This is a genomic window from Brevibacillus sp. HB1.4B, from assembly GCF_013284285.1.
GTDB classification, from domain to species: domain Bacteria; phylum Bacillota; class Bacilli; order Brevibacillales; family Brevibacillaceae; genus Brevibacillus; species Brevibacillus porteri.
Genome location: NZ_JABSUT010000009.1, coordinates 173,015 through 230,685 on the forward strand (window position 1 = coordinate 173,015; position 57,671 = coordinate 230,685).

General features: G+C 47.4%; 32 protein-coding genes (2 of these 32 running past the window's edge). 5 read left to right on the forward strand and 27 right to left on the reverse strand.

Features of this window, described 5'->3' with window-relative positions:
* The 6 genes from HP398_RS21495 to HP398_RS21520 form a co-directional block, all read right to left on the reverse strand.
* On the reverse strand, positions 1-677 hold the beginning of the coding sequence (locus HP398_RS21495; protein ID WP_173623590.1) for a methyl-accepting chemotaxis protein. The gene continues 1,036 nt to the left of window position 1, outside the view; the window shows 677 of its 1,713 coding nt (coding positions 1-677); the start codon lies at positions 675-677; its stop codon lies off the left edge, out of view.
* Between the two features lie 106 nt (positions 678-783).
* Complete coding sequence (locus HP398_RS21500) at positions 784-1,296, reverse strand: hypothetical protein (protein WP_017249106.1); 513 nt, start codon at positions 1,294-1,296, stop codon at positions 784-786.
* Between the two features lie 89 nt (positions 1,297-1,385).
* Entirely contained in the window at positions 1,386-2,276 is an 891-nt protein-coding gene (locus HP398_RS21505) for a nitrilase-related carbon-nitrogen hydrolase (protein ID WP_017249107.1), read from the reverse strand.
* A 34-nt stretch (positions 2,277-2,310) separates the two neighbouring features.
* The gene (gene hydA, locus HP398_RS21510) at positions 2,311-3,696 is read right to left on the reverse strand and encodes a dihydropyrimidinase (RefSeq protein WP_173623591.1); all 1,386 of its coding nucleotides are present in this window, start codon (positions 3,694-3,696) and stop codon (positions 2,311-2,313) included.
* A 90-nt stretch (positions 3,697-3,786) separates the two neighbouring features.
* The gene (preA, locus tag HP398_RS21515; protein ID WP_017249109.1) at positions 3,787-5,064 is read right to left on the reverse strand and encodes an NAD-dependent dihydropyrimidine dehydrogenase subunit PreA; all 1,278 of its coding nucleotides are present in this window, start codon (positions 5,062-5,064) and stop codon (positions 3,787-3,789) included.
* A 15-nt stretch (positions 5,065-5,079) separates the two neighbouring features.
* A complete protein-coding gene (locus HP398_RS21520) occupies positions 5,080-6,426 on the reverse strand; it encodes an NAD(P)-dependent oxidoreductase (RefSeq protein ID WP_173623592.1) in 1,347 nt (448 codons plus the stop codon).
* 186 nt (positions 6,427-6,612) lie between these two features.
* On the opposite strand from HP398_RS21520, the gene HP398_RS21525 reads away from it, so the two are divergent.
* Both HP398_RS21525 and HP398_RS21530 read left to right on the forward strand, forming a co-directional pair.
* The gene (locus tag HP398_RS21525; protein WP_173623593.1) at positions 6,613-7,125 is read left to right on the forward strand and encodes a hypothetical protein; all 513 of its coding nucleotides are present in this window, start codon (positions 6,613-6,615) and stop codon (positions 7,123-7,125) included.
* A gap of 9 nt (positions 7,126-7,134) precedes the next feature.
* Positions 7,135-7,563 carry a hypothetical protein gene (locus HP398_RS21530; RefSeq protein WP_017249112.1) on the forward strand — a complete coding sequence of 143 codons (429 nt, stop codon included), beginning with the start codon at positions 7,135-7,137 and terminating at the stop codon, positions 7,561-7,563.
* Between the two features lie 10 nt (positions 7,564-7,573).
* Here HP398_RS21530 and HP398_RS21535 read toward each other — a convergent pair whose 3' ends face one another.
* The 3 genes from HP398_RS21535 to HP398_RS21545 form a co-directional block, all read right to left on the reverse strand.
* Positions 7,574-8,833 carry a hypothetical protein gene (locus HP398_RS21535; protein ID WP_173623594.1) on the reverse strand — a complete coding sequence of 420 codons (1,260 nt, stop codon included), beginning with the start codon at positions 8,831-8,833 and terminating at the stop codon, positions 7,574-7,576.
* Between the two features lie 186 nt (positions 8,834-9,019).
* On the reverse strand, positions 9,020-10,321 hold the full coding sequence (locus tag HP398_RS21540) for a hypothetical protein (RefSeq protein ID WP_173623595.1): 1,302 nt from the start codon (positions 10,319-10,321) through the stop codon (positions 9,020-9,022).
* A gap of 166 nt (positions 10,322-10,487) precedes the next feature.
* Positions 10,488-11,069 carry an LOG family protein gene (locus HP398_RS21545; RefSeq protein WP_017249115.1) on the reverse strand — a complete coding sequence of 194 codons (582 nt, stop codon included), beginning with the start codon at positions 11,067-11,069 and terminating at the stop codon, positions 10,488-10,490.
* 95 nt (positions 11,070-11,164) lie between these two features.
* On the opposite strand from HP398_RS21545, the gene HP398_RS21550 reads away from it, so the two are divergent.
* Positions 11,165-11,494 (forward strand): MazG nucleotide pyrophosphohydrolase domain-containing protein, encoded by a 330-nt coding sequence (locus tag HP398_RS21550; protein ID WP_017249116.1) that lies wholly within the window; start codon positions 11,165-11,167, stop codon positions 11,492-11,494.
* A 171-nt stretch (positions 11,495-11,665) separates the two neighbouring features.
* Here HP398_RS21550 and HP398_RS21555 read toward each other — a convergent pair whose 3' ends face one another.
* Together HP398_RS21555 and HP398_RS21560 are read right to left on the reverse strand one after the other, a co-directional pair.
* Positions 11,666-13,030 (reverse strand): aspartate aminotransferase family protein, encoded by a 1,365-nt coding sequence (locus HP398_RS21555; protein WP_017249117.1) that lies wholly within the window; start codon positions 13,028-13,030, stop codon positions 11,666-11,668.
* Between the two features lie 31 nt (positions 13,031-13,061).
* Positions 13,062-14,570 (reverse strand): CoA-acylating methylmalonate-semialdehyde dehydrogenase, encoded by a 1,509-nt coding sequence (locus tag HP398_RS21560; protein WP_106833273.1) that lies wholly within the window; start codon positions 14,568-14,570, stop codon positions 13,062-13,064.
* Between the two features lie 132 nt (positions 14,571-14,702).
* Here HP398_RS21560 and HP398_RS21565 point away from each other — a divergent pair, with 132 nt between their 5' ends.
* A complete protein-coding gene (locus HP398_RS21565) occupies positions 14,703-16,340 on the forward strand; it encodes a PucR family transcriptional regulator (RefSeq protein ID WP_017249119.1) in 1,638 nt (545 codons plus the stop codon).
* A gap of 51 nt (positions 16,341-16,391) precedes the next feature.
* Here HP398_RS21565 and HP398_RS21570 read toward each other — a convergent pair whose 3' ends face one another.
* From HP398_RS21570 to HP398_RS21645, 16 genes are all read right to left on the reverse strand, one after another.
* A complete protein-coding gene (locus HP398_RS21570; RefSeq protein ID WP_017249120.1) occupies positions 16,392-18,671 on the reverse strand; it encodes a S8 family serine peptidase in 2,280 nt (759 codons plus the stop codon).
* Positions 18,672-18,765: 94 nt separating this feature from the next.
* Complete coding sequence (locus tag HP398_RS21575) at positions 18,766-21,168, reverse strand: AAA family ATPase (RefSeq protein WP_173623596.1); 2,403 nt, start codon at positions 21,166-21,168, stop codon at positions 18,766-18,768.
* A gap of 79 nt (positions 21,169-21,247) precedes the next feature.
* Positions 21,248-22,432, reverse strand: a complete 1,185-nt coding sequence (locus tag HP398_RS21580; protein WP_173623597.1) for an MFS transporter — start codon at positions 22,430-22,432, stop codon at positions 21,248-21,250.
* A gap of 85 nt (positions 22,433-22,517) precedes the next feature.
* Positions 22,518-22,985 carry a MarR family transcriptional regulator gene (locus HP398_RS21585; RefSeq protein WP_173623598.1) on the reverse strand — a complete coding sequence of 156 codons (468 nt, stop codon included), beginning with the start codon at positions 22,983-22,985 and terminating at the stop codon, positions 22,518-22,520.
* A 130-nt stretch (positions 22,986-23,115) separates the two neighbouring features.
* The gene (locus HP398_RS21590; protein WP_026043127.1) at positions 23,116-23,319 is read right to left on the reverse strand and encodes a hypothetical protein; all 204 of its coding nucleotides are present in this window, start codon (positions 23,317-23,319) and stop codon (positions 23,116-23,118) included.
* A gap of 109 nt (positions 23,320-23,428) precedes the next feature.
* Positions 23,429-23,731, reverse strand: a complete 303-nt coding sequence (locus HP398_RS21595; RefSeq protein WP_173623599.1) for a hypothetical protein — start codon at positions 23,729-23,731, stop codon at positions 23,429-23,431.
* Between the two features lie 37 nt (positions 23,732-23,768).
* On the reverse strand, positions 23,769-26,810 hold the full coding sequence (locus HP398_RS21600; RefSeq protein ID WP_173623600.1) for an efflux RND transporter permease subunit: 3,042 nt from the start codon (positions 26,808-26,810) through the stop codon (positions 23,769-23,771).
* A gap of 3 nt (positions 26,811-26,813) precedes the next feature.
* Positions 26,814-28,019 carry an efflux RND transporter periplasmic adaptor subunit gene (locus HP398_RS21605; RefSeq protein WP_217368825.1) on the reverse strand — a complete coding sequence of 402 codons (1,206 nt, stop codon included), beginning with the start codon at positions 28,017-28,019 and terminating at the stop codon, positions 26,814-26,816.
* Positions 28,020-28,109: 90 nt separating this feature from the next.
* The gene (locus HP398_RS21610) at positions 28,110-29,393 is read right to left on the reverse strand and encodes an MFS transporter (RefSeq protein WP_017249127.1); all 1,284 of its coding nucleotides are present in this window, start codon (positions 29,391-29,393) and stop codon (positions 28,110-28,112) included.
* Positions 29,394-29,529: 136 nt separating this feature from the next.
* Positions 29,530-34,254, reverse strand: a complete 4,725-nt coding sequence (locus HP398_RS21615; protein ID WP_173623602.1) for a non-ribosomal peptide synthetase — start codon at positions 34,252-34,254, stop codon at positions 29,530-29,532.
* A 16-nt stretch (positions 34,255-34,270) separates the two neighbouring features.
* Positions 34,271-49,831, reverse strand: coding sequence for a hybrid non-ribosomal peptide synthetase/type I polyketide synthase (locus tag HP398_RS21620; RefSeq protein WP_173623603.1), 15,561 nt, complete (start codon positions 49,829-49,831; stop codon positions 34,271-34,273).
* Between the two features lie 773 nt (positions 49,832-50,604).
* Positions 50,605-51,285, reverse strand: coding sequence for a metallophosphoesterase family protein (locus HP398_RS21625; protein WP_017249131.1), 681 nt, complete (start codon positions 51,283-51,285; stop codon positions 50,605-50,607).
* A 175-nt stretch (positions 51,286-51,460) separates the two neighbouring features.
* The gene (locus HP398_RS21630) at positions 51,461-52,108 is read right to left on the reverse strand and encodes a nitroreductase family protein (RefSeq protein WP_017249132.1); all 648 of its coding nucleotides are present in this window, start codon (positions 52,106-52,108) and stop codon (positions 51,461-51,463) included.
* 186 nt (positions 52,109-52,294) lie between these two features.
* Positions 52,295-52,615 (reverse strand): hypothetical protein, encoded by a 321-nt coding sequence (locus tag HP398_RS21635; protein ID WP_017249133.1) that lies wholly within the window; start codon positions 52,613-52,615, stop codon positions 52,295-52,297.
* Between the two features lie 16 nt (positions 52,616-52,631).
* Positions 52,632-55,175 (reverse strand): DNA topoisomerase IV subunit A, encoded by a 2,544-nt coding sequence (gene parC / locus HP398_RS21640; protein WP_173623604.1) that lies wholly within the window; start codon positions 55,173-55,175, stop codon positions 52,632-52,634.
* A 2-nt stretch (positions 55,176-55,177) separates the two neighbouring features.
* Positions 55,178-57,193, reverse strand: a complete 2,016-nt coding sequence (locus HP398_RS21645; protein WP_371736772.1) for a DNA gyrase/topoisomerase IV subunit B — start codon at positions 57,191-57,193, stop codon at positions 55,178-55,180.
* Between the two features lie 454 nt (positions 57,194-57,647).
* On the opposite strand from HP398_RS21645, the gene HP398_RS21650 reads away from it, so the two are divergent.
* On the forward strand, positions 57,648-57,671 hold the 5' end (the start) of the coding sequence (locus HP398_RS21650) for a YflT domain-containing protein (RefSeq protein WP_016743484.1). Its footprint extends 354 nt past the window's final position; only the first 24 of its 378 coding nucleotides appear in the window; the start codon lies at positions 57,648-57,650; the stop codon falls past the right edge of the window.

Sequence of the window (57,671 nt, forward strand, 5' to 3'; positions counted from 1 at the left end):
TGCATGCGGCTTGAAACAACTCGAAGGGGATCAGCGATCATGCGGGAGATGATCCACCCCAATACACTACCGATCAGGATCGACAGTACGCCTACTACGATCAGGAAGGTAATCGCTTCTTGAGTCTCATCTTGGTTTTCCTTTTGCATGGCGACTGCCTGCTCAGATTTGTAATTCGCCCATTCGAGCTGTTCCTGATTAATCCAATTCAGCGTCTTATCCGTTGCACGATAAAACGAATAGGCTTGATCCGCTTTCCCCTCCTGGATCATTTTCAAGACCTCGCCCTGGTCTTTACGATACTGCTCGATAAGCTCCTTTAGCATCGTCACTCTTTCTTGTTCTTGAGCATCCAGCTTCGTGTTTTGGAGATATTGGAACGTTTTGTCTGCTGTTTCCATCCGCAAGTCCAGTTCCGTTTTGTATTCAGCAAAGACCGCAGGAGATGGATCGAGAATCATTTTATAGACCAATCCGTCAATCGCGCGGATTTCTTGTCTCCAATCGTTAATCCACTTAACGGGAAGAAGCTGCTCTTCATACATGGCCTGCATGCGTTCACCTGAGACTTGCACATGAAAAAATCCGGTGAATCCGACAGCACACAAAAAGACGGCCATCATCACAATCAAGCTAAATAGTTTGGCTCGGGTGCTGAGGTTACGTAATAGACTCATCGTTGCGGCAATCCTTCCTCTGTCAAATAGGTAAGCTAGAAAAAGCGCGAATATTGTCTAATCTTACCAAAGTTTGTCGAATAAGTCGATAGTCGTAGTCGCTTACTCACACATCGAGCACAGATAGAATCACGATCTCTTCAATTTGAACGTCAGGCTCATAGCAAATATAATACGTTAGCTCCGGGCTGATCCGATACCGAATCCCCCGGTATCCACAGTCAATCAAATACGCACGCACCTTATCGCCTGTCCATTCCAGCCACTCTTCATAGCCCATATCGTTCTGTCTCTGTTCGAGTTCCTCTTCTGAATAAGCAGCACGCAATGCATCAATGCGTAGTTCATTTTCCCCATAGCGCTCGTCCAAACAAACGAGACCCTGCAAATGTAGCTGCTGGCTCAACACAACTGCCTTCTCCCCATTGGTCTCTGCATGACAAATTGCATACTGTGCGGCGATTTCCGGATTGCTCACCAAGTAAACACCCGCGCCAAACACTGCCTTTGCACTCGCACCGTTTGTAAAATGGCGACGTTCTGCCCTCTCATACTTTTGCGCTTTCACAACGCGAAGTCCCTCACCGTATTCGACCCCTCGATATACAATCTGCCTCATCCCTGAACGCTCCTTTTGACTCTGATGGAATCCTTCCAATGATGTGAAAAGGAGGAAGGTGCGTATCCGGCACCTCCCTCACTCTTGTATTAAGGTAATAGCTTTACCATATCTTCGTAAGTCTCCGGTCTGCGATCCCGGTAAAATTGCCACGTATCTCGCACCTCATGAATTTTGTTACGGTCCATTTCAGCGAGAATGACCTCATCCTGATCCCGACTCCCCAAGGCAACAAATTGCCCTCGCGGATCGACCAAGTACGATTGTCCGTAAAACTCTCCCATGTTCCACGGTGCTTCTGTCCCTACCCGATTGATCGCTGCCACATAATAACCGTTGGCAACGGCATGAGCAGGCTGCTCGAGCTTCCACAAGTATTCAGATAAGCCGGCGACAGTCGCAGACGGATTGAATACAATTTCCGCCCCATTCAGGCCCAGCAGTCGTGCGCCTTCCGGAAAATGGCGGTCATAGCATATATAGACCCCGACCTTGGCAAAAGCGGTTTCAAAAACGGGATAGCCAAGATTGCCGGGCTTAAAGTAATATTTCTCCCAGAATCCGCACCCGCTGCTGCCCACTCCGACATGCGGAATATGCTGCTTGCGATATTTGCCCAAATACGTGCCATCCGCGTCAATCACAGCGGCAGTGTTGTAATACGTACCGATCCCCACGCGCTCGTACACAGGTAAAATGAGTACGGTTCCTAACTCGCGGGCAAGGGAAGAGAAAAGTTGCACGGTTGGTCCATTTGGGACTTCTTCCGCTGATTCATACCATTTCGGTTGCTGTTCGGCACAAAAATACGGGCCATAAAAGATTTCTTGCAGACAGATGATTTGTGCCCCCTTGGCAGCCGCCTCCCGAACCATCCTCTCATGCTTCTCAATGGCTTTTTCTTTGTGCAAATGAACCGGTTCGTCTCCATGGATATCGTTTTTCGCCTGAATCAAGCCGATGCGAATGATATCTGCCATAGTCGCCCTCCTCGCCTTTTTGCGCTCGCATAGATTACGGTCTTGTAAAGGTCGATCGTTTTACAAAGCGTCCAGCCCCGGCTTGACCGACGAATTGCTGATCGCGAATGACAAATGACCCGCGCGAAAGCACCGAGATGATATCGCCATTCACCACCATTCCTTCAAATGGATTGTAGTCGACATTCATATGGTGAGTTTCAACGGAGATCGTGCGCTTCACCATTGGATCAAACAATACGATATCCGCGTCCGAGCCTACTGCGATCGTTCCTTTTTGCGGGAACATCCCGAACAGTTTGGCTACTTTTGTAGAGGTCATATCGACGAACTGATTAAGGCTGATCTTGTCCTTTGCTACCCCTTCCGAGAAGAGGAGACGCATCCGGTCCTCAATGATTGGTCCACCATTCGGGATTTTCGTGAAATCCTCTAGCCCCAGCTCTTTTTGACCAGAGAAATTAAAGGAACAATGATCGGAGCCAATCGTTTGCAAAATGCCATTTTTCAACGCGCTCCACAGGACGTCCTGATTCCACTTTTCCCGAAGCGGAGGGGACCAGACGTACTTCGCTCCTTCAAAGCCCGGCTTCTGTAGATCCGTAATATCTAGCACCAAATATTGCGGGCACGTCTCCCCGTACACATTCCATCCTTTTTCGCGAGCCTCTGCGATTCGGCGCACAGCTTCAGCACACGATACATGCACCACATACAGCTGGGCATCTGCCAGTGCAGTCAGTGCAATCGCACGTCCCGTCGCTTCTCCTTCTGCTTCAGGTGGGCGGGTGTAAGCGTGGTACACGGGGTCAGTCTGCCCTTTTGCAAGCGCCTGCTTGATCAGATAATCCAGAACGTCTCCATTCTCTGCATGGACCTGTACAAGGGCACCTAGTTCCTTCGCCCGAACCAACGTTTTAAATAGCGTCTCATCATCGGCCATCAGCACATTTTTGTAGGCCATGAATACTTTGAGCGAAGTAATCCCTTCATTTCGTACGACTGCTCCTAATTCCTCGAGCACTTGATCGTTCGCATCGGAAACCATCAGGTGAAATCCGTAGTCAATGACCGCTTTGCCCCTTGCTTTTTCGTGCCAGGTCGAAATGGATGAATGCAATGGTTCCCCTTTATTCGTCAGGCAAAAATCGATGATGCTCGTCGTCCCGCCAAATGCTGCTGCCTTCGTGCCTGTATAAAAGTTATCGGAAGTAACCGTTCCGCCAAAAGGCATATCGAGATGGGTATGTGGGTCAATCCCACCTGGGAAAACATAGTATCCGGTAGCATCGATAACTTCGGCATCTTTCCCATCCAGATTGGAGCCGATTGCGACTACCTTTTCCCCTTCGATCAAAATGTCCGCCTGATACGTGTCTGACGCTGTCACGACTGTGCCATTTCGAATCCATTTTTTCATCCGATGATCATCTCCCCTTCAACCCGTCACCGAGTAGACATGCCTTCCCTTGTACACGCTATGCCCCCCACGCCGAAAACATGACTTGCTTTACAGCTCGCAGCTGCCACCCGCAGCCAAAGCAGCCTGCCGCTGATTCCAGCTGAGAGGGGCTTTATCGCTCGGAATCTCGACCATCTCGATCGTTCCTTCCACTGGACAAACGATGGAGCACAAATTACAGCCTACACAATCTTCTTCTCGTACGACTAAGCGCTCTTTACCCGTCGCTGCATCAGCAACAATGTCAATGCATTGATGGGAAGTGTCCTCACAAGCGATATGACACTTATTGCAATTGATACAAGTCTCTTCATGGATGCGCGCCACGACCTTGTAATTCAGATTCAGATGGCCCCAATCCGAGTACGTCTGTACCGCTTTTCCGACAATATCCATCACGGACGCAATTCCACGCTGATCCAGGTAATTGTTAAGCCCATCAATCATGTCTTCGACGATCCGGAATCCATGATGCATGGCAGCCGTACATACTTGAACACCCGTTGCTCCCATCAGCAAAAATTCAACGGTATCCCGCCAATCAGAGATTCCGCCAATGCCTGAGATCGGGATACCAACCTTGGGATCGCGTGCACATTCTGCGACCATGTTCAGGGCGATTGGTTTGACTGCTGGTCCACAATAGCCGCCGTGCGCCCCTTTACCATCTACATGTGGGATCGGCAGCCATTTGTCGAGATCAACCCCCATCAAGCTGTTTATGGTGTTGATCATACTAATGGCATCGGCCCCCCCCTGGCTGGCGGCCCGCGCTGTAAAGCGAATGTCCGTAATGTTTGGGGTAAGCTTGACGATGACAGGGGTTTGGGCGACTTCTTTTACCCATTCGACCTGTTGCCGGATTAAATCTGGATGCTGACCGACCGCAGAGCCCATCCCGCGTTCTGCCATTCCGTGCGGACAGCCAAAATTTAGTTCCAGACCGTCTACGCCTATTGCTTCCACCTTTTTGACAATCTCGTGCCATGCTTCCTGTTTATGTTCAACCATGAGCGACGCAATCAACGTGTGCTTCGGAAAACGGCGCTTCGTTTCATCCATTTCCTTCAAATTGACCTCAAGCGGTTTGTCCGTAATCAGTTCAATATTGTTGAAACCAAAGACGCGCTGTCCCCCGAAGTTCAGTCCTGCAAAGCGGGAGGTGACGTTGATGATCGGCTCTCCGAGTGTCTTCCAGACCGCGCCACCCCAGCCCGCTTCAAAGGCACGCTGTACTTGGTAGCCTGAATTGGTCGGCGGCGCAGAGGCCAACCAGAATGGATTCGGGGATTGGATTCCCGCCAGATTAATGCTGAGATCTGCCATGATAGGTCTCCTCCTTTATACTGGCTGTTTTTGATCACTGAGCGATTGATGGATGGCATGAGCCGCTCGTTTTCCATGATTGGCTGCGTCGACTACCATCGCATCTGTCTTGCCTCCACCAAAAATGACATCGCCCGCCGCATAAACTTTGACATGGGAGGTTCGATAGGTGCCTTCCTCGACCTCGACAATCCCATTTCGGTGTTGGAGCCCAAATGATTCAATCAAGGACAAATGTCTGTTTTGTCCGATCGCTTTGACGACATAATCGACTTCGATGACAAAATGACTGCCTGGAATTTCTACTGGACGCTTTCTTCCTTTCTCATCCGGCTCACCTAGCTCCATTCGCACTAGTTCTAATCCCTTCACTCGGCCGTTTTCCTCCAATATACGCGTTGGGACAACGAGCCAGCGGAATTCTACGCCATCCTGCTTGGCGAATTCGTACTCAAACTGATAACAGGACATCTCCTGAACGGTCCGTCGGTACAAAATCTGAACATTGTCTGCACCCAGCCGTTTCGAGCAGGTGGCAGCGTCAATCGCCGTATTCCCCGCACCGATGATGACGACTTTTTTACCGAGCATTTCGTCTGATAGTGCCTTGGTCTTGGTGTCCTCCACGAGTGCGATGGCATCGAGGACACCTCTCAGTTCTTCTCCCGGGATATGCAACTGAGGGACATTGCCCATACCAGTTGCCAACAGGACGGAATCATACTGGTCTAATAACTCTTCTGGCGCTACATCCACGCCGATTCGCGTATTGGTACGTATCTCTACCCCCAATGCCTCTACTTGCTCTACTTCCCATAGCGATATTTCCTGCGGCAGACGGAAAGAAACGATGCCGTACGTGTTCAATCCTCCCGCCTTTTCCTTTGCTTCAAATACCGTAACCGCGTAGCCAAGACGCGCAAGCTCACGTGCTGCTGATAATCCGGCTGGGCCCGCTCCGACGATGGCTACCCGTTTTCCATTTGCTTCGCCTTTTGAAAAAAGCGTTGCTTGATTTTGGATTGCCCAGTCTGTCGCGTGACGCTGGAGAAGACCGATCATGATAGGCTTGGAAGCTGAATTTAGTACACAGGCACCCTCACATAGCTCCTCGGTTGGACATACGCGCGCACAGCTCGCCCCGACAGGATTCGATTCCATAATAGTCCGGGCTGATCCGAACAAATTCCCGGTCGCAATTTTTTTGATGAAGGAAGGGATGTTAATCGACGTGGGACAAGCCTTAATACAGGGTGCGTCGTAGCAATACAAGCAGCGATTTGCCTCATGGATGGCTTCCATCGGTTTTAGGGCAGGCACGACTTCTGCGAAATTTTTCGCGAGCTCATTGGGAATGCTCATCTGTCCACAACCTCCTCACCAGATCTAAACATGCTTGCTATTAATCAATGTGCGAAATCGTTTTTTTATGATTGTTACATTTCGTATTTGCCTAGCAAGGAAACGAAATCAATCATCTCGGATTGACATGAATGATTTCATGTTCGAATAGGATAAAAACAAACAAGGAAGAAAGGGCCGTCCCGTATGAAGGATTACGACCTGGAGATCAGGGTAGTGAAACAAAAAATCGCGGATGCACATGCGCTTCTCAACCAATTGGAAACCGAGCGCAAAAACTACCTGACACAACTCGAAAGGCGCAAAGCGTTTCTCTCTTCACGTGAAATACTAGACATCCTGGAGACCAAAGCTGGTCGTGCTGGCAGTATGGCTACCGTCAAACGCTGGGCAGATCAAGGCTATTTAGGGGATTGGATAGACGAACGGGAGACCTTCCCCCTTTTGGTCAGTAAACAAGGAAACAAACGATTTCTTTTTCCTCGAGAATCCGTGCTCACTTATCTATATAAAAAAGGGTATCTTCGCCCGAGCTACGAGGTTTTGGATCGTGTCCAGCTCACAAGAGATAGCACATGCTGCTGGGGAATCATCACCTCCGTCGAGCGAAGCGATCAGCACTTCACCTACCAAGTCCAATTGGAAAAAACGGGAGAAGTATTGTTGTCGGTATCAGAAGAAGAACTGCTCATCCCGTAAGGAGGCACTATGGAACTGGCCGTAATCACGCTGGAAAATACAGTTGCCAATCAAGAGAGATCACGACAAATCCGCGACTTGCATAAAAAAAAGGGCCAGACCCTCGCCATACGATTTAGCGAAGAACTGACCCATATTATTTTAGAAGCACCATGCTTGTATTTCCCCGACCAGGAATGGTTGAACGAAGCTGTTGTCATCGAAGGAATCGTAAAAAAATCAGCGGAGTACTACGAGCTGCACCCGCGAACCAAAGGGAAGACTGTCAACGTTCACCTTGATTCAGAATTGGTCGCTGAGCTGGAGCTCATTCGCTCTCTCGTCAGCAGCAAAACGCAGCAGGAAGTCCTTCGTGAGTTGTTCGTTCGTGGTATGCGGTCGTATCTGGCCGAAAAGGAAGCAGCCAGCACGCCCATCATCGCTAAAAAAGAACGATAGTCCCTGCTCTCTACCAGGTAAACGTGATTTTGTCGCCCTTGATTTGATAGCGAACCGTGTAAGTCTGATTCTTCTCTTTGATGCTGACTTCAAACACAATTGCTTTTTTTGTCAGATCAGGCTTGACTGTATTGACATCCAACATATCAAACGGCTCGTTTGCCTTTTTCTCCATTCCTACAATTTCTATCTTTTCATGGGTAGTAACATGATAAACTCCCACACCCATCATTGTCTGATACAAGATCCAGTTGTTGTCCAGCCATGTTACTTCATCGATAAAATAACCTGGAAATAGTTGGGCTTGCGGTGTGTAGTCTGGCTGATAGAAGCGAATATTCGCGGTATTGTACAAATTGTCTGAATCAATCACCGCGATTTTTTTCTTGTCTGGTGATGGGATTCCAGCTTTTTTCGCCAATTCGATTTTTTCTTTTTCCGTTTCGATTCTCAGTTTTTCGATCAAGAACAGGGAATCTTCTTTGGAAAAGACAATGTTTTTTACGTTTTTCAAATCAGCGAGCTTGTCTTTGCTCGGAAAATTAGTGTAGATGGTTAGCGTTGCATCATCTGGCATGCCATCGTAGGCAATCCCTCTGGATGGATACTCCCACGCGTATGTACCGATTCCTCTGAGGTGGTACGAAAAATCCGGCTTACCCCATGCACCAAAGATAGAAAAATCAGCATATTGAGCGGGTGCCCCTAATTTTTCACCATAGTCTTGCAAATTTTTAGCCATATCAACAAGTACTTTTGTATCAGCGATTTGATCACGACGATAAATCGAAATGGCTTTTACTTTATCCTGAGCAAACGTGAAAAACAAGTGATAGCCCTGTTCCGCATAGCCAATCAACTCAAGCTTTTCATCGGAAAAATGCGGCTTACCCAAGACTCGGACGATCTCGTCTTTTCTAGTAGCGGTCGTAATCCCTTTTACAACTTCGCCTTTATAGGAAGGTTCAACGAGAACGGCAAACGCTTGCTTGTTTTCGTCCCACTTCATGCTGATTCCTTGTGAATAATACTCATAATCATCAAATTCTTTCACGGATTTCCCCAGTAGCTTCGTAAGCGAATCTTGTTTCCACTGATGGGAAGTGAAGGTATTCACGAGCAGCCCTTTTGACAAATCTGCTGGTGCCTGCACGGATGTTCCCGTACCGCTTTGCGGCGTGATTGGCAATGTCGTTGATGCGCTTGTTGCGAATGCTGTCGAAGCAAACAAACAGCAGGACAACAGTAGCATTATCGCTTTCTTTTTCACTTCATTCCCTCCCAAACTATCAGCATGACTATACAACCATCGCCATAAAACAACGGTTATCCCTAAATTATACCAGAAATAGACAAGATCCGCTAAATGGATTTTTCAATCCATTATCCATGTAATAGAATAAAGCGTCCTTTCCCCGACTTTGTGAAGGGAAGGACGCTTTTCGATGCACGATATTTACTTCGATTCGCCGTTGAGATAATTGAAGAACGGTTGATCTACCCAAAATTTGTATGTCTCTACCTTTACTTTGTCATTCAGCTTTTGGAAGCCTTCCACGACTTTTGGTGATTCTTCATTCAGGGAGAAAGACTGCACGAAATAACGACCATCTTTTAACACGTTGTTCGTAATGACAGCATAATCTGCCAGCTCCGTGCGGGAATGATAAAGCGGCTGCCACCAAGAAGCCTTAAGCAATCCGGTCATGTCCTCTTGATCCCGTTTGGCATATTTCAAGACAAGTGGCTGGAACTTCTCTTTCTCTTTTACACTGTCGAATTCCAGGCTGAGATCGTACTCCTTGGCGTACGCAATGTAGTTGCCGTTTTCAATCTGAACGACCTGATAATCGGCTGTTTGAACAGGCTCTCCCCATTCCTTCAAGTAAATGAAGGCAGATGTTTTCGGCTCAAATTGAAGCTTGGCATTGACGCCTTCACTTTTTAACAGGCCGATTAATTGAATAGCGTGAGCGATATCACTATGCCCATACGTAATCGTGCGCTGTGGATCGAAGTGAGGATTGAATGCGGCATCTTTCAGATTGTAGCCAGTAATCAGGTTTTGCTTCAAGCCTTTGTCTACAAGCTCTTGCAATTCACCGGCTTTAATGATTTGCGATTCGTTCCACGCCTGTGCGAGCTTGCCAAAAATCTCTTCATCGGCGATTGTGCCCAGATAGTTTTTGGCAGAGCCATGGAACTCTGCTACTTTTGCTAGCAATTGACTCGCAAGCTCTGCGGATACTGACCCTTCTACAGAAGCTGACTTCAAAGCATTGGCGGACACAAGCCCCGTGTCAATAGCTACAGCCAGCTCTTGTGCCGCCTGCAAGGTAAGCGTGCCGCCTTTTTTATACGAAATCCCTGCTTTTTTCAAGGCAGCCGCTACTTTTTCCTCGCTATATGTATACCCGAGTTCTTTTAACTCAGCAGCTTTTGCAGCAGCACTTACCGCTTCCCATACAACCAGCTTGGAGGCATCTTTGGATTCAGGCAAGAAAGTTTTGGCTGACAAGTCTTTTTCCGATATACTTGTAGTAGTAGATATGATCTTGAGCAACGCTTTCTCAAATTGCTCGCGAGTTACCGTCTTGTCAAAAGTCACACCGTATTGCTGCTGCAAAAAGCTGTTCCACTCTACGTGTGCTTCTACCGTTGTTTTCGTTGTTGCACCTACTGCAGTTGGAAAAACGAGCGCCGCTGAGAGTACGGCAGCTGAAGTGGAGAGTTGTAGCCATTTCGCTGATCTGTTCATGAAGAATCCTCCTGACGTATGAAGACGAATCATATTAATATTATTCCTATGTGTTTACTAGGGATATAATCAATTACATTAACACTCCTGCATTCATCCTGTCAATAACTAGAATAACCCGAAATCCTCCCACACTTGGAGGCTTCGGGTTATTTTTTACTCGTTCTTATTTTTCCAGTTCCGACCATTTGTTTACTTTCACTGGCGGTGTGTAATCTCGCATACGATCTAGCAAAATAGCGGGATCACTCTCGCACAGGATCAATTCGCCCTGCATAGCGGGAATAAATCCGGCTTCAGTCGCATGCTCCACCATTTGCATCAACGGCGTATAGTAGCCATCCACGTTCAACAGTCCGATTGGTTTTTGGTGAATGCCAATTTGACCCCAGCTCACCACTTCAAAAATTTCTTCAAAGGTACCCAATCCGCCCGGCAAAGCAATGAAGCCATCAGACAAATCGATCATTTTCGCTTTGCGCTCGTGCATCGTCAGAACCTCATGCAATTCTGTCAGCCCTTTATGTACGATTTCTCCACGGAATAATCCGGTAGGCATGACGCCGATTGCTCTGCCTTCACCTTCCAGAACTGCATTTGCAACGCGTCCCATCAGTCCCATGCTAGAACCACCATAGACCAATTCAAGATCACGAGCGACCAGTTCTTTTCCCAACTCCTGTGCGTACCGCTCAAAAAGTGGATTTACACCCGGATTGGAACCTGCATAAACACAAATACGTTTCATGTCATCCTCCCAAAACTTGTTGAAGTAGAATGGCTTTTCCAGAATTTCTTTGCGTGTAATATAATTATACTAAAATCAGGAAGGGACAGATACATATGAATATAACTGAGTTTCAAAAATGGGTCGGAGATTTTTATCAAGAACGTGGCTGGACTGGGTATGGTCCGTTTATTCGTGTAGGATTTCTGATGGAAGAAGCTGGCGAGCTGGCAAGAGCTGTACGCGCCATTGAAATTGGCCGAGATCGTCCTGATGAAGGGGAAAAGCCCGCAGAGGAAGCTCGGCAGGAGCTGGTGGAAGAGCTGGGCGATGTACTCGGGAATTTAATCTTGCTGGCAAACCAATACGAGGTTCCTTTTGAAGAGATATTGGAAGCACATCGAGCAAAGCTGCAAAAGCGCTATCAAAAATCGGAGACTGAGTAAGAACATGCAGGAGGATTATGACCGAGATGGAATCAGCTACTTGATAGCTATGGAGCATCTTGTTTTTCATTTCCAGCTTCATCGTTGAATGAATACAGCGGTAGCCTAGGTTTTTCGCATCTCCTAGTCTGCCGCTGCTTTCATCTATTCGTCTTTTCGTCCAAGCTACTCCTACTCCAATGTATCGAAGGCTTCTTTCATAACCTGTGCAATAAAATCAATATCATCACTCGTCGTGGTAAACGGGGGCGAGAGTGTCAGCACATTATTGAAGCCCGGAATGGTGTCGCCATTGCGACCGATGATTAGCCCACGCTTCTTGCACTCGGCAATCACCTGTGTTAATTTCGCTGGCGCCGCGGGTTCCTTCGTTTTGCGATCCTCTACCATCTCAATCCCCATCAGGAAGCCAAAGCTACGAATGTCTCCAACGTATGGATGATCTGCGAGAAACGCCAGCTTGGCACGCAATTCTGCACCGAGCTCCTCCGCTCTCTCCACCAGTTTTTCCTCTTCTAAAATTTCGAGATTTTTCAGGGCAAGCGCGCATGCCGCCGGATTGCCCCCGAACGTATTGACATGACGGAAATGCAAATTATTCCCCTGCTCATTGAATTTGTCTGCGATTTCTGCCCGCACAGCCGTTGCGGAAAGTGGCAGGTAGGCGCTCGTAATACCTTTGGCCATGGTCACGATGTCAGGCTTGATTCCGAAATTTTGGTGGCCGAACTTTTGACCTGAGCGACCAAATCCGCAGATGACCTCGTCTACGATCATCAATACGCCGTACTTATCGCAGATTTCCCGCACTTTTGGCATGTATTCGGGCGAAGGCACGAGGACGCCTCCCCCGGTAATGGTCGGCTCCATGATGACCGCTGCCACTGTCTTTTCGCCTTCCCAATTGATCACTTGATCGTAATATTCGGCGCACTCCAGATTGCATTTGCCGTACGATTTTCCAGCCGGACAGCGATAGCAGTAAGGCGGCGGTACATGAAGGAAGCCTGGTGCTAATGGCTCGTATTTTTCCTTGCGTATGGATTGACCCGTTGCAGCAAGAGCCCCCATCGTATTTCCGTGGTAAGCCCGATGTCGCGAAATGAATTTGTAACGACCCGACTCCCCGTTCTGGTGATGGTATTGACGGGCAATCTTGAATGCGACCTCGTTCGCTTCAGAGCCGCTATTGGAAAAGAAAACGCGATACTCCTCGCCAAGCCATTCGCTGATCTTCTCGGATAGACGAATAGCAGGGACGTGGCTTTGTGTGAGTGGAAAATAAGCCAATTGCTTCAACTGCTCGTAAGCGGCGTCTGCGAGCTCCTGTCGGCCATAGCCAACGTTGACACACCACAAGCCTGACATTCCATCCAGGTACCGATTCCCGTCGATATCCGTGATCCACGATCCGCTCGCTTCCGTTACGATCATTGGATTGGGATTGTAGGGGGACATATGGTGCCACATATGCGAACGGTCGGCATTCAGCAAGCTCTCTTTATCAAAATCTTTCGTCACTTGTCCTTGCTCCATCGCACAATCCTCCTTATTTTTTCGTAAGCGGTTATTTTACAAAAACTTTTTGCGAGCCGATGCTGGTATCTCCATCTTCGAACCATCTGGATGTGACCGTTTTTTTCTTCGTGAAAAAGAGGACGCCATCCTTTCCATTTGCATGTAAATCACCGTAAAAGGACTGTTTCCAGCCTGAGAAAGCAAAGAAGCCCATCGGAGCAGGCACTCCTACATTGACACCGACCATCCCCGCTTCCACCTGCTGAACGAATTCTCTTCCCCATTTTCCATTGTTCGTATAGATGGTCGCCCCATTGCCAAAACGCGAGCGACTAATCGTCTCCAAGCCCTCTTCAAAGTCTTTCACACGCATGACACTCAAGACAGGCGCGAAAATCTCGTCTCGGACAATGACCATCTCGGCATCTGCCTTGTCAAAAATCGTTGGCCCGAGGAAGTAACCATCCGGCAGCCTTTTCGCATCCTCGCGACCATCCCGTACCAGCGCGGCGCCAGACGCAACACCTTTTTCAATGTAGTCATGTACTTTGGACAAGTGCGAATCACGGATGACTGGCCCGAGATCGATGCCCACCTCCAAACCATTCCCCATTGCGAGAGCATTGGCTTCCTCGATCAGATGCGTGATCAGCTCATCAGCAATCTCTTCAACAGCTACTACAGCACTGGCTGCCATACACCGCTCTCCTGCGCAGCCGAATGCTGAGCTCGTAATTGTTTTTGCCGCGCGCTTCAAATCCGTATCAGGCATGACCAAATGGTGATTTTTCGCCCCAGCCAGTGCTTGCACACGCTTCCCGTTCGCCGCTGCTGTCTTGTACACGTATTCCGCAACCGGCTGCGAACCGACGAATGAGATCGCTTTTACGTCCGGATGCTCCAACAAACCATTGACGACATCATGCGCTCCGTTTACGACATTGAATACACCGTCTGGCAGCCCTGCTTCCTTTAGCAGTTCAGCAATTCGAATCGAAGACAGCGGCGTACGCTCTGAGGGCTTCAAGACAAATGTATTTCCTGCGGTAATCGCAATCGGGTACATCCACATCGGGACCATCACAGGGAAGTTAAATGGTGTAATCCCGCCGACTACCCCCAAAGGAAAACGGATCACCTGACTGTCGATACTGTTTGCGATATTGGGCAATGTTTCTCCCATCATCAGTGTCGGCATCCCACAAGCGAACTCTACCATTTCCAGCCCTCGCAATAGCTCTGCCTGTGCCTCAGGCAGATTTTTGCCGTTCTCCATGGTGATCATCCGGGCGAGTTCATCCTCGTGTTTTACGAGAAGACTATGAAAACGAAACATAATGCGCGCACGATCCACGACAGGCGTAGCACTCCAGCTCACAAACGCTTCCTTTGCAGCAGCAACAGCCTTGTCCACGTCTTCTCTCGTCGATAGTGGCACGCGTGACAACAATTCTCCTGTTGCTGGATTGGGTACATCTTCAAAGCGTGTCGTCAGTGAATCTATCCACTGCCCCCCAATGTAGTTTTTCAACGGATTTCCTACGATAGCTGTGTTCATCTCTTCAACTCCTCACGTTCAATTCATTGACAATTCCATTTTATCCAAAAACAATGCCTGTCAGCACTAGACAAAGCGTAACGCATTACGTAGGGTTAATCATACAGAGTGTAAATGGAAGAGGTGATCCTGATGAGCAACGATTTGCGCCTGACCATTGCAGAAATTATCAAGCGGCCATTGTTTCAACATGCCCAAGTGGTGGCGGGGCATCGCGGCCTGTCCCGACCTGTTCGCTGGGTTCACGTCTTGGAGACTGCTGATACGGGACAGTTTTTAAATGGCGGAGAGTTGATCCTATCTACCGGGCTAGGATTTGGCGAAGAAAAGGAAAAGCGACTTGCGTATTTAACAGAGCTCATTCGGCGAAAAGCAGTCGGGCTGTGCATCGAGCTGGGACGTTACATTCCCTCCATCCCTGAAGATATGCTAGAGTTGGCGAACCACCACCAGCTTCCGTTGCTCGTCTTTCATCAGCCCGTCCGCTTTGTGGACATCACGCAAGATTTGCACGAGCATTTGATCCATGCGCAGATGCAAGCACTTCGCAATCTCGAAGCATACTCTCGCAGTTTGCAACAGCTCAGCCTACAGGCTGCGGGCATACCCAAGCTCTTGCAGCATTTTCAGCTGGCAGTTCAGACGCAGGTCTTCTATTACGCACCAGATGTCTCCACACAATTTGCCCCGGTAGTACCGCATGATGTTGCAGTGGAGATGAGCGATTTGATGCGGTCTCATTTTTCCGAACTGGATAGTAGTGAAGCTGGCGTCCGCTTCCTTTCTCTCTCTGCGACCAGACAGCTTGCCTATCAACCAGTGATGGCAATGGGGCACGTGCTCGCTTATGTCGGCATTGTTTTGTATGAACGCAGTCCGGATGAGTATTTGCTCCTGACCTTAGACAATACAGTCAGCGCGATGGCCCAAATTTTAATGAGGAAAATGTTTGTGGAGGAACAGGCGCTTGCTACCGAAAACCGGCTGTTTGATGATTTGATTGCCAACCGCTCCATACCTGAGGAACAAATGCGTTCCTTACTCGGTATCACAGGTAGCGGTAAAGCATCGGCCTATCACATGATTCTTTTATCGTTTGAGAAGCCGAAGAACCTGGCCGAGGACTCCCTTCCGCCGCACGATCTGACAGCTATCTTCCGTTCCCTATTGGCTCGTCATCGCTTTCGTCCTTTCATACGTTGCATGGGCCATCGCTTTTACTTTTTGCTAATCGAGCAGCAGCCTCTTGCAGATTCCCGTCGTACCCTGGAAAAAGCCTTTCGCGACGTCAAAAGAATCATGACGCAAATGCTAGGAACGGATGTTCAAATATGGATGGGGGTCAGTCGAACCGGAAAACGGTTGTCTGACGCTGGCCGACACCTCGCAGAGGCGGAGCAGGCACTGGCTTTTTGCCAAGAATCATCCAGTCCGTTTTTCGCTGATCTCGGATTGTTCCGACTCCTATTCCACGTACCTAGTGAGCCTGTGTTAAAAACCTTCATAAGCGATTATCTAGGCCCGCTGTTAGCCCATGACCAAGCACACGGCTCCTCGCTCGTTCATACGCTGCGTGTCTATTTAGATGTCAACCTGTCCAAGCAGGAGGCTGCGGAAAAACTGTTCATTCATCGACAAACGCTCTATCATCGCTTGGAAAAAATCGAAGAAATTCTCGGTGAGGATTACATGGCAACGCAAAACAGGATTTGCCTGGAAATCGCTCTGCGAGCGCGGGAATGGTTAAGAAAAGAAGAGCAACATCAGTAAAAAAAGACACAACCTTTCATCCGATCAAAAGACGAAGGTTGTGTCTGTTATTTATTTTCCTGGCTTTTTCATATATAGGCGATACTTTGCTTCTTTTCCATCCGTCAACACAACGCGAATATTGTACAGACCGGATTTTTCAAGATTCACCGATAGTTGTTCTGGTTTGTCGGTGCTTGTTGCAGCAGCGAGCTCTTGTGAACGACTGTTAAACACGTACAAATCAATATTTGCATTCTCTTCCCACTCTACGGACAATTCCAAATCACCAGGCTCATTAACACGGATCAAATACTCCATGCTTTTCTGCTTCTTCGTCAGTTTCCCTGTTCGCGCAGGTTCTTTGTCTACAACTGGCGGTTTTTCCTCTTCCTCTTCCTCGTCATCCGTCTTTTGCCATTTTCCCGTTGTTGCTAGCGCATACGGCTGAGGTCCTTTCGGGATGTTATAGCCTTCGACCGTCACGGTGTAGGTTCCCTCTTCCGGCTCGGTAATCCACACTTGCTCGACGTTGTTAAGGTTGTCCACTTCGTCGTTGTACGGGGCCTCAAAAAAGTCGTTGCCGTTCAGTTTTTCTCCACTCGGTGTCGTCACCTTCAGATTCAAATCGTTGACGAGCGTACGCTTTGCGACAATGGCAGCAGGATAATCCGTCCACGCAAGTGTAATTGCCAAAGGCTTGGAATCATCCGAGACCTTGACCTTATACGTAACTTTTTCACGGGTGCGAATGCCGTCCTTCACGTCCTTGTAATTCGTTTCAATTGCCTGCTCCAGATTAGCTCGGCCGAAGCCTTGCTCTCGCATGTCTTCATCCAAGTTGTCTGCACTCGTCAACAGCATGGCTTTTACTAATGCACCACTCGGATTTTTTTCCCCTTCGTCCTGTAAAAATTCCCGGATTTGTGCCACACCGCCCGCTAATATCGGCGTAGCCATGCTCGTTCCGTTCATATACGCGTAATGCTCATTAAAACGCTTGTAGAAATTTTTGCTCGGTGCCAGTGAAGAGCGCGTGGACAAGATCGCTGAACCAGGCGCGACAATATCAGGCTTCAGACGTCCGTCGTCCGTTAAGCCGCGACTGCTCGATACCCACACGTCGTCCGCTTTATCGGAGCTCTTCCCCAAGTTGGGCCGAACATTTTCCGTGGCGCCAACGGCGATGACGTTTTTAGCAGTGGCTGGGCTCCCAATCGTTTTATAGCCTTTCTCGCCATCGTTTCCAGCCGCAATTAGCACCGTCATATCTGGATGCTCCCATAAAAAGCGATCAAACAGAAGCGATGATAGGCTGTACGCTCCCTTATCATTCGTTCCCCACGAATTGGAGTGAATGCGGGCTCCCTCTTCGTATGCTTCCTGCAAAATCGTCTCAACATCCGTGTTGAGCTTCCCTTTCGCGGTTTCTATGGAATGGAAAACGAGCTTCGCACCCGGTGCCGTTCCTTTATACTGTCCATCAGATGCTTCTCCTGTGCCCACAATGGAGCCAGCAACATGCGTACCATGACCGTGGACGTCACTCGCATCATTCGGTCGGCCAATTGAAATGAGCTTCTCAATCTGGCCTTTAAAATCTGGATGCATCGTTTGAAGCTTCCCTGTATCCAGTCCGGTATCGGCGACTCCGACAATTTGTCCCTTGCCTGTATACCCTGTCGAGGTCAGCTTGTCCGAACGAATGATGGTAGCTGCCACATCATTGTGTAGCTTGTTTTCTGGCACAGGGACGACAGCAATAACATCATCTGATTCGACCACTTGTTCAATCGTTTCCTGATCCATCTTAGCAATAGATATATGCGGAGCATCTTCCGGCGTTTGAATGTCTCGTATATCTTGATCCTCTGTCATTTCCGTCATCGCTCGAAACATGTCCACCCGTTGATTGAAACCGATGACGGCAACCTCGACCCGCTCTCTATTGCCTCCTGAAAAGCGAAGCTCTGACGATACTTTGGACTTCGGTGTAAACGCCATGACGTCTTCGACAAAGGACAGCTCCTCGACTTCCCTTCTTACCTGTTCATCCTCCATTTTCGCGATGAAGGCATAATCCGGTATGTAATCACCAAGCGTGACGCCGATATCTTCCAGTTCTTCTTTCCACTCCTCACGAACAGGACCAGATAACTGAATAACGACGAGCTCGGACTCTCTCTTTTTCGACGTAAGCTTGTCCAGTGCAAGACCCTTATCGGCTTCGATCTGGATATTGCCCCGACGCTCTCCCTCTTGCTTGGCATCCGCTGGAATGCCCTCCAGCGAAAGTGTCAGAACAAGTGTCGTGCATAAAGCTGCCTGCCATTTTTTTCGCAAACCAAACACCCTTCCCCCATGGCGTAATGTAACCATTTCTATCCATTATAAGAGAAAGGGTGAATTGTCAAAAGAGTAGGAAGGCATAGAGATGGGACAAAAACTAATTTTTTGCCCCATCCTCTTCTACCGTCCACTGTAATAGCGGTTGAAAATCGGCCCATGCCAACTGCATCAGCATTTCTTGATTCCATTCTTGCTTCGGAATATCCATCAGTCGCACTGCCTGGTTCTGGATCGCCTCTTGCAATAGATTATGGCTAAAACGACCGTTGCCATTCAATCGATGATCACTGACTGCTTTATCCAAAGACTGCGAGATCATTTCCAGCACGTTCTTCTCAATCGCATACCCTACATCGCATGCAGCCTGTTCAAGAATGTGCACGAGTTCCTTCACGGTGTAGTCGGGGAACGCAATATATTTTTTAAACCGCGACAAAAGTCCAGGGTTGCTCATCAATAATGAATTCATTTCGAGTGGGTAGCCTGCGAGGACCACGACCAGATTCTCTTCGTGTTTGGTCATCTCTTCTACGAGCGTGTCAACCGCTTCCTGCCCAAAATCCCGCTCTCCTCCACCGAGCAGCGAATACGCTTCATCGATAAACAAAACGCCGCCCAAAGCTTCTCGAACTTTTCTGCGAGTAAGCACTGCGGTCTGACCGACATACCCCGCTACCAAGTCGGCTCTACTCGCCGTAACAAGATGACCACGTTTCAAATAGCCGATTTCTTGCAAAATCTGCGCATACAGTTGGGCAACCGTCGTCTTCCCTGTGCCTGGATTCCCAGTAAAGACGGCATGCAGCTCAATCGGACTTTTCGGCAGGCCTCTTGCTGCACGTTCTTGCTGGACGGACACATACGCAGCGATTTTTTTCAGCTCCGTTTTCACTTGAGCAAGACCAATCAACGCTTGCAGTCTAGCTTCTGCATTCCTTTCTTTTTGCGGCGGATCGAAGCCACGGACATCCTCGGGTTTCAGAATCGTAAAGTCATCCCATTTGAGTTCCTTACCATCTGTCTCGCGTCCTTTGGCAAAGATTGCATCGAGCACGATATTTGTAACTGCCCGTGCATTGCCAAACGTCTCGTCTACTTGCGCTTTTTCAATGCGCTGGCGCAGCGTAATTTTTGCCGCCTCTGTCAGAGTAAAATCGTTCCGTACGGCTACTTCTTCTGCGATTTGCACCAGCTCGTCCGCCTGATAGTCCGGCAGTAAAAAGTGGCCCGTCTCTGGAAAACGGCTATTCAGCCCAGGATTGGCGTACAAAAAATGACGCATTTCTTCGGGATAGCCCGCCAGCATCACGACAAAGCGTCCTGCATACTCGCCACTCGTCATAGCGGATACAAGCGTGTCAATCGCCACTTGTCCGTAATCACTGCCGGAGCTATCTGGGCGCTTCAAGCTGTATGCCTCATCGATAAACAAGACGCCGCCGTCTGCCTGCTTGATTGCTTCCATGACGCGCTGTTCTGTCTGTCCCACGTAAGCGCCGACCAACTGAGAACGATCCACTTCGATGAGCTGTCCTTTTGCCAACAATCCGAGCTCCTGATACAGCTTGGCGATCAAGCGAGCCAAGGTCGTCTTCCCCGTGCCTGGGTTCCCCATCAGCACGAGATGAAGAGGGAGCTGGTCTTTCATATGCCAGCCCTTTTCTTCGCGCAGCTGGCGATACTGTAGAAATTGCGCTAGCTGCCGAACCCGATGTTTGATCTCGTCCAGGCCGATCAACCGCTCCAATTGCTCTAAAGCACTCAAATCTTGTTGAGTCGCTTTTTCGCGATCTTCTACCCTTTCGTTCCTTTGCGGCAGGAGCTTTTCCTTCTGTTCTTGCTGGTTAGATAAAGCGCGAATCGTCTCTTGCAATTGGACGAGCATTTCACTGGAGTAAAAGACCCCGGATAAAGACGCTCCATACGCTTGAACACGTTCTTGCAATTGAATTAATAAATTTTGTCGTTCCGTGTATAACAGCACGAGGCCAGCAGCCGTAGCTTCCGCCTCCGCATCGTTCCATTTTTGCGCTGCCTGTAGCGTCTCTTCAGCAAGAGAGCGCCACTTCGTGATTTCAGCCAGCTCATTGGTTGCCTGCTCTTCCAGCACCTCAACTGTTCTCCTGCGCATGACGACGTTATCCGTTTCACGCACGGACTTGAATTCAGTGAGAAAGGCATGGGATCGCAACTGTGAAAAGTACAGCTCGAGCTTAACTTCTCCAGCGTAGCGAAAATCAGGGGCTAGTTGAAGCGCACGATCTACCCATTCAGCTGCCAGCGTATGGCCTCCTGTTTTGTGCATCCGCAAAGCAGACATTCGCGTCAACACCATCGCTTCCATCAAATCAAGCTCTTCGCCTGGATGTTCTTGGCGATGCTGTTCAAGCATTTGCAGGAATGTCAGGCATTCGCCTTCGGATAGTGACTGGATGCTGGACGGATTTTCGCTAAAGCCTGCAATCAGTACCCTCGGGTCCCGTTCTTCTTGATGCTGCATCTTTTGATTGCTCCTCCCGCTCCATTGTTTCATCCCTGTTGTAGCATATTTAGCCGAACATGAAAAGTCTGTCCGAACATCAGAACTCCCCTTGCATGCTCGATGCGGTTTTTTTCACCTTTTGACGCGCGAACAAGGTCGCCAAAGTGATGAGGATACCGGCCATACCAAATTCAAGCCAGACCCCGCCCCATTCTAACAGCATCGCACCTACAACCGGACCTGCAGCCATCCCCGTATAGCGGATGAAATTGTACACACCAATGGACGTTGCACGCTCTGCTTCAAATACTTCGGATAGCAAAATCGTGTGTGCAGGCATACCTACACCTAAGGTTAAGGCAAACAGCGTACTTGTTACCACAAGCAGCAGAAAAGAAACATCAGCAGCAGTCATAAAAAGAAACATCGCCAAAGCATTTAAACCGGTCGTCACCAGTAATGTTTTACGTGCTCCCCATCGATTTTGCAATACAGCAGACAGCTTGCTACTGATAATAAAGACGACTGACACGAGCAAGAAAACCAATCCGATTATTTCAACGGAGACTACGTAATGGTTCGTCAATTGCACAGGGAGAAACAGCAGGAAGCAATAATAGGCATACATTTGGCTAAAACCGATCAAAATGACAGATGCACCAACTGGGTGGAGCAAAATATTACGGAAAGACCCTAGTGTAAAACCGCCTGATGATATAGCTTGAGCCTTTTTCGTTTCGGGTAACAATACAGCATTGATGACGACGAGAAAGACTGCACAGATCGCCAAAAACAAAAAGACCGCAGAATGTCCGCCGATGCCGCCAATCCAGCCTCCCAACAGTGGACCAAGTGCCGGACTAAGCGCAAGCAGCATCTGATAAGTACCCATCGCAGATGCACGTTGGATTCCTGTAAATATGTCACCAATGATCGTTGCGGCTACGATCGGAATGGCAGCAAACCCCGCCCCTTGTAAAGCCCGAAAAAATAGTAGCCCATAAATAGAATCGACCAGATAGCATCCGATTGACGCGAGCGTAAATAGGATCAGGGCAGGTATCATGACACGTTTTCGGCCGAACCGATCGATAAATGGTCCGTAGATGATTTGCATAATCGCGAGCATGACGGTAAAGATTGAAATGGTCCAATTTATCATGGTTGCACTCGTCTGAAACTCTTTTTGCATGGCTGGTAAAATAGGCATGAACAAATTTTGCGCGAACATACCTAGCATTAGCGTTATCCCAAGTAGGTACAGTACTTTTTTTGGATTCATGGTTTCTCTCCTCTTATCTCTTTAATATTGTGTCCTTGGAAACAATTTTCGTAAAAAAATAATGAACACCAGTTGTATAATTCCCCTAATCTTCTGTTGCTTCTCTTATGACCTCATCCAAAAATGCCAATTCAGCAGGATTATACCTATCCAAGAATCGGTACACGTCCATCTCCAGTCGTTGATGGTAGTGTTCGTGAATCTCGTTTACCATTTCTCCTGCTGATGTCAGACGAAAAAAAACTTCCTTCTGATTGTCTTCGAGCTGATAGCGCTCGAGTAATCCTTTTTTCAAAAGCTTGACTGTTATTTTGGATATCGCACTCTTTGTTACCCCAATATGCTGTGCAATTGTCGTAACATTGACTCGATCTTTTCCCCCTACCTCTTGAAGGACGTGGAGCTCTGTTACGGATAACCTACCAACTTTATCGTAATCAGGTACGCTGCTTTTGATATCGCGCAATAGCATTTCTTCACGTAGCTTGCTGCGCTCCTCCTGTTTATGTAGAAAGGTGATCCAGCGATTCCAAAGCTTCGTTTTCGGGTCCAATGCAGCATCAGCTCCTCATCTATTTCGAACTTTGTTTCCAAGGAAACAAAATAACCTTATCATGAGATTTCCTTTTGCGCAAGAAAAAACCGCAGCCCTGCATTCGCAAGCTGCGTTCCGAGACCAGTCTCTATCCATTTAGATTGCCCAATTCCTTGTCCGCACTGAAATGAGCACGAGCAGCCTCAAACACTTCACTTTCCGATCCGGCCGAGATTTTGAAACTCGATACCACTTTCTTGCCGCATCGCACTTGTACATTATACTGTGAATCCCCATCATACGTTGACTCGAAATGATAATCCTCACCATTGACCTGAATGGTTCGTTCCATGGTTACACCTCCCACCTTAGTGTGACCAAGCAACAAGGCAATCATCCAATATTTTGTTGTGAAGAAGTCGTTTTTTCCGTTTCAGCTGACTCCATGGCCGCTTCGATAATCAAAAGGGCGATAAGCCCATCTTTTCCTGTGTCGTGATGATATGATGCATTTCGTTCGTCGAGCAGTCGCTGATCACTTGAACCTCAGGATGATGAACGACCTCCTGCCAGCTAGCCGCTACCGTACCCCCGTACTTTGCAATCAGCTTCTGTGCACGATCCGGATTAGCCGTTCGTTTGCATTGGAACCGCAGACAATAATGCCTACTTTTATGCTCATGATTGCTCCTCCTTTGTGTTGAACCCTTGACAGACTCACCTATCGTAAAAGTTATTCGCTCTAGGAAGTTGTTAGAGGGCACAACGCTGGTTCAACAGCACTGTACCCCGTTTCCCTTTTTACAAATCAGCAATACGCTGTGCTTTTTTTCGCGCTACTCTCTTTTCGCGCATCCCCTCAAAGATCGAATAAAGAACAGGAACCAAGACAAGCGTTACGAGCGTGTGAAAAATCAACCCCGCAATTACCCCGGTAGCAAGCGGCGCCTCTAGTTCCGCTCCTTCCGCAACAGCGAGTCCCATCGGCAGCATACCGAGTATCGCTGTCAGCTTGGTCATGATTACCGGACGAACACGATCGCGCGTCCCCTGTACAATCGCTTCTTCCAACCCCATCCCCCGTGAACGGAGCAGATTGATTCTGTCAATTAACAGAATCGCATTGGAAACAACAATTCCTACCAGCATGACGAGCCCAATCATCGCCATCTCACCAAAGGTTCGCTGCGTGACCACGAATCCGAGAATGACTCCCACCAAGGCCATAGGCAGCGACAGCATGATAATAAACGGCTGAGATAATCTCCCAAACTGCGCCACCATAATCACATAGATGAGGGAGACGACTGCTACCAAGACGATGATTCCCTGGGTAAAGGTGTTATTCTGTTCCTTCAAATCTCCAGCGATCTCGATCTTGTATCCAGCGGGCAATTCCACAGTGTCCAGCTTTTCATTGATTTGTCTACCCGCCGTACCAATGTCCGTGCCCAACAGTTCTGCTGACACGGTGATGATTTGTTCTCCTTTTTCATGCTTGATTGTGATCGGAGATTTGCTGAAATGGAAATCGACCAACTCGTGTAACGGCACCTGTGAGCCTGTTTCGGTTCGAATCATCGTCTGTTGGAGTTGGTCAGGATGTGTCACCCATGTCTCTGGAAATCTGGCAACAATCGAGGTTTCGATACCATTTTGACTGATTGTAGATAGGGATTGCTCCCCAAGCAGCATGCTGATTTGGCTGTCCAATGAATCTGAGTCAACCTGTAATTGAGACATTGCCTCCTGCTTTGGTGCCAGCGTTACTTTTTCCTTCCCTCTTTCAAAGTCATTCCGAATGTTGACTACACCGGGGATGCTCCCCAGCATTTCTTCTACTTTTGTGGAAACTGACCGGGAAACCTCTAAATCTTCGCCCGCGACCTGCAACTCAATAGGTGCCGATTCACCTGAGAAGCCAAATGTCAAACTCGTCCGTTCCACTCCGTCAATGGCATTCAAGCGACCGTTTACTTCTTGCATAAATTCTTCTTTCTCTTGTGTTCGTTGCGACTTGGTCACTAATGTAATATTTAACTCGACGGTCTCTTTCTTTGCCGTAAAAAAGACTTGATTGACGTCGGACAACTCTCTCAATGCTTTTTCCGCTTCAACTGCCGCTGTTCGCGCCTGTTCCAAGCTAGTGCCATCGGGCATCGTGAGCGTGGCAAAAATTTGATTCTCATTGGCATTCAAGCCATTTCCTATTTTTATCAATGGGAAGAGACCCAATGCCCCTACAAACACCGCAAGAGCCACCAGCAATGTGAGAATTCGATGACGAAGGGTTATCAGCAGTAATCGCTGAAAGAGAGAAACAATCCGATTTTTCCCTTTTTCGCTAGGGGACTGCAACTGTTTATCGTGTTGAAGAAAACGCTCGGAAAAAATGGGAACAAACAGAAAAGCTGCAATCGTTGACGCAAGAATGGTAGAGGTAACGGTAAACGCAATGGTATGAAGAATAGGCTTCAGCCACTGTTCAAAATCCGCGACCACAAGCGGTAAAAACACAATAATCAAAGTTAATTGGGAAGCAAAAACAGGTGCTATGACTTCTTTTGATCCCTGAACGATGGCCTGCTTCAGCTGCATTCCCTTTTCTCTCAAATGATAAATACTCTCCAGAACAACGATTGCGGCGTCAACAATCAATCCGATTGACAAACTCAGTGATATCAATACCACCATGTCAATGTTATATCCGGCAGCTTTCAAAGCGATGAAAGTCATCAGAATGGAGAGAGGCAGCGTCGTTGCAATGACCATCGTCACACGCCAATTTCGCAGGAATACCCAGAGCACGAGGATTGCCAATATTCCTCCAATGACAACATCTCGACTCAAATTGGTGATCGCTTTTTTAATAAAGGAGACGGATTCAAACATGACTCTCAGCTCGTAGTTTCCGCCCGCCTCATTATTGATTTGCCTCACAACTTCCTCGACTTTTTTCTGTGTAGTGATCAGGTCACTCCCCGCAGCACGCTTTACACTGATTTGTACAAAGAGGTTTCCTTCTGTCATGGAAATTGCGTCCTTCACGCTTCCGCGTAGGTCACTCACCGTTGCCAATTGTTCGAGTGCAACCTTGCCCTTGGGTGTCTTGATCAAAATGCTTTTGAACTCTTCTACATTTTTTAAGCTGTTGTCAATCATCACAACGGTGTCGAACCCCGGATTCTCCAATATCCCCACTGCTTTTTTCCAATTGGCACTCTGAAGCTGACCAACAACATCCGCTGCTGTCGTTCGATAGGCAGTAAGCCGTTCAGGAAGAAATGTTATCGCAACCTTATTTTCAAAACCGTCCTCGGATATGACCACTTCCTTCACACCCGGGACGGATTCTATTCGATCCTTAATGGTCGTCTTCAACAAGGTGAGCATGGTCTGTGTATCGGTACCCACCATTGCGTAGTCAATTAAGTCCTCATCACCTAAATTCGTTTGCGTGACCGTAACGGTATCCACTACTTTGGGAAACTCGTTGCGCAGCCGATTCACAATATTTTGTGTCTCTTGTTTGACCTTTTCACCTTCCCCATCCTCTGAAAGGATCGAGATGCCAGAAAACCCCGTCCCTGTTTTCGATGAGAAATTTTTAATGCCAGCCACAGATTTCAATTCCTGCTCTATTTTTTTCGTGACCTTTTCCACCATCTCTTCAGGCGGCAGCGCTCCTCCTGAAATATTCACTTCAATCCAAGGCAAATTCGTTTTCGGTACAAGCTCCACGTTGAAGGAAAAGAGAGCACCGATTCCGGTAAGCACGATGAGGAATGTGCACAAATAGAGGATCACTTTTCGTTTTAGCAAAAAGAGAATGACCTTGTCCATCGGTTACTCCCCTTTCACCGTAACGACTTCTCCTTCGGCGTAGTACGTTATGCCGGAGATTAGGATTTGATTACCTGACTGAAGGCCCGATAGAATCTCGACGTTATTTCCAACAATTTGTCCCACTTCCACGTCACGTCTCTTGATTACACCATTCTCGACAACCATGACGAAGCGCTGTGTTTCCTTAATCCCAACACTTTGGACGGGAACGAGCATTCCGTTCACTTTGCGTGCCATCTCTACAGTCGCGACCATCCCCTCGATCAACACGTTGTCTTTATTGGAAACAGCTATCTCTACAAGATACTTTCCCGTTTCCTGGTTAAGTACAGGTGAGATAAATGTAATGGTCCCTTTACTTTTGCCCTTTCCCTCCACTGCCACAGGCACCGTGTCCCCTTGCTTGTAGTTTTCCATCACATCCAATGGGACATCGACCTTCAGCTTCACTTCCGAGCTATCAACCAGGTGAATGATACTTTCACCTGGCTGGGCAAGACTACCTGCCTTTTGGGTCACATCGATGACCGTTCCGCTAAATGGCGCGACGAGTTGCGTTTCTTGAAGGGTTTTCTTTGCGAGCTCTACTTCACTGGCCGCTTGTTTCAAATCGGCATCTGCACTGGCAATCTCGTTGACTTCCGCACCCTTTAGCAACTTATCCAACGTAATTCGCGCCTCTTGTAGCGAAATCTCGTTTTGCTCTTTTTCCGACTGTGCACTGTCCAGCTCACTCTGCGAAATAGCACCGCCCTTAAACAGCTCTTGGGCTGTCTCCCATTTCCGTTGCGCATCCTTCATGCGCTTTTCCTGGCTGTCCACTGCCAAGCGTTGTTTGCTGATGAGATCGGCGCTTGCTCCTTGCAACGTTTTTGAACGCAACGCTGATGCGCTTTGAACCTGGCTTTGTGCCGCTTCCAGCCCTTTTTGATAATAGTTCGTATTTAATGAACTTAATACCTGGCCCTGTGTCACCTTTGCCCCTTTTGTTACGTTCATTCGTTCAATCGTACCAGAAGCCCCAAAGGCTAAATGGCTCTCCTGTTTATATTCAACGAAAGCAGTAAGTGGTATCGGCAGGGAATCTGTCTGTTTTACGGTGTGCACCTGCACGATCTTTTGCTTGGTTTGCTCCGCTTCCTGTTTCGTTTCCACTCCACATCCCGTGATGAACATCAGTACAACGGTCAAAACGACGTAGCGCATACTCTTCACGTAGAGTCCTCCAGTAGTTTTGTCATTGTCTTTTTGAATGAAGCTGACATCATATTCTCTCTCTCGTTATCGTGACCTTGCTCAAGCAGACTTGTCTGTCGCAACCACCTGTTCTTCTTTTTTCTTAAAGTATTGACTCACTTGCTTGTTCAGATGAGCGATCAAAGCGACTACGAAAATGACGGCACCTGAGACCAACAAGAGATATGGCCAATAAACGGCCTCCAGTAAAATACCGTACAACCAGATCCCAAACGGTACGGCCACTCCGGTAAAAGTCCCGACCACGCCAAACATGCTGGCACGCAAATGCTCAGGCGTGTTCAATTGAACAAAGGTAAAGATCGGGATGTTCCCCATGGAGTTGAAGATGGCGGAGACCAATAAAATCCCGACAAACACGCCCGTAATGATCCACGAGGCGTTACTCATTTCCGGAACAAAAATCGGAAAGATCCACGTCATCAAGAGAATCCCTTGCACTTGAATCAAAAGGAAGATTTTATTCTCAACGTATTTGCTCACCTTTTTCATAGAGACAATAGCCGCTCCGATAATGATCCCGATAAACCAGGAGGACTGAATAAAGGAGAATTGCTCCATCGATACTTTTTCGACTCGATAGGCAATATGCAGCAGCCCTACATACATGAGCGGAGGGAAAATAAAGTTGAGCAGAAGGAAAATCAGGAACAAGTACTTGATGACGACCTGTTCACGGATATATTGGAAGACTTCCTTGATTGTGTCTGTATAGCTTTGCGTTGTCTCCTGTACAACCTCAGTCTTGCGGAAACGGAGGAACATCTGCATGATCCCTGCTCCGATAAAAGAAAGGCCATCAATCAGCAAAATCATTTCCATCCCGACTAACCCATAGGCAACCGCCCCTACCAAAGGAGCCGCTACATTGAGAATGGCACTGATCGCTTGATAAATAGAGTTCATACTTCCTACTCTTTCTTCGTCTACCAGCTCAGGAATGGATGCTTGCAAAGCGAGATACGTAAAGGCCTGAATGGTACTGATCACGAAGGCGTATCCGACAAATAGCCATAGATTCGTGGGAAACTGAAGGAAAAACAGTAAAAACAAGAGAACGAGCGCACCGCTTAGCAGCTCGGTGACAACCATGATTTTTTTCTTGTTGTGTCTATCAATATAGGCGCCTGCAAAAATATTAATCAGCACCCCTGGCAAGTACGAAAAGCCCAAAACAGTTGCAAATGCAGCGGAAGAACCCGTCACATCCGCAATGTACAGAGCAAGAGCAAATTTGTAGACACCGCTACCTAATTCTGTGATAAAACGAGTGAAAGAAAAGAGAAAAATATTCAATCCGTATCCGTATGTTTGGTTGCCCATCTTAACCTCCCTGAATAGTAATCCCTCTAGGTGACAATTTATTTCGGCAAGAGGAACCCGCTACACCCCACGGACAATAAATCCGGAATAGAGCGGAATCCATCTGCCGATTTCCAATACGATTCCTAGGCGATTCTTAGCGTATGACTAGAGGCGATCCTATCAATTTTTTCGCTTCCTCCTCCAAGATCACTCGCAGCTTCCTTTCATCCTCGCGATATGGCAAAGCCATAAAAATAGTCATTTTGCCCATGGATGTATAGGAAGCCTCAAAGAGAATACGTTTCTTTCCTTTTATAAACAGGTGATCGTATTCACTTGGTTGACTCTTGTTCTGCTCACCCAGAAAGTTACAAATAATAGGCGTCATCTGCATGGATTGGATGAGTGAGTGATTAGAAAGAGGATAGTTTTCCGTTACATCATGACTTTGCACGAGATTGGTGAAATGAATGTTCCTCTTCTTTGCGAGATCCAACCGAGCTTTCACATACGTTTCCAACTCATCCAAACTCGACGCTGGATCAATATGAAGCGGAATATGATCGATGCACTCGCCAAGCACATCGAAGAAATGGTTCCCCATAAAGGATCTGCCAAAGTTCATGAGGAAGATGGGTGCCTTTTGGACTCCATAACTTCTTTCGCAAAATCTGGCTAAAAGAGCAATCGGAATCCGTGCATTTTCTGTCTCCTGCGAGTTGTCCATATCCAGTTCGCAGGTAACAATCGTGTAGCCGTCCAAAGCGGATGAAGATGCGAGCTGTCTTTCTATGGACAAAAGACTATTCTCAAATGCGTGAAGATCAAATTCCTCCATGAGCTGTTGATCTTCGATTCCGATTGGACCCTTGGTAATTTGCTGGACGAAATCCCAATACGTATTCCCATCATTTTCCGAGAGCTCTGTACCATTCTCCAACGCTTCGTAATATAGGTTCATGTCGTTTTGCAGAACCTCACTGCTAATAAAATCAAAAATGAGATGCGATGCCGGGAATAGGAACGAGTACTCTTTCTCGCTCTCTTTCAGCAAGATCACTTTGTAAGACAAAGAACCGATCGAATCATGCTGCTTGTAAAAATATTCGCTCAGTAAAAGATGGCGCACCGCTTCTTTTCTGTCATCCGAGTCGCTCGATACATCAACAACAGGGAGCGCAATCTCACTAGGGCAAGGATATTCTTTCCAATATGGCTCTTCTTCCTCAAAAGCCAACGTGCATCGCAGTAAATGATGCCGCGCCAGGACTTTACGAAATGCCTTTTCCAGTGTCTTAGGATCGATCATCCGCCCAAAGCGAATCACTGTTCCAGAAATGTCCTTTTCCTGTACATGATAGCGCTGTGAAGGTGACAGCGGCTGTCTGATAAAAGTCTGCGGAGTGACGATCGCCTCCGAATAACGGAGGAGCTTCTGATCGAGTTCGTTGACGAGGCGCTCCTGCCATGGCAATGATTCATTCTCATCTAGTGCAGCCTCTTGGATATCATTCCTCTCTTTTTCCCATGCTTTTTGCGAGAGATCCAGATATTGAATGGCGTGCGGCTGAATTGCAGGATCACAAGACGTACGCAATACGGACAGTATTTCTTGGTGTTTGTCCCGCGCATTTTCCTCCACGTACAGAACAGCTCGATGCTTGTTGCCGAAGGGCAACTCTACATAATTGCTTCGTACTTGAAAATGAGCGTAAATCAAGGTTTCCAGCTCTTTTTTATCTTGCGCTTTTGTGGTGCGAACTCGGTTTACTGTATCTACATATCCTGCTAGCGCTCTGACTGTGTCATATTGGAAGATCGTTTGAATCTTTACTTCTATTCCTTCCTTATGAAGTCGCGCTACCAGTTGGATCGCTTTGATAGAATGCCCACCCAGATCATAAAAATGGTCATCCACACTGATTTCCTGTAGGTCGAGCACTTCTTTCCAAATTTCCGCCAGCCTAATCTCCTGCTCTGTAACAGGTGGATTCATCTGCTTACTTGCCTCCCTGATCATGGCAGGCTCAGGTAATGCTTTCCGATCTATTTTTCCGTTTGGTGTTATAGGCATTCTCTCAAGGATGTGGATATACGTTGGTACCATATAGGCCGGAAGAGTGGCCAAAAGCTCCTGACGCAAATCTCTGTTCCAATCAGGCTGCTCCCAGACCAGATAAGCGATCAGGCAGGCATCTCCTCCCTGCTCTTTTTTGGCCAACACGACCGCTTCCTTCACTCCCGCCTGGGATAGGATCACGTTTTCAACCTCATCAAGCTCGATACGGAAACCACGTATCTTGACCTGGTTGTCCATTCGCCCCAAATATTCCAGACTACCATCCGCAAGCCATTTCACCATGTCTCCCGTCTTGTAGAGCCTCGAACCGGTCATAAACGGATCTGCCACAAATTTCTCGTTCGTCAATTCCTCGCGATTGATGTAGCCATCAGCGACGCTAATACCCGCGATAGCCAGCTCACCAGGAATTCCCTGGGGCTGCAAATGACCGTGCGCATCCAGCACATATACTTTTGTGTTGGCAATGGGCTTTCCGATTGGCACTTGCTGCGGCAGCCTCTCTTGCCCTTCATACGTCCAAGTCGTTGCACAAATCGTTGTTTCGGTTGGACCGTATGCATTGATGTATCGGCAATGCGCACTCCATTTATGGACAAGCTCCCAGTTTGCCGCGGAGCCTGCGGTGATTAATGTCTTCAATTTCGGGAAATTTTCCGGCTCTAAATACGTAACAAAGGTAGGTGGAAGCGTCGCGACTGTTACTTCATGCCGTAGCAGATACTCACTGAAAGCCTGCGGATCGAGTACGACATCCTTTGAAACAATGACCAATCTCGCCCCCGTCAATACCCCCATCGTAAACTCCCAGACAGAGGCATCAAAAGAGATGCTGGCAAACTGCAACACCTTGTCCTTTTGGGTGATCCCGAGATCGTTGATGAAAAACTGCTGGAGGTTGGCGATTCCGACGTGGTGCAGCCTTACCCCCTTTGGCTTCCCCGTTGACCCGGATGTATAAATGACGTAGGCCAGGTCACTCGAACGATGAAGGGTCTGTACAACAGGTGAAACATCGTTGTATACGCTCCTATCATCAAGATTGATCAATGTTGCTGCTGGGAGAATACTTTCTGCATACGATACCGTCGGATCATGGACCAAAACAATGCTGGCCCCGCTATCTTCGATCATATAGCTGATCCGTTCGCTCGGATGGTCGGTACTAATTGGAAGAAAGGCACCGCCCGCTTTTAAAACGGCCAAGATGGCGAGGCTGTATGCAGTAGAGCGCTCTACCATCACAGCAACAATGCTGCCTGGTTTTACCCCTTTCTCACGCAGCACGTGGGCCAGCGCATCGGATTTGTCATCTAATTCCTGATACGTGTATGTGCCTTCCTGATCGACCACGGCAATGTAATCCGGCCCCTTTTTGACCTGTTCCTTAAATAGCTGGTCAATGGTTAGCGTTTGATCAACCAGCATCTCCGTGTCATTCCATTGTTGCAGAATGAGAGCCTGCTCCTCGTCTGTGACCATTTGCATTGTCGCAATCGGCTGGTCCGGATTACCGACGATACTTTGAATCAACTGATTCAAGTGCGCTCGTACTTTTTGCAGATAGGCATTGCTGTAAGCAAGTGCATTATAGATAAAGTGAATTTCTAATTCCTTTCCGGGAATAATGCACAAGTTGAAGTCGTAGCTGGTTTGCTCATATCCTTGGACATCCGTGATTCCGAATAAACCACCTTTTCCATCTTCGTCGAATGCCTCTTCCGTCAATGGATAGTTTTCAAAGACCATGAGATGCTGAATCAGGTTTTGTTTTAATGTGGTTTCGGACTGAATATCCGCCAGAGACAAGTATTGGTAGCTGCTTGTGGCTGTGAAGAACTGTTGCACCTGCCGAAGCAACTCTGAAAATGTCTGTTTGCCTTCACTGCGAATTCGCATTGGGATCGTATTGACAAACAATCCAACCATTTCTTCTACGCCAACGAGCTCAGAGGGACGTCCCGAAACGACTGATCCGAAGACAACATCATTGGCATAATTGTATCGTTGCAGCAACAATCCCCAGAGGGAATGAAAGACGATGCTCAGTGTTACATCATTTGATCTCGCTATCTGCTCCAAACGGGCAGTCGTTTCCCGATCCATGCGAAATACGATCGATTCTCGTTGGTACCCCTTACCGGTTGAAATCGTTTCAACCGGTAAAGGAGATTGCTGATCAAATCCATCCAAGCTATCTCGCCAGAACGAGAGTCCCTCTTGTTTGTTTTGCTTGCCAAGCCAAGTGACATAGGTACTGAAAGAATACGGTGGAGCCAGCTCAGCCTTCTTATTTTGAAGATAAGAGCGATAGATATGGAAAAAGTCTTTTGCGACAATCCCCAGGCACCAGCCATCCATAATAATATGGTGGAAGCTCCACACCATCTTGTATTTTGATTCGCTCAATTTCATAACGGTAATCCGAAACAACAGATCTTTTTCCAGATCAAATCTCTTGCCCCGATCCCTTACAAGAAATTGCTCCACAAATGCTTCTTGTTCATCCTGAGTCAGGTCAGAGATGTCCTCGATCTGAATAGCTGCTTCTCTTTGCTTCAACACGATCTGCAGAGGCTTTTTACTTTCTTTATAGTGAAAGACTGTTCGCAGGATATCGAATCTTTCAACGAGGTCTCGAAAGCTCTGATCAAGGAGATCAAGCCGCAACGACTCCTCCATCGTAATCACCGTTTGTTCGAAGTGAACCTCTGATTCAGGATGAAGGATAAAGTGATACAGCATGCCTTCCTGCATAGGTGTCAAGCGGTATATATTTTTAATCTGAACACCATTCAAACCTCATCACCATCTATCATTGAATTTTTTCACCCAGCAATTGGGAAAGATGATCTAATTCCTCAATGGACAGCTCATCGTATGTGAAATCTGTTGGGCTTTGCTCTACTGACTCTTTCGATAAGCAGTGCGTAATGATTTCTACGATCTTTTCTCGGTAGGCATCCACGAGGCGCTGAATGGTTCCTTCTTCAAACTCTTCACGATGATACGTAAATGTAAGTGTCAGCTTGCGATTCACCACCATTCCATTCACATCAAGCGCAAAGGATCGAATGGCGGACGGACTGATTTCTCGGCCCGGTGAAAGAGAGGAAGTCGTTATGCTGCCAGATTCCAAGTCTGTATCGAACTGTCCCAAATAGTTAAAACTGATCTCGGGCTTTACCTGGAACGTTAACGGAACTTCGGTTTGTCTCGCAGTCAGATACTGCAAAATACTGTATCCAACCCCTTTGTTCGGAACACGTCGCAGGCTGTCTTTCACCATTTTGATCTGGTAGCCAACGGATTCCGATCGGCTCATATCCAGTACGAATGGATACTGGGCTGTAAACCATCCGACGGTGCGTGAAACATCGATGTCCTTCACGATCTCTTCTCTACCATGTCCCTCCAGATTGACGAGCACATGATCTATCGACGCCCACTCATTTACCGCCAAACCTAACGCCGTAAGCAACAAATCATTTACTTCCGTGTTATAAGCCTGGTGGCTCTGCTTCAGTAGCTTTTCTGTGTAGGCTTCATCAAGCTCGATGGTGACATCTGTTGTATCTCGCATAAGCGGTGCCCCAATCGTTTCCGCCTTTGCCAGAGGAGAGAATGGCATTCCCTCAACCTGCTTCCAATATGCGATTTCCTGTTGAATCTCGCTTCCTTGCGCATATTTTTGCAATTCTTCTGACCATGTTTGATAGGAATCGGTTTTCATAGGCAAAGTAGGCTCTTCTTTCTGTAGCAAGGAGTCATACACCGTATGGAAATCTTCTAGAAGAATCCGCCATGAGACACCATCAACTACGAGATGATGAATCACGATTAACAGGTGATCTCCTGCATATGTTCGGAAAAGGCCAAGATTCACCAACGCAGTATCCGTCAAATCGATCCCTTCCTGTATGAGTTGCGCTGCTTGCTCCATTTCCACTACGCTTTGAGCCGGGAACTCTCTGATCATAATGGAGACTTGGCACTCGTCTAGTTCCCGATGTTCCTGTACAATGTCCGACTCTTTCATTTGGAATTTCATTCGCAAAGCATCATGATGCTCAATCAGCTTCATAAATGCTTGTTGAACCAGCTCTGGATCAAAGCCAGCTTCACTGAACAACATGACAGATTGATTGTAATGATGCGGGTTCTGATGGTTTTGTTCAAAGAAGTTCATCTGGATCGGTGTCAATGTTACTGCTCCCCTTACAGGCCCTTGCTCAATCTGTCTGGTCAGCGTCTGGAGATATCTTGCTGCACTGCGAATGCGCGGGTTTTGGAACAAGTCTTTCAAGCGAAGCTCATACCCATGACTCCTCAATCTCGCTATCATCTGAAGAGCTTTAATAGAGTCTCCCCCAAGCTCAAAGAAGTTGTGTGTCACACTTACTTGCGCAAGCCCCAGCACATCCTTCCAGATGGTGACCATGATTTGTTCCTGTTCATCGGACGGCTCGACGATGTGTTCCTCCACCAAGAGAGAGCGATCAGGAATGGGGAGTTTTTTCCGATCCACTTTTCCAACAGCGGTAATCGGCATCGCGTCTAGTCGAACGAAGAAAGAAGGAATCATGTAATCGGGCAAATCTTTCGCGAGCAGGTCTCTCCACTCGTCAGCGGCAAGCTCATGCTCTGTCACAATATACGCGCATAAGTACTTGCTTCCATTTTCTTCTTCTCTGGCGATCACGATTGCTTCTTTTACCTGTTCTAGCGAAAGCAACTTGCTTTCAATTTCCCCTGGCTCGATTCGATATCCCCTAATTTTGATCTGGAAATCCCTTCTGCCCAGGAAGTGAATGTTTCCATCCGGTAAGTAGACAGCCAAATCCCCTGTCTTATACATTTTTTCATAGCCCGGTTCCGCGTATGGATTATCGACAAAACTTTGCTTCGTTTGCTGCTCATTATGCAAATAACCTAGTCCAAGCGGCATGCCAGAGATGTAGATTTCGCCAGGGACACCTATCGGCACTCGCTTTCCGTACGCATCGAGAAGAAGGATTTTCGTGTTGAATATCGGTTTTCCAATCGGAATGCGATCTTCCTCTCCCGTAATTTGATAGGCAATGCATCCGATACTTGCTTCTGTCGGGCCATACAAGTTCGTAGGTGATACATACTGGAATATTTTCAGGAATTTGGAAACTGTGGACGGAACGATTTCCTCGCCGCCGATAATGATCTTTTTGAGCGATTGTAATTTGCCCTGCAGCTCGAGATTTTCAGCTAACTGATTGACGATCACATTAAAGACAGATGGGACGAAATCAGTTAAGGTAATTTGTTCGTCTTCAATGATTCCAGCCATGTAATCAGCCGAGACTGTCATCCCCGTAGTAGGCAAGACCGTTTTTCCGCCATTCGTCAGCGGCCAGAAGAATTGCCAAATGGCACTGTCGTATACATGGTTGGTGGTCTGAAGGACAGATTGCGCTGCGTCTTGTCCAAAGTAGTCATCCATCCAGAGAAAGCGGTTGACGATCCCTCTATGCGGTACGACGACTCCTTTTGGTTTGCCTGTTGAACCAGAAGTAAAAATGACATAGATGGGGTCTTCCGGCGATACGGACAAATTAGGATTTTCGGTTTCGGTTGTCAGGTGCCCCAGATCAATCGCAACCAAATTCGCTCCCAAATCCGTCTCCGTAAAGGAATGGTCAGATTCTACGAATACGAACTCGCTACCCAGCTCGGCAATAACAGACTGGAGTCGATCGACAGGCCACTGAATGTCCAATGGTGAAAACGCTGCTCCCGTCTTCATTACACCTACTAACGATACGACCAATTCCAGACTTCTTTCCATCAGCACAGATACATACTTGCCTTTTCCTATACCGCGGTTCAACAGATCCGAAGCGACTGCATTGGCTTTCTCGTTCAATTGTTGGTACGTGATTGTCGAGCCTTGATAGGAAACGGCAATGCGATTCGGATAAAGTCTGGCTGATTCCTCGATGGCAACATGGATCGGTTGTACCACAGGATAATCTCGCTTCGTATCATTACTGAGCTTCTCCATAAACTGCATTTCTTCTGGAGACATGAGGTCAATCTCGCCCACAAGAATATCCATGTTAGCAGCTACCTGCCGCAGTACGTTGGTAAAATGGCTGATAAAACGCTCCATCGTCTCAGGCTTAAATAAACTGGTGCTATATTCGCACTCCACAAAAAAGCTTTCATTTCTCGTCTCGACATTCATGACGATGTCTAGCTTGGATATTTTCGTTTGGAATGGATAAAGGCTGACCTCTACCCTGTTCCAGTCAAATGCCGTATCTGCCACATTGTCATAGGAGAACATGGTGTCAAACAACGGATTCCTGCTTGGGTCACGTCGAACTTGAAGCTTCTCTACTAGGTCTTCCAATGGATAATCCTGATGTTCAAACGCCAGAAGTGCCTTCTCACTTAGCTCTTGGACAAACTCGCGGAACGTTTTGCTGCCTGCTGGATGATTTCGCAGTGCAAGCGTATTTACAAACATCCCCACTACATTTTGAACATCGGTGTGGTTACGTCCTGCCACTGGAGTCCCTACGACAATGTCCTCTTGCCCGGTATATTTGGACAGCAAAACGTTGTACGCCGCCAATAGAATCGAAAAGACTGTGACATTCGCTTCCTTCGCCAAGTCATGCAAGCTACGAGATACATCTGCCTCTATCTCGCTTTCGACCGTACCCCCTTCAAAGCTTTGAAACTGCGGTCGCTGATAGTCCGTAGGTAGATTCATAACAGGTAGCTCCCCGCTGAATTCATCTACCCAGAACTTCTCCTGCTTATGGGACTGCCCCGTTGCCTTGAGCTGTTTCAACCAAGCCGAATAATCCTTGTACTGAACGGTGAATGGTTTTGGATTTTGTCCGTTATACAGTTGATTCAACTCATCAATCACAATGCTCACCGATGTTCCATCTGCTATGATGTGGTGCATGTCAATCAGGAGCAAATGCTTGTCCTCCACCAGTTTTACCAGCTTGACGCGCAATAATGGAGCCAAGCTCAGTTCGAATGGTTGAATGAACGTCCGAATGAGATTTTCTATACTCTCAGGACTGTCCTCTGCGCGAGCATGATCGATAGCAAAACGGACAGAGTCATGGACAAATTGTTTCGGCTCACCATTTACGTAGTCGAAGGACGTACGGAACGCCTCATGCCTTTGAATGAGGGACTGGAATGCGTTTTCCAATGCCGCAGAATCCAGCTGCCCGGAAAGAATCAGAGCGCCTGCCATGTTATAGGCAACACTCGTTTCATCGAGTGATTGAACCGTGAAAATCCTTTTTTGCGAAGGAGAGAGCTCATAATTCTCTTGTTTTCCAACCAACTGAATCAAAGGCTTTTCGGTCAGTGTCGATTCAGAAATGACGTGGGCAAAACTTCTGACAGTAGGATTTTGGAAAACGGCTCGCAGCGGAATTTCTACCTGCCACTCCTTGTTCACTTTGGCAACAAGAATGGCGGCATGCAGCGAATGTCCACCGATTTCAAAGAATCGATCCAAAGCGCCGACTCGTTCGATACCCAAGACCTCTTGCCATATTCCTGCAAGTTTTCTTTCATTTTCTGTCGCTGGCTCTACGTATTCCTCGGATATTAGCTTAGAAAGATCGGGTTCAGGCAAAGCATTACGATCGATTTTGCCGTTTGGCGTCACAGGCAACTCTTCCAATTGGATGATAAAGGTTGGCACCATGAACTCAGGCAGGGAATCGGCTAAAAAGCCCTTGATTTCGGACGCACTTACTCCCTCATCCGTCGTGTAATATGCGCACAATACAACGGATTCATCTCCCTTTGTCTTCGGGAGCACAATGGCATTACGAACCTTTTCGTGCCGTAGCAGCTGATTTTCGACTTCGCCCAGCTCCACACGATATCCACGAATCTTCAATTGGTAGTCCGAACGACCAACAAACTCCATATTTCCATCTGCCATCCAGCGCACAATATCGCCGGTTTTATACATGGTCTCACCAGGACGGAAAGGATTTTGGATGAAGCGCTCACGGGTTAATTCCTCTCGGTTCAGATACCCCCGCGCAACACCTGCTCCCCCGATATATAGTTCTCCGTACACGCCCACCGGCTGTGGCCGCCATTGGGAATCCAACACATAAAATTCTGTGTTTTGCAGCGGTTTTCCGATCGGAACATTTCCGGTTGTCATTTCGGTATCGCCAGCCATTTCGAAGTAGCTGGAATCAATAGCAGCCTCCGTGACTCCATAGCTATTGATGATTTTGATCTGCCCGAAACGCTCGACCAAGCGGACAAACGCTTCGCTTTGGCATGTATCCGAACCAAGAATCAGCAGTTTCAGATGAGTGAGCGGCAATCCATTTTGATAAATGTACTCCATAAAAGGAAGAACAAGAGCAGGTGTCGATTCAAACAAGGAAATTTCATACCGGGTCAACCACTGATAAAGAACCGGAAGATCAATCCTTACATCACTGGGACAAATCACCAAATGTCCACCATTCAGCAGGGCCCTGCACAAATCCCCCGCAAACACGTCAAAAGAGAAACTCGCCATCTGCAAGAGATTCACATTCATCTGTTCAAGTTCGTACTCATAGCGCCATGTATTCGCTACACTGACCAGATTGCGATGCTCGATCATAACCCCTTTGGGTTTGCCAGTCGTGCCGGATGTATAAATGATATAAGCGAGATCGCTCGGTCCGGAGATGGCGTCGAGATTGGACGAATCCTCTCTGTAACTGGCCTTTGCGTCCAGATCGATTATGGCGCCGCTGAAGTCTATTCCGCTCTGTCCATTTTGATTGACCAGCATGACCTTTGCCTGACTGTCTTCCAGCATGAATGAAATGCGGTCCTTCGGATATTGAGGATCAATCGGAACATAGGCACCACCCGCCTTCATGACTGCCAGAACAGCGACGACCATGTTAATCGAGCGTTCTGCCAAAATCGCAACGGAGCTGTTTGGCTTTACACCCTGATCACGCAGAGTCCGTGCCAAGCGGTTTGCTTCCGCATTGAGTTCCTGATAGCTGATCTGCTCTTCCCCGTAAGAAACAGCGACTTGCTCTGCATGGCGTATTGCTTCTGCCTCAAACCATTCATAGAACGTTGGATAGAGAGGAGCGGAAATTTGCGTTCTCGCTTGATTAAAGTCGGCAACAACCTGCTTGACGTCTTCGCTGGACAAGTATTCCAAATCAGCTAGACAACTCTCATTCGATTGCAGAATGGAATGAAGAATCTTGGCAAAGTGATTGGCCATTCGCTCAACCATATCGCGTTTAAACAGATGAGTGCTGTAATCAAATTGGCAAGTGAGCGTTGTCCCATCGTCATGGACATCAAGACTGAGATCAAAGAGGGACACACCTTTTGGATATTCATACGTCGTGACTTTGAAATCATCTGAGGCCACGTCGTCAAAGGATTCATAATGGTAATCAAACATGGTATCAAATAGCGGATTGCGGCTCAAATCTTTGTTTAGTTGCAGAGCATCAACCAGTTTTTCAAACGGGTACTCCTGGTTTTCAAAGGCACGTATGGCTTGATTTTTCACTTCTTTCAGGAAATCCGTAAAGGTCTTGCTTCCTGTTGGATAGTTTCGGATGGCCAACGTATTTACAAACATGCCCATCATTCGTTCCAAATCAGGGTGTTGTCTTCCCGCCACAGCAGAACCGACAATCAGCTCCTCCTGCCCCGTGTATCGATAAAGAAGTACATTGTAAGCAGCAAGCAGTACCATATACAAGGTCGTGTCCGTTTCCCTAGCCAATTGGAGCAACTGCTTCCTGACTTCCTCATCGATCTCCATTGTCAAGCGGTCACCTTCAAAGGATTGAACCGGCGGTCTTTGGTAATCAATGGGAAGCTTCAGTACGGGGAGCTCTCCTTGGCTAAATTGCGTAAGCCAGTACTCCTTTTGAGCCAAGAGCTGTTCTGAATGCTCCCTCTCTTGCTCCCATGCCACGAAATCTTTATACGTCACGCCGAGTTCAGGCAGTGATTCTCCTCTATACGTATGGAGCAGCTCACGGATAAACAGAGAGACCGAATAGCCGTCCGAAATAATGTGATGCATGTCCACAGCCACAATAAAGCGTTTGGCTGACACTTGGAAGATTTTCGCCCGAATAAGCGGTGCTTTGCTGAGATCAAATGGCTGGATAAAGGTGCGAATCGCCTCATTTACATCCACTTCGGACAATTGCTCGACCTCAATATCCAATGACAAATCGTCATGTAAAATTTGCACGACTTCATTATCTCTGATGACAAAGTTGGTTCGGAAAGACTCGTGCCTTTGTACAACCTGTTGCAAAGAGTGAATCAGACGATCAAGTTCCAGCTCCCCATCCAATTGTAAGTAACCGGATAGGTTATAGGCGGTTCCTCCATCCAGACCTTGGAGGATGTACATTCTTTTTTGTGCGGAAGAAGACTTATAGTATGGCTGCAACTCGCATGAGCGAATGGGAGTAAAAGCTTGATGCTTTGAAGAGTCTACATATTTGGCTAAATCACGTATCGTCTGCGATTGAAAAATTTGATGCAAAGGAATTTGCACATGGCATTCCTTGTAGATTCTGCTGAGCATGACAGTCGCTTGTAAGGAGTTCCCGCCTTGTTCAAAAAAATTATCATCCAGATACATCGGGGAGCTTCCCAAGATTTCTTGCCAAATGACCCTGATGGTCTCTTCGGTCGCCGTACCAGCCTGCTCTACTTCTCTGTCTCTCGTACTTCTTTGCCCTGCAAGACGATCGGATAAATGGATGATTTGGATTTCTCCATTTCCTAGGGGAACAGCCGTTTTCATTGTTCGCTGCCAATGAGACGGGTCAGCATGCTCGAATCCCCCATCAGCCAGATACACCTGTCCGACCGCACCCACAGGGGCCAATTGCTGATATTGATCCAGGACATAGAGGGAAGCTCGTCCTACTCGATCATCTGGCACATCCTGCAAAAGTTCTGTCCATTCCGCTGCATATTTGCCCAGGTTGCCACTGGATTCGCGTATCATTCTTTCCATCTCATTGGGCTGTAAAAGTGACAGTGCACGAATTTTTTCCTGATCGTCTTCTGCAATACGATGCAAAAGATTGGCAAAGTAGACGCCCCACTTGCGAAGAATCTCTGTGGTTACTACCCCGCTTCGTGCATCCACATCAACCACAAGCTCTCCGCCCACTTCTGTCACGTTGACAAAAAGATCGTACTTGCTGTAAATGATCCGATTGGGCAACAGCGTAGCCTTCATTTGAGCGAAAGTCAGGTTGTGAAGCGGTCGATCCATATTGAACAACACAGAAAGCTCTGGCAAGTTCTGATGCGGCAAATTCTCAGCTAATGCTGCAAAGGAGTAAGCTTGATGCTTTTCCATCTCCGCAACCGCTTGTTTCACCCGGGACAAATAATCCGCTGCCGTATCATTGCCGTCAATCTCCGTGCAAACCGGCAACAGATTGACGCAGTTTCCGATCAAGGACATTTTGCCGATATGGGATTGACCCGCAGTAGGAATCGCAACAACCATTTTTCTATTCCCAAGAATGCGATGTAGGAAGAGGTTAAAAGAAGCCAGTAAGGTAATAAACAGACTGTTCTTGTTTTGAATGCTTCTTTTTCTTGCCTTCCTTGTGATGTTACTGTCGATCTTGAAGGTAATTCGCTCGCCTGTAAAAGTTGGTTTTCCCACTTCTCGTTGCTCTAAAGGAAAAACGAGCTTGGGGATTGGCTCTGCAAATTTTTCGTTCCAGTACGTGAGCGCGTCCTGAAACGCTGGATTCTGCATCTGATCTTCTTGCCAATTTCGGTACGTAGAAAACGGTGTAGACGGCTCGAGCGATATTGGTCGTTTCTGTGTAAGGGCCGAGTAAATATCATCCAGCTCTTTTATAAAAACAGCCATGGACCACCCATCCGCAATCATGTGATGGAAGGTGTAGGAAGTCAGGAATTTGGCGGTAGCCAGCTTGATGACACTTACCCGATACAGGGGGTCCTCAGAAGACAGGTCAAATGGCGTGCCTGTTTGTTCATCCAATAGCTGATTCCTTTTTTCTTCCTGTTCCTCGGATGAAAGGTTGCTCAAATCCACGAATCGAACACGTATGTCCCTATTGGGCAGTACCACCTGGTACTCCCCGTTTGAATCAATGATGGTCCGCAATGCTTCGTGACGATCCACCATGGTTTGGACTGCCCGCTCAAACACAGGGATATCAAGCTCACCCTCCACCTGAAGGGAGATGGTCTCGTTAAAAGCGGCGGATGCTTCCACGCGATATTTGACTGCAAACCACATTTGTTTCTGTTCAGGGCTAAGAGGAAGCTTCAGTTGTTCCCCCACACTTTCCACAGGCGTTGCCTCTGGCATTTGTCCATCACGTCTCGTAACGTTTGTCATTTCGACGACTTGATTTTGTTTCCGTCCACCACTCGGAGAAGTTGGGGGTGGCTCCGGCAAAAAACCTCCTCGCCTTAGATCATCAATACTTTCCTTCACCGCATGGATCAGTCTTTCAATATCCTCATCGGAATGGGCTGTGGAAAGGAAGCAATTTCTGCCCTCCCATATATAAATGCCCTTGCTAATCAGATGATAGAAGAACAATTCTATATCGGTAAACGATACGAAGCGGAACAAGGAGCCGCAATTAATCATCTGGATTGGGATCTGTTCGTTCTTAAAATACGCGTTAAGTGTTTCTACCAAGTAGAGGGTCTTTTGAGTCAATTCTTCCTGAAGCTTCGGCCCCTGTTCCTTCAAATATTCCAGAGTAGCGATCGCAGCGTGCATCGTCAGTGGATGCGTGCAAAACGTTCCGCCCACAAACGTCTTTTTCTCGGCATTTACCGGGTAAGAATGATCCCCAAAATTCCAGATTCCTCCGTCTACTGCATCCATGAACGCAGCTTTACCGGCTACAACACCGATCGGCATGCCACCACCCGGAACTTTTCCATACGTAACGAGGTCTGCTTCTATTCCGTACCACGCCTGTGCTCCACCAAGATGTATGCGGAATCCTGTAATGATTTCGTCAAAAATAAGGGCAGTGCCTGATTGGCTTGTAATCTCTCTGACTTCCTTCAAGAATTCCACTGGCTGCAGATCTGGACGGCGGCTTTGAACAGGCTCGACTAATACTGCTGCCAGTTCATGTGCATGTTTTTTGATCAGCTCGATTGATTTTGGGTGGTTGTAGTTTAAGACTAGGACGTCATCCACCGTATGCTGGGTAATACCTGGTGCCATCGGTATGGCCTTCCCGTCCTGGGACTCAGGATCAGCAACAGTCAGAACGCCGTCAAATGTACCGTGATAGGAGCCGGAAAATAATGCGATTTTCGAACGGCCTGTAACAGCTCTAGCCAAGCGCAGTGCAACCATTACTGCCTCTGTTCCCGAATTGTAAAAAGCGACACGCTCTACTCCGGATAGCTCGCTAATTAATTCTGCTACCCTTCCAGCTACATCCGACATTGGACCCAGCGGAGGCAGATCAGATTGAATCTGTTCCTCCAGCTTTTTCATGATAAATGCGGGATTATGACCGAGCAGGTTTACACCGAAACCCATCGTCAGATCAACATATTCATTCCCATCCAGATCCCACATTTTTGAACCAGCTGATGCTTGTGTAATGATCGGATAGACCATTTCCTTCCAATACGAACGGAATCCAGACACATTGCGATTGTTGGCATGAACAAATCGGTGCTCTTGCGTATACTTCTTGGAGTGCTTTGTCTTTTCCGTATAGCTTTGAATGAATGCGTTCAAATACTCTCTTTGTGTCGGTGTAAAATTGCCTCGTTCACCGATCATCAGTGGCTGATACGGTATAAATGGCTTCTGGCGTTCCTCTTCATTCACCTTGACGGGTGGTTTACCTTCGGGTTTCTTACTCTCGGGAGCTACAGGCACAGATTCAACTTGTTGCTTTGGTACAAAGCTTTGTTCTTGATTCAACAGCTCCAATTGCTTTTGTAACAGCGTAGCCATTTGATTTTGGTGTTCAGACAAGAGCGAAATCTGCTTTTCGATAATGGTTTCAACCGCCCCTGTGCTTCTCGAGACTGGCATTTTCATGGTTTGTTCAATCGGCTCTGATTGTTGAATATGGTGAACGTCATTCTGTTCCACAACTACGTTTGCTTTCGGTTGCTCGATTGCCATCCATTCCATTTGTTTGGCAGAAGCCACAGCGGGGCTACTGGATAGCTCCAGAGCGATGTGGGCCGCTAGCTTGTCCACACTGGTAATGGTTTCAAACAACTCTTGGGCCGGAATGACCACTCCAAACTTTTCTTGAATTTCACGATTGATTTGTACGAGCATAATAGAATCCAAGCCTAGCTCCAGAAAATGAAGGGATGGATCAATTTCATCTACAGCAAAACCAGAAGCATGATGAACCAACTCTTTCAGAACTTTTGCGATTGGCGCAGTTCCTATCTCTGACACAGTAGCACCTCTATTTCCGCTAATAGTATTCGTCTGTTCTGGAATGATGCTGATTACATCATCTGTAATCCAAGAGCGATGCTGATCGAAAGGATAGACCGGCAGTGGCATTTTTCTTCTCTTTTTGCCATCTCTGTAGAACTCATCCCAGTCAACCGTAGCTCCCTGTACATACAAATCGCATAATGTCGTGGCATACGAATACTTCATCTCTGTACTCGCCTTGTGGTACTTTTCTTGCACATCCCGAGCGGATTGACTCAACAGATGAACGGTTTCTTCTGGAACGCGCTTTTTACCAGGTGAGTAGACGAAAACATCTCGATCATTTTCAAGCCGGACCGCCAATCGGTCGAGCTTTTGTTCGAAATCGCTGCGACTATGCAAAATGAGTGCAATCCGATAGGGAAGCGTTTCTCTCCCGGTATTTGCCGTATAGCACAAATCAGACAGCGAAAGCGGTCCGCTGGAAGAAAGAAACTCCCGGTACTTTTGAATCAGACGTTGAAGGGCTGACTCGGATTTGGTCGACAAGGTAAATACTTGCACCTCGTCTGAGACTGTCATCTCCGTTTCATTAACTGGCACATACTCTTCCAAAATAACGTGGCTATTGGTCCCGCTAAACCCAAACGAGCTAACCCCGCATCTCCTCGGATGTCCATCTGTTTCCCATTTTTCCAGTCTGTTTTGTACATAGACTGGCGACTTTTCAAATGCGAAATTCCGATTCGGCTTCTGGAAATGGACGAGGGCCGGCAGTTCTTTGTGCTTTAACTGCAAAGCAGCCTTAATCAATCCAGCGATTCCCGCTGCTTCATATAAATGTCCAATATTCGCTTTGACAGTGCCTATTCCACAAAACTGTTTTTTCTGTGTATATTGTCGGAATGCTCTCTGAATTCCATCCAGCTCAACGGGGTCCCCTAGTTTTGTACCCGTTCCATGCGCCTCTATATAGCTAATCGTTTCAGGGTCGACTTGCGCATCCTCCCAAGCGTCTACGATCAATTCTGCCTGGGCCTGTGAGTTCGGTGCGGTAATCCCGACTGTAACGCCGTCTTGATTCACAGCGCTTCCCTTAATCACTGCATAGATGTGATCCCCGTCCTCGATGGCTTTTTCCAAAGGTTTTAACAGAACAGTAGCTACGCCTTCTCCCCAACCCGTTCCATCAGATTGATCGTCAAACGCCCTTGAACGGTTGTCAGAGGATTCCATTCCGATTCCAGCCTTCAGCGCCAGCAGGATAGTTTTGACTCCACCTGCCAATGCCATCTCACAATCTCCGTTTTGGATAGCCTTGCACGCCATATGAACCGCAACCAAGGAAGAAGAGCAGGCTGTATCCACTGTGACAGCAGGGCCACGCAAATCAAGCAAGTGCGAGATGCGGCTTGCAATAATGGAAGGAAGGTTGCCTACTGCATAAGAGGGCAAATCCTTGGGACTTAACACTGACAAAAGGCGTTCGTAATCGTATCCCAACTTGGAGAATCCGACATACACCCCTACTTTTTCCCCTGAAAGCTTGTGTCCGCCATAGCCTGCATCCTCTAGCGTATTCCAAGCATTTTCAAGGAACAGCCTTTGGTTGGGGTCCATTAGCTTTGCTTCTTTTGGGGTGATCGAGAAGAATGAATAGTCAAACTTATCAATCTCCTCTAAATAACCACCCTCCACAAGGCTTGGATTGCCCTGCTCGCTTCTGACCAGCGATACATATTGTTCTGTGTCCTTTCGTCTCTGACCATGAAGCTCATGAATACAATCCTTTCCTCCCCGGATGTTTTGCCAAAATTGATCCACATCCTGAGCCTGCGGGAACTTACAAGAAATACCAATAATCGCGATATCCTTTTGTTTCTGTTGGCTCGTATCTGTCTCTTTTATGCGATCGGTCGCTTGATCGTCGTGGAAGAGACTGCGAGAAAGCTTGGAGATCGTCGGATAGGCAAACAAATCGGTAACCGCCAATGTGATCCCCATCTCTTCTTCTATCCGCCCTGCTAACTGGGTCAACTGCATAGAGGACACGCCTACGTCAAAATAACTGTCGTTTGGTCCCAATTTGTCTGATTGAAGCACCTCGCGGCAAATCGTAAGCAATTGTTTTTCTAATTCTTCACGTAACTGCGGTGATTGATCGGTTCTCTCCTCTTTTACCTCTTCGGTGATTCGGCGTTGCATCTCCTCGGTAACATCGCGGAATGCTCCAGACTGATACTCCCTGGCCACTCTATATCGTTCGACTTTTCCACTCGTGGTTTTGGGGATGCGCTGAATCGGCAAGACCTCGCTTATTCTCCACCCTGTTCGCTCGTTCAAATGCATTTTCACTTTCTTAGAAAGCGCAATGAAGTCTTCTACACTTTTCCGATGAAGGATAAACACGAGAATGTCTTCTTCTTTGCTCTCCTCGTTAAATACCCCGCAAGCAACGACCTTCCCAAGCTCGACTCCTTCAACTTCCTCAGCTATCCGCTCAATATCATGCGGATAAACGTTTTGACCATTCACGAAGATGATGTCTTTTTCACGCCCCGTAATGACAAGACGTTCGTTTCGCATAAAACCCAGATCCCCTGTTCTAAGCCATCCATCAGCCGTCATTACATTTGCGGTGGCAACAGGGTTGTTGTAGTATCCAGCGGTTACATTCTTCCCTCTAATATGGATATGGCCAACCGTATCGCTTGGCAGCTCCCGATCCTCGTCATCACATATTCTTACCTCGCAAAAATCAATGGGGTAACCGACTTCTACTAGGGTGAGCGCTTCAGGATTTGTTTGATCCGTCATCTTGATTGGCTTTCCCATCTGGATAAACCTACGATCCAGAGAAATCGTTGTAAAATGCAAGTTTTGATCAGGTATCGATACTCCCACAGAGGCTTCAGCCAATCCATAGCATGGGAGCATGCTTGTTTTCTTCAATCCATAAGGGCTCATCTGATCCAAAAAGTGATAAATTAATTCTGAAGCGATGGGTTCTGCACCATTTAGAATCGCGCGGAGGGTTGACAAATCCCACTCTTCTGCCACTTCTGGTTTAAACCTAGACAACACATATTTATACCCAAAGTTCGGAGAAGAAGTAATTGTCGCCTTGTGCTCGCTTGCTTTCTTCAACCATAGCGTAGGTCGCCTGATAAACAGTGAGGTATGAATAAAATAATGCTGAACTCCTGCGTACAACGGGGATAAATGGAACGCAATCATCCCCATGTCATGAGTTAAGGGCATCCAGCTTAGAAATGAGTCAGACTCAGTCGTTTCAAGTCTGTTATTAATCGCAAGCACATTATGGACAAGGTTTTCATGCGTCAGGGTAACCCCTTTTGGATCCCCTGTAGACCCCGATGAAAATTGAATAAAGGCCACATGATCAGCAGTAGGATAATAAATTGTGCCCTTCTCTTCTGTTTTCACGGTCTCATCAAGCAGGAAGGACTTTGACTTCAACGATTCCATTTCCGTCAGGTAGTTGTGTTTACTAAAGAAATCCTCCAGTCGTTTCCAGACACTGTCGGTTGTAATGAGATACGGATTGATTAATGTCCGCCAAACCTTCAACAGCTTAAGACGATGCTCTTCGTTATCCCCTACAGAGATAGGAACAGCAATCATTCCACCGAGTAAGCATCCCCAAAAAAGGCAGACAAACGTTCGGAGATTACTATCCTCAATTTGAAAAACGACCTCATCACCAGGCTTGATTCCATTTTTTTGGAGGACAAATAAATAACCGAGGGCTTCTTCATACAATTCTTTATAGGAAACAAACACCTCATTCTGGTCTCCCAAAATGAAGGTAACGCCTTTATGGTCCTCGTTCTTCCACAATTCCAGCGCTTCTACTAATGTCTGAACAATATGCAAAGCGTTGTTCCTCCCTTGTCCCGTGTTTGATAGTTTCTAACACTTGCCTGGTGAGCATAACCACTCCAAATGCTCCCTCTTGCTCCCCACGTGCATACAAGAGAAGTGAATTTCCCCAAGCTGTAACTCGTTGTACGAATCGCCTGTCTCCCGCTTTCTATTCCGGGCTGCACTTAGGCTCGAACCAGATATAAGAAAACAGCTATTCCATTCTGAATATTAGGAACCTTTACCCGGAACCATATCGCCACTTACCCGGAAAAAAGGGCAGCCCATTCTTTTTCTTTCAGTACTTTGGAATGCAACGAACGGATATACACACTTTACTTTTATCCCATTTATTGATTTTTATTGAAGAGTCAACCAGTAAGAAACCATCGTCATAGTGAGATGGGTGATTCTTACCTTTTTCTAGGAATGGATGTATCGATCAATCATTTTTTTAAATGGCTGGTTCTTTTGTCTTTTCTAGGAGTGGAATAAGGGCGATGATTAGAGTAACGGTCACATTGCAGCGAGTATAGCAGGGGAAATTGGTCATTGATTTGCAAATATTCACGTGGGCTAATATGATGGTGAACAATAAGAATATGAGTGATTTGGGAATATTTTACTATCCCATATATTGGAATACAAGACTTAAATTATTAATTTTTGCAATTTATTTAAATAAAAATTCATTACAATCTTACTCTGAACTTATCTTGACGCATATCAAAAAGGCTTTCACCCGCTCTTTGGAAAGAGAGGTGAAAGCCTTCGTTCTTGTTTTATTACTCTACTGAGTAAACCTTTCGGCTAGGCAGTTCCAAGCAATGGAGACGGCCGCCGTATACAGCCCCGCCGTCAATGCCGATGATTTTATTTTCTCCGTAAAACACATCATGTTTACCGTGCAAGTAACTGGTTGGCGTGTGACCAAAAATAACAGTCTTCTCACCCTGGTAACCTTTATGGAACTCATCACGTATCCACATCAGCAGGTACGGGTCAGTCTCTGCAACTGGAGTCTCGGGATGTACACCCCCGTGAACAAAAATATAATCATCGGTTTCATAATAGCAGTTCAAGCCAGCCAAAAATTCCAGATGTTCTTTGACTGAAGAGGTGATTTCCAAGGCCTCCGGTACACCAGACTCCGTATCTGCTGCGGCATGACCATAGCTCGCCAACGTCTTTTGTGCGCCGTTTCGGAACCATCGTTCGATAAAGACAGGGTCTTGCTCGAATGATTTAACCATCATATGATCATGGTTGCCCATCAACACGATTGCTCCTTCTGCATGGAGCTGTTTTACCTTGTCGACGACCCCCTTCGACGCTGGTCCACGGTCTACATAATCACCTAGCAGGATCAATTGATCGTCTTGTGGATCGTACTGAACTTGCTCCATCAACGATTCCAGTTTGTCCAATTCCCCATGAATATCGCTGATTGCCAACAATCTTTTCATCCTACACCCTTCTTTCGCTCGTATACGGCTTCTCTTTCGTTACTGTCATGTCACCTTATTGTACGCCCCATTTCACCTGATTGCCAGCATGTCTGTCCAGCAAAAGCTTTTAAACGTGAAAAAAGCCCAGGCCCAAAATCATATATCAGGCCAAGGCTATTCCAATTCTCCATGCTTATTTACTCGGCATCTCATTCCAGAACGTAATTTCTTCTACATCCAGGCGAGTAGTCGGATGACCAGGCTCAGCCGCTTTGCCGACTGCAATCAACATGACCGTTTCATATTGATCCGGGATTTGGAAAGCTTCTTTGAATTTCTCGCTGTTATAGCCTCCCATTGGCACCGTGTCATACCCTCTTGCCTTGGCAACGAGCATCAATTGCATCGAGACGAGACCTCCGTCTACCAAAGCAATTTCCTTGATGATGGCTCGATCCCGATTCTCATAACGCTTGTTGATGTTGTCGATGAGTGTAGCTTTTACTTCCTCTGTCATGTAGCCTGCTTCGACGGCTTTTTTGTAAATGCTCCCGGCTTGCTTGTAGCCCTCATAGTCTGCCAGGACTGCAATAATCGCCGCAGCCTCAACCACTTGCTTTTGGTTAAATGCGATGGGGAGCAGCTTCTCTTTCAATGGCTGTTCATCGATAATCAAAAACCGCCATGGCTGGAGGTTGGAGCTTGAAGGTGCCAAGGTCGCTTCCTTAAGCATTTCCTTTAGTTCATCCCGCGAGATTTTTGCTGTTGAATCGTAATGACGTACGGAACGACGCTCCCGAATGACGTCGATAAAAGCCTTTTGGTCGATGACTTTTCCCATGATTCCATCCTCCAGTGGTAAGTATAAAAATCAAGTAAGTTACTAACTTTATTACACAACAACTCGTGTTCAAACTGTATCACATACTCCAATTCGCTGGCAATCTTTTTGTATGCAAAAAAACGCTTTGGCAAAACGACTCACATCCTGTCATAAATGCAAGCGCGTCACCAAAGCGTTTATTTGTTAAACCGGAGAAAAAGCGGATAGAATGGCTGGCTGTCTCACGGTGTCTCCATTCGGGAGCTCGACAACGAGATAGCCACTCCCTTCGTCCTCAGCTGCTTCCCAACTCAATGAAAAAGCTTTCCGGCTAAATGCATCCTCTTCGTCCAGACAACCAAGCATCGTCTTCAATGTGTCAGACGTAATCGGCACAGGCACACTTGCTCCTTGGTCTTGTGGAAGAGAGAGCAGTTTCGGTGCGTCTTCGAAATATTGCACAGTATCGAGGAGCAGAGAAACCTGCTGCCAGCTTAGCGGTGAAACAAAGGCTTCAAACGCCATCTATTCATCATTCCTTTTATTCACGATGATTTCCATCGAACAGGCTAGCCTGGGCATTAGGCGTTTTCTGTTGTCCTGCTGTGCCAGCTCCGTCTCCGGAGCCTTTTGCAGTCGCTTCATCCTTCGGTTCATCTGACGGCAAAATGGTTTCAAAAGCTACTGCTTTTACCCCACCCTCCACCAGTTGTCGGCCGATGCCACCTTGCTCGTTGACGATCACTTGCTCTGTCTCGACAGGGGTCCATTCGTTCTGCGACGTCCAGGCATAAACCGTTTCCTCGATGAACATCGCAACAAGCTCATGCGGATTATTTTTTCGTTTACGAATCAACTGTACGCCTTTGCCTGCGCGAGCCTGGAGTGGGATTGCAGCAATGGCTGTGCGTTTTACAACCCCTTCAGCCGTCAACAAACTAAAGGCACGTGAATCGACTTCCTCAATCGGAAGCATCGTGATGACAACGTCGCCAGGAGCAAGTGCGATTGCTTTTACCCCGCTCGATGCTCTACCCGTTGCGCTGACTTCACTGCGCTGGAATCGAATGCCCATGCCATCTTTTGTCGCACCGAGAATCGCCCCAGCTTCGTCAGCCACAAATACATTCACAAACTCGTCATCGTCTGCTTTCAGCTTCGCAGCTACCAACGCACTCGAACGATTCGTTTCGTATTCGGACAACGCCGTCTTTTTCATCAAACCATTTTTGCTTACATGGTATACATATAGGGGTTGTTTGAAGTTTTCTACGATCGTAAAGCCAACGATCCGCTGATTCTTCTCCAACGGGATAATGTTGACGAGGGCGGAACCAATATCCTTCCACTTATCGTCTGGGAAGGCGTTGACCAATGTGGCGAAGTATTTACCGTCCTGGGTAAAGAAGAGAGCAGTGTGAGACGTATTCGCCTCCATGAAATAGCGGACACGGTCTCCTTCTTTTACCCCACATGTCTCCAACGTTCCCCCCACTGATTTGAAGGAGCGCGGGCTCGTCCGCTTGATATATCCTTCGTTTGTGAGAGTTACGATGCAATCCTCAGCATTGATTTGCATCGCGATATCGATTTTGATTTCCTCGATCTCGCCCTGGATTTCTGTCAGGCGCTCTTCTGCGTATTTTTTCTTGATCTCGTTCAGCTCGCCTGTAATGACTTGAATCAGCTTTTTCTCGCTTACCAAAATCGATTTCAATTCCTCGATTTCTTTTGCCAGTGTAGCCAATTCTTTTTCCAGCTTGACGATATCCAAGCGAGTTAAGGAAGCGAGCTGAATGTTCAAGATCGCATCTGCTTGGTTTTCGGTGAAGTCGTATTTCTCCATGATGTTTTTCTTGGCATCTGCACGGTCTTCCGAATCCATAATCGTATCGACAATCTGACGCAAAATGGACTTGGCACGAATCAAGCCTTCCACGATATGCTCGCGGCTTTGCTTACGATTCAGATCATATTGACAGCGATTCGTGACGACTTCTTTTTGGTGGTCGATGTACGCTCCCAACAGAGCCTTGAGTCCCATCTGGCGGATGGTCCCCTCATGAATCACGTTCATGTTGTAATTGTAATAGATTTGCAGATCCGTATTTTTGTACAGGTAGTTGAGAATCGCCTGCTCATCCGCTTCCTTGCGAATATCCACTACGATACGGACTTTTTTCTGCTCAGCCTCTTTGCGACCAGTTTCATCGCGAACCGCCAGCGCCCCCTCGATTTTGCGCTCCATCACAAGCTCATCGATTTGGCCGACGAGCTTCGACTTGACCACTTCGTAAGGGATTTCGGAAATGACGATTTTTTTGACTTTGCCGCCTTTTGGCTCCTCTACATGGGTCTTCCCGCGAATGATGAATTGACCACGGCCTGTCTCAAACGCCTTGCGAATTCCGGACAGCCCTTGAACAATGCCGCCTGTCGGAAAATCTGGACCTTTGACGTGCTGCATCAGCTCATCCAGCGAGATATTCGGGTTCTTCATTTGTGCAACAGCCGCATCGATGACCTCGCCCAAATTGTGAGTAGGGATGTCCGTTGCAAAACCAACCGCAATCCCGGCCGCACCATTCACGAGAAGATTAGGAAACCGCGAAGGCAATACTGCCGGTTGTTGAGCGGAGTTGTCGTAGTTCGGGATAAATGTAACCGTATCCTTTTCAATATCACGCAGAAGCTCATTGGCCAACGCCGACAGTCTGGATTCGGTATAACGCATAGCGGCTGGTGGGTCTGCGTCTAAGCTACCAAAGTTTCCGTGACCTTGAATAAGCACCTGCCGCATTTTCCACCATTGCGCCATCCGTACCATCGTTTCGTAAATCGCCGAGTCACCGTGCGGATGATAGGTACCCATCACGTACCCGACCGTTTTCGCTGATTTCCGGTATGGTTTATCGTTCGTGTTGCCTTCTTGGTACATGGCATACAAAATACGGCGCTGTACCGGTTTTAGTCCATCGCGAGCATCCGGGATCGCGCGTGAGAGAATAACCAGGTTGGCATAGTCCCCGAAGCGCTTTCCCATAATCTCCGCGAAGCTCTGATTAATAATTTGATTGGACAGCATGCTTATTCATCCTCCCCCACTTCAAAGGTGACGTGGTTCTCGATCCACTCACGCCGTGGTGGGACTTTGTCACCCATCAAAACGGTTACCAGCTTCTCACAGTGAGCGAGGTCTTCCAGTTCAACCTTGATAAGCTTGCGCGTCTCAGGGTCCATAGTTGTTTCCCAGAGCTGATCGGCGTTCATCTCACCCAAACCTTTGTAGCGCTGCACTTCAGCACCGCGTCCAGCCTTTTTCAATGCCTGTTCCAGCTCGTAATCGTTCCAACAGTAGATCCCCTCTGTCTGCTTACCCTTGCTCTGCTTTTTCACCTGATACAAAGGCGGTTGGGCAATATACAAGTGACCAGCTGCAATCATCGGGCGCATGTAGCGGAAGAAGAAGGTCAGCAGCAGCGTTTGAATGTGCGAGCCATCCACGTCCGCGTCAGACATGATAATGACTTTGTCAAATGCACAGTTTTCGATGGAAAACTCTTCGCCAATATCCGTTTCAAGCACCTCTAGAATCGTGCGGAACTCTTCATTCGCCAATACCTCGGAAAGCTTTGCTTTTTCCGTGTTCAACGGCTTCCCGCGCAGGCTGAACAAGGCTTGGAACTCTGAATTACGCGCCTGTTTTGCAGAGCCACCCGCAGAATCCCCCTCGACGAGGAAGAGCTCATTACGCTTGGAGTCTCTGTATTGTGGTGGAGTAAACTTTTCTGAAATCGATTTGCGCTTTTTCGCGGTTTTGCCTTTCTTGTCGCCGCGCAGTGCTTCACGTTGTTTGCGCAGCTCTTCGCGAATCTCAGCAGAACGCAATGCCTTGTCAATCAGCAGCTTGCCTATTTCCGGATTTTCCTCGAGGAAGAAGCCTAGCTTTTCGGAAACAATCTGTTCTACGATTGCCCGTGCTTCTTCGTTCCCCAGCTTGTCTTTTGTTTGGGACTCAAACTGGACGTCAGCCATTTGCAATGACAATACACCGAGGAAACCTTCCCGCAAATCGTTTCCAGTCAAGTTCGGGTCTTTATCTTTCAAGTACCCTTTTTTCCGGGCAAATTCGTTAAAGATCCGGGTCGTACCGTTGCGGAAGCCCGTGACATGAGTTCCGCCGTCCGTTGTTACAATCGAGTTGACATAGGACACCAGTGTCTCTGCATAGCCGTCATTGTACTGAAAAGCCAGCTCGACGTAGATATTGTCCTTTTCCCCTTCGAAGTAAACGATCGGATGGAGCGTATTTTTCCCCTCGTTCAAGTAAGAAACATATGATTTCAAGCCATCTTCGAAGTAAAACTCTTCCCGTTTCTTTTCAGGCCCACGCTCGTCAATCAAAACCATGCGCAGCTTTTTCAGAAGGAATGCTGTTTCACGAAAACGATCACGAATCGTCTCATAATCAAAGCGAGCATTCCCAAACACCGCGTCATCCGGCAGAAAACGTACGGTTGTTCCTGTACGTTTGGTGTTCCCTGTGATATCAAGACCGGTAACCGGTTTACCGACATGCTCAATTCCGTTTGCATCCAGCACATATTCAAAGCGTTGCTTATGAATTTTGCCTTCCCGGTGGATTTCGACCTCAAGCCATTTGGACAAGGCGACAACGACACTGGAGCCTACCCCGTGCAAGCCACCACTTTTTTTATATCCGCCGCCGCCGAATTTACCACCGGCGTGGAGCGTCGTAAAAATAACTTCTGGTACAGGTCGGCCAGTCTTGTGCATACCCGTTGGAATTCCGCGTCCATGGTCTTCCACACTGACACTGCCATCCTTGTACAAAGTGACGATGATGCTATCGTTAACGCCAGCAAGCGCCTCGTCTTTGGCGTTATCTACAATTTCCCACAGCAGATGATGCAGGCCACGTGAGCCCGTGGAGCCTATGTACATCCCAGGCCGCTTTCGAACGGCAATCAAGCCTTCTAAGACCTGAATATCTTCTTCCGTATACGTTAATGTTTGCTGTGTTTCTGTTTCCTTCAATCGCGCTCTCCCCTCTACTCTTCGGACACGTAGAAAAACGATCATGCCTTTTTTACTGATGGCTAGCGTCGTATTCACCTTTTTTGAAAAACGCCGAGATGATTCAATCCCCATGAGAGGAACGTTTTCCTAATAAAAGCGAACACTTAATCGCTATTGTACCGTATGGTTCCCATAGTATTCAACGCCAGTAGCAAAATGGGGCAAAAAAGCCACCTCGCCCCTAGCGAGATGGCCGATTCTTCTCAGTATTCCTCGTTTCTCATTTCGAACTGTACTTGATATGCATATTCCATTAATTAGTGTAGCACTAATGGTGAAGATTGGTCAAAACGAAAAACCAAAACATCTGTTTCCCTTTCTCTATTTCTTCCCACACAAGCGTAAATCCTGCTACTAACAAGGAAAATATGCCTCAGGTATTTCCATTCATCCGCGCTTTGGCTTTGGGCATCCTAGTAAGGCATCGATTCCTGAGGCCAAAAAGGGGGGAATACTTTTGATCAGTGCTACCAAGCCGTTT

Coding starts and splice junctions, on each gene's coding strand:
- HP398_RS21500 (WP_017249106.1), bottom strand. CDS start 1,296: ATGAGGCAGATTGTATATCGAGGGGTCGAATACGGTGAGGGACTTCGC.
- HP398_RS21505 (WP_017249107.1), bottom strand. CDS start 2,276: ATGGCAGATATCATTCGCATCGGCTTGATTCAGGCGAAAAACGATATC.
- hydA (WP_173623591.1), bottom strand. CDS start 3,696: ATGAAAAAATGGATTCGAAATGGCACAGTCGTGACAGCGTCAGACACG.
- preA (WP_017249109.1), bottom strand. CDS start 5,064: ATGGCAGATCTCAGCATTAATCTGGCGGGAATCCAATCCCCGAATCCA.
- HP398_RS21520 (WP_173623592.1), bottom strand. CDS start 6,426: ATGAGCATTCCCAATGAGCTCGCGAAAAATTTCGCAGAAGTCGTGCCT.
- HP398_RS21525 (WP_173623593.1), top strand. CDS start 6,613: ATGAAGGATTACGACCTGGAGATCAGGGTAGTGAAACAAAAAATCGCG.
- HP398_RS21530 (WP_017249112.1), top strand. CDS start 7,135: ATGGAACTGGCCGTAATCACGCTGGAAAATACAGTTGCCAATCAAGAG.
- HP398_RS21540 (WP_173623595.1), bottom strand. CDS start 10,321: ATGAACAGATCAGCGAAATGGCTACAACTCTCCACTTCAGCTGCCGTA.
- HP398_RS21545 (WP_017249115.1), bottom strand. CDS start 11,069: ATGAAACGTATTTGTGTTTATGCAGGTTCCAATCCGGGTGTAAATCCA.
- HP398_RS21550 (WP_017249116.1), top strand. CDS start 11,165: ATGAATATAACTGAGTTTCAAAAATGGGTCGGAGATTTTTATCAAGAA.
- HP398_RS21555 (WP_017249117.1), bottom strand. CDS start 13,030: ATGGAGCAAGGACAAGTGACGAAAGATTTTGATAAAGAGAGCTTGCTG.
- HP398_RS21560 (WP_106833273.1), bottom strand. CDS start 14,570: ATGAACACAGCTATCGTAGGAAATCCGTTGAAAAACTACATTGGGGGG.
- HP398_RS21565 (WP_017249119.1), top strand. CDS start 14,703: ATGAGCAACGATTTGCGCCTGACCATTGCAGAAATTATCAAGCGGCCA.
- HP398_RS21575 (WP_173623596.1), bottom strand. CDS start 21,168: ATGCAGCATCAAGAAGAACGGGACCCGAGGGTACTGATTGCAGGCTTT.
- HP398_RS21580 (WP_173623597.1), bottom strand. CDS start 22,432: ATGAATCCAAAAAAAGTACTGTACCTACTTGGGATAACGCTAATGCTA.
- HP398_RS21590 (WP_026043127.1), bottom strand. CDS start 23,319: ATGGAACGAACCATTCAGGTCAATGGTGAGGATTATCATTTCGAGTCA.
- HP398_RS21600 (WP_173623600.1), bottom strand. CDS start 26,810: ATGGACAAGGTCATTCTCTTTTTGCTAAAACGAAAAGTGATCCTCTAT.
- HP398_RS21605 (WP_217368825.1), bottom strand. CDS start 28,019: ATGCGCTACGTCGTTTTGACCGTTGTACTGATGTTCATCACGGGATGT.
- HP398_RS21610 (WP_017249127.1), bottom strand. CDS start 29,393: ATGGGCAACCAAACATACGGATACGGATTGAATATTTTTCTCTTTTCT.
- HP398_RS21625 (WP_017249131.1), bottom strand. CDS start 51,285: ATGAAAAGATTGTTGGCAATCAGCGATATTCATGGGGAATTGGACAAA.
- HP398_RS21630 (WP_017249132.1), bottom strand. CDS start 52,108: ATGGGAAAAGTCATCGACCAAAAGGCTTTTATCGACGTCATTCGGGAG.
- HP398_RS21635 (WP_017249133.1), bottom strand. CDS start 52,615: ATGGCGTTTGAAGCCTTTGTTTCACCGCTAAGCTGGCAGCAGGTTTCT.
- parC (WP_173623604.1), bottom strand. CDS start 55,175: ATGCTGTCCAATCAAATTATTAATCAGAGCTTCGCGGAGATTATGGGA.
- HP398_RS21645 (WP_371736772.1), bottom strand. CDS start 57,193: ATGATCGTTTTTCTACGTGTCCGAAGAGTAGAGGGGAGAGCGCGATTG.